Annotated in this window: 58 protein-coding genes and 5 tRNA genes (1 of these 63 cut by a window edge); 22 read left to right on the top strand and 41 right to left on the bottom strand. The window is 72.0% G+C overall.

Annotation, left to right across the window (positions count from 1 at the left end; translation table 11 throughout):
- The first annotated feature begins 61 nt into the window (after positions 1–61).
- The 3 genes from CG736_RS28685 to CG736_RS28675 all read left to right on the top strand — a co-directional run bounded on the left by CG736_RS28685 (position 62) and on the right by CG736_RS28675 (position 1,921).
- Positions 62–850: an aminoglycoside 3'-phosphotransferase gene (locus CG736_RS28685; protein ID WP_100589050.1), complete on the top strand. Its 789-nt coding sequence runs from the start codon at positions 62–64 to the stop codon at positions 848–850.
- Between the two features lie 66 nt (positions 851–916).
- Positions 917–1,408, top strand: coding sequence for an LURP-one-related/scramblase family protein (locus CG736_RS28680; RefSeq protein ID WP_100589049.1), 492 nt, complete (start codon positions 917–919; stop codon positions 1,406–1,408).
- Positions 1,409–1,498: 90 nt separating this feature from the next.
- Positions 1,499–1,921, top strand: a complete 423-nt coding sequence (locus tag CG736_RS28675) for a DUF350 domain-containing protein (protein ID WP_043915469.1) — start codon at positions 1,499–1,501, stop codon at positions 1,919–1,921.
- A gap of 7 nt (positions 1,922–1,928) precedes the next feature.
- Here CG736_RS28675 and CG736_RS28670 read toward each other — a convergent pair whose 3' ends face one another.
- Together CG736_RS28670 and CG736_RS28665 are read right to left on the bottom strand one after the other, a co-directional pair.
- Entirely contained in the window at positions 1,929–2,522 is a 594-nt protein-coding gene (locus CG736_RS28670) for a GNAT family N-acetyltransferase (protein WP_100589048.1), read from the bottom strand.
- 124 nt (positions 2,523–2,646) lie between these two features.
- Complete coding sequence (locus tag CG736_RS28665; protein WP_100589047.1) at positions 2,647–3,930, bottom strand: adenylosuccinate synthase; 1,284 nt, start codon at positions 3,928–3,930, stop codon at positions 2,647–2,649.
- Between the two features lie 126 nt (positions 3,931–4,056).
- On the opposite strand from CG736_RS28665, the gene CG736_RS38720 reads away from it, so the two are divergent.
- The 3 genes from CG736_RS38720 (at position 4,057) to purM (ending at position 7,797) form a co-directional block, all read left to right on the top strand.
- Complete coding sequence (locus CG736_RS38720; RefSeq protein WP_304528226.1) at positions 4,057–4,869, top strand: diacylglycerol kinase; 813 nt, start codon at positions 4,057–4,059, stop codon at positions 4,867–4,869.
- Positions 4,870–5,042: 173 nt separating this feature from the next.
- Positions 5,043–6,629, top strand: coding sequence for an amidophosphoribosyltransferase (purF, locus tag CG736_RS28655; protein ID WP_043915472.1), 1,587 nt, complete (start codon positions 5,043–5,045; stop codon positions 6,627–6,629).
- Positions 6,630–6,720: 91 nt separating this feature from the next.
- Entirely contained in the window at positions 6,721–7,797 is a 1,077-nt protein-coding gene (gene purM, locus CG736_RS28650; RefSeq protein ID WP_043915473.1) for a phosphoribosylformylglycinamidine cyclo-ligase, read from the top strand.
- Positions 7,798–7,939: 142 nt separating this feature from the next.
- On the opposite strand, the gene CG736_RS28645 is transcribed toward purM, so the two are convergent.
- Positions 7,940–8,179, bottom strand: a complete 240-nt coding sequence (locus CG736_RS28645) for a DUF3073 domain-containing protein (RefSeq protein ID WP_100589046.1) — start codon at positions 8,177–8,179, stop codon at positions 7,940–7,942.
- Between the two features lie 371 nt (positions 8,180–8,550).
- Positions 8,551–9,693 carry a Glu/Leu/Phe/Val dehydrogenase dimerization domain-containing protein gene (locus CG736_RS28640; protein WP_100589045.1) on the bottom strand — a complete coding sequence of 381 codons (1,143 nt, stop codon included), beginning with the start codon at positions 9,691–9,693 and terminating at the stop codon, positions 8,551–8,553.
- 170 nt (positions 9,694–9,863) lie between these two features.
- On the opposite strand from CG736_RS28640, the gene CG736_RS28635 reads away from it, so the two are divergent.
- Complete coding sequence (locus CG736_RS28635) at positions 9,864–10,766, top strand: hypothetical protein (RefSeq protein WP_232734243.1); 903 nt, start codon at positions 9,864–9,866, stop codon at positions 10,764–10,766.
- A gap of 497 nt (positions 10,767–11,263) precedes the next feature.
- A complete protein-coding gene (bldC, locus tag CG736_RS28630) occupies positions 11,264–11,470 on the top strand; it encodes a developmental transcriptional regulator BldC (protein WP_030459248.1) in 207 nt (68 codons plus the stop codon).
- Between the two features lie 340 nt (positions 11,471–11,810).
- Here the strand turns inward: bldC and CG736_RS28625 are convergent.
- A tRNA-Asp gene (locus CG736_RS28625) sits at positions 11,811–11,884 on the bottom strand.
- A gap of 94 nt (positions 11,885–11,978) precedes the next feature.
- The gene (gene hrpA, locus CG736_RS28620; RefSeq protein ID WP_100589043.1) at positions 11,979–15,947 is read right to left on the bottom strand and encodes an ATP-dependent RNA helicase HrpA; all 3,969 of its coding nucleotides are present in this window, start codon (positions 15,945–15,947) and stop codon (positions 11,979–11,981) included.
- Positions 15,948–16,147: 200 nt separating this feature from the next.
- On the opposite strand from hrpA, the gene CG736_RS28615 reads away from it, so the two are divergent.
- The 5 genes from CG736_RS28615 to CG736_RS28590 all read left to right on the top strand — a co-directional run bounded on the left by CG736_RS28615 (position 16,148) and on the right by CG736_RS28590 (position 20,075).
- Positions 16,148–16,513 carry a WXG100 family type VII secretion target gene (locus CG736_RS28615; RefSeq protein WP_100589042.1) on the top strand — a complete coding sequence of 122 codons (366 nt, stop codon included), beginning with the start codon at positions 16,148–16,150 and terminating at the stop codon, positions 16,511–16,513.
- A 67-nt stretch (positions 16,514–16,580) separates the two neighbouring features.
- Positions 16,581–17,753, top strand: a complete 1,173-nt coding sequence (locus CG736_RS28610) for a hypothetical protein (protein WP_157815780.1) — start codon at positions 16,581–16,583, stop codon at positions 17,751–17,753.
- A 137-nt stretch (positions 17,754–17,890) separates the two neighbouring features.
- Positions 17,891–19,090: a hypothetical protein gene (locus CG736_RS36615; RefSeq protein ID WP_157815779.1), complete on the top strand. Its 1,200-nt coding sequence runs from the start codon at positions 17,891–17,893 to the stop codon at positions 19,088–19,090.
- Between the two features lie 134 nt (positions 19,091–19,224).
- Complete coding sequence (locus tag CG736_RS28595) at positions 19,225–19,593, top strand: VOC family protein (RefSeq protein ID WP_100589039.1); 369 nt, start codon at positions 19,225–19,227, stop codon at positions 19,591–19,593.
- 44 nt (positions 19,594–19,637) lie between these two features.
- Positions 19,638–20,075, top strand: coding sequence for a PGPGW domain-containing protein (locus tag CG736_RS28590; protein ID WP_100589038.1), 438 nt, complete (start codon positions 19,638–19,640; stop codon positions 20,073–20,075).
- Between the two features lie 13 nt (positions 20,076–20,088).
- On the opposite strand, the gene CG736_RS28585 is transcribed toward CG736_RS28590, so the two are convergent.
- Genes CG736_RS28585 through CG736_RS28575 form a run of 4 tightly spaced genes read right to left on the bottom strand, consistent with a single transcriptional unit; the run spans position 20,089 to position 23,009 of the window.
- Positions 20,089–20,778 carry an oxygenase MpaB family protein gene (locus CG736_RS28585; RefSeq protein ID WP_157815778.1) on the bottom strand — a complete coding sequence of 230 codons (690 nt, stop codon included), beginning with the start codon at positions 20,776–20,778 and terminating at the stop codon, positions 20,089–20,091.
- The gene (locus CG736_RS36610) at positions 20,775–22,007 is read right to left on the bottom strand and encodes an MAB_1171c family putative transporter (RefSeq protein ID WP_157815777.1); all 1,233 of its coding nucleotides are present in this window, start codon (positions 22,005–22,007) and stop codon (positions 20,775–20,777) included. The genes CG736_RS28585 and CG736_RS36610 overlap by 4 nt, the downstream gene beginning before the upstream one ends.
- Entirely contained in the window at positions 22,000–22,518 is a 519-nt protein-coding gene (locus CG736_RS28580) for a hypothetical protein (protein ID WP_157815776.1), read from the bottom strand. The genes CG736_RS36610 and CG736_RS28580 overlap by 8 nt, the downstream gene beginning before the upstream one ends.
- Before the next feature lie 53 nt (positions 22,519–22,571).
- Complete coding sequence (locus tag CG736_RS28575) at positions 22,572–23,009, bottom strand: helix-turn-helix domain-containing protein (protein WP_157815775.1); 438 nt, start codon at positions 23,007–23,009, stop codon at positions 22,572–22,574.
- A 409-nt stretch (positions 23,010–23,418) separates the two neighbouring features.
- Here CG736_RS28575 and CG736_RS28570 point away from each other — a divergent pair, with 409 nt between their 5' ends.
- The gene (locus CG736_RS28570) at positions 23,419–24,447 is read left to right on the top strand and encodes a glycosyltransferase family 2 protein (RefSeq protein WP_100589035.1); all 1,029 of its coding nucleotides are present in this window, start codon (positions 23,419–23,421) and stop codon (positions 24,445–24,447) included.
- Between the two features lies 1 nt (position 24,448).
- On the opposite strand, the gene CG736_RS28565 is transcribed toward CG736_RS28570, so the two are convergent.
- Positions 24,449–24,703 (bottom strand): hypothetical protein, encoded by a 255-nt coding sequence (locus CG736_RS28565; protein WP_043915482.1) that lies wholly within the window; start codon positions 24,701–24,703, stop codon positions 24,449–24,451.
- A gap of 111 nt (positions 24,704–24,814) precedes the next feature.
- Here CG736_RS28565 and CG736_RS28560 point away from each other — a divergent pair, with 111 nt between their 5' ends.
- Positions 24,815–25,402, top strand: coding sequence for a TetR/AcrR family transcriptional regulator (locus CG736_RS28560; protein ID WP_100589034.1), 588 nt, complete (start codon positions 24,815–24,817; stop codon positions 25,400–25,402).
- 282 nt (positions 25,403–25,684) lie between these two features.
- Here the strand turns inward: CG736_RS28560 and CG736_RS28555 are convergent.
- The 4 genes from CG736_RS28555 to CG736_RS28540 all read right to left on the bottom strand — a co-directional run bounded on the left by CG736_RS28555 (position 25,685) and on the right by CG736_RS28540 (position 26,424).
- A tRNA-Phe gene (locus CG736_RS28555) sits at positions 25,685–25,758 on the bottom strand.
- A gap of 27 nt (positions 25,759–25,785) precedes the next feature.
- Positions 25,786–25,859: transfer RNA gene (locus CG736_RS28550), tRNA-Asp, on the bottom strand.
- A gap of 42 nt (positions 25,860–25,901) precedes the next feature.
- A tRNA-Glu gene (locus CG736_RS28545) sits at positions 25,902–25,974 on the bottom strand.
- 108 nt (positions 25,975–26,082) lie between these two features.
- Complete coding sequence (locus CG736_RS28540) at positions 26,083–26,424, bottom strand: metallopeptidase family protein (RefSeq protein ID WP_100589033.1); 342 nt, start codon at positions 26,422–26,424, stop codon at positions 26,083–26,085.
- Positions 26,425–27,365: 941 nt separating this feature from the next.
- Between CG736_RS28540 and CG736_RS28535 the strand changes: the two genes are divergently transcribed.
- Together CG736_RS28535 and CG736_RS28530 are read left to right on the top strand one after the other, a co-directional pair.
- A complete protein-coding gene (locus CG736_RS28535) occupies positions 27,366–29,420 on the top strand; it encodes a DEAD/DEAH box helicase (RefSeq protein WP_232734242.1) in 2,055 nt (684 codons plus the stop codon).
- 106 nt (positions 29,421–29,526) lie between these two features.
- The gene (locus CG736_RS28530; protein WP_100589096.1) at positions 29,527–30,342 is read left to right on the top strand and encodes a TIGR02452 family protein; all 816 of its coding nucleotides are present in this window, start codon (positions 29,527–29,529) and stop codon (positions 30,340–30,342) included.
- An 18-nt stretch (positions 30,343–30,360) separates the two neighbouring features.
- Here the strand turns inward: CG736_RS28530 and CG736_RS28525 are convergent, their stop codons facing one another.
- The 3 genes from CG736_RS28525 to CG736_RS28515 form a co-directional block, all read right to left on the bottom strand.
- On the bottom strand, positions 30,361–30,660 hold the full coding sequence (locus tag CG736_RS28525; protein WP_100589032.1) for a hypothetical protein: 300 nt from the start codon (positions 30,658–30,660) through the stop codon (positions 30,361–30,363).
- A 247-nt stretch (positions 30,661–30,907) separates the two neighbouring features.
- Positions 30,908–31,609, bottom strand: a complete 702-nt coding sequence (locus CG736_RS28520; protein WP_100589031.1) for a tyrosine-protein phosphatase — start codon at positions 31,607–31,609, stop codon at positions 30,908–30,910.
- A 128-nt stretch (positions 31,610–31,737) separates the two neighbouring features.
- Entirely contained in the window at positions 31,738–32,490 is a 753-nt protein-coding gene (locus tag CG736_RS28515) for an SDR family oxidoreductase (RefSeq protein WP_100589030.1), read from the bottom strand.
- 100 nt (positions 32,491–32,590) lie between these two features.
- On the opposite strand from CG736_RS28515, the gene CG736_RS28510 reads away from it, so the two are divergent.
- On the top strand, positions 32,591–33,205 hold the full coding sequence (locus CG736_RS28510; protein WP_100589029.1) for a transglutaminase domain-containing protein: 615 nt from the start codon (positions 32,591–32,593) through the stop codon (positions 33,203–33,205).
- Here CG736_RS28510 and CG736_RS28505 read toward each other — a convergent pair.
- Complete coding sequence (locus CG736_RS28505; protein WP_100589028.1) at positions 33,172–34,389, bottom strand: DNA glycosylase AlkZ-like family protein; 1,218 nt, start codon at positions 34,387–34,389, stop codon at positions 33,172–33,174. The genes CG736_RS28510 and CG736_RS28505 overlap by 34 nt on opposite strands.
- A gap of 147 nt (positions 34,390–34,536) precedes the next feature.
- On the opposite strand from CG736_RS28505, the gene CG736_RS28500 reads away from it, so the two are divergent.
- The 3 genes from CG736_RS28500 to CG736_RS39040 all read left to right on the top strand — a co-directional run bounded on the left by CG736_RS28500 (position 34,537) and on the right by CG736_RS39040 (position 35,885).
- Positions 34,537–35,208, top strand: a complete 672-nt coding sequence (locus CG736_RS28500) for a DNA polymerase beta superfamily protein (RefSeq protein ID WP_100589027.1) — start codon at positions 34,537–34,539, stop codon at positions 35,206–35,208.
- 97 nt (positions 35,209–35,305) lie between these two features.
- Positions 35,306–35,378, top strand: a tRNA-Lys gene (locus tag CG736_RS28495).
- A 270-nt stretch (positions 35,379–35,648) separates the two neighbouring features.
- Entirely contained in the window at positions 35,649–35,885 is a 237-nt protein-coding gene (locus tag CG736_RS39040) for a helix-turn-helix transcriptional regulator (RefSeq protein ID WP_198520638.1), read from the top strand.
- Between the two features lie 451 nt (positions 35,886–36,336).
- Here the strand turns inward: CG736_RS39040 and CG736_RS28480 are convergent, their stop codons facing one another.
- Together CG736_RS28480 and CG736_RS28475 are read right to left on the bottom strand one after the other, a co-directional pair.
- Positions 36,337–37,521 carry a helix-turn-helix domain-containing protein gene (locus tag CG736_RS28480; protein WP_100589025.1) on the bottom strand — a complete coding sequence of 395 codons (1,185 nt, stop codon included), beginning with the start codon at positions 37,519–37,521 and terminating at the stop codon, positions 36,337–36,339.
- A 66-nt stretch (positions 37,522–37,587) separates the two neighbouring features.
- Positions 37,588–38,226: an HAD family hydrolase gene (locus CG736_RS28475; protein WP_100589024.1), complete on the bottom strand. Its 639-nt coding sequence runs from the start codon at positions 38,224–38,226 to the stop codon at positions 37,588–37,590.
- Positions 38,227–38,304: 78 nt separating this feature from the next.
- Between CG736_RS28475 and CG736_RS28470 the strand changes: the two genes are divergently transcribed.
- Positions 38,305–38,880 (top strand): hypothetical protein, encoded by a 576-nt coding sequence (locus CG736_RS28470; RefSeq protein WP_232734241.1) that lies wholly within the window; start codon positions 38,305–38,307, stop codon positions 38,878–38,880.
- Between the two features lie 71 nt (positions 38,881–38,951).
- On the opposite strand, the gene CG736_RS28465 is transcribed toward CG736_RS28470, so the two are convergent.
- From CG736_RS28465 to CG736_RS28370, 20 genes are all read right to left on the bottom strand, one after another.
- A complete protein-coding gene (locus CG736_RS28465; RefSeq protein WP_100589022.1) occupies positions 38,952–39,137 on the bottom strand; it encodes a hypothetical protein in 186 nt (61 codons plus the stop codon).
- Between the two features lie 96 nt (positions 39,138–39,233).
- Positions 39,234–39,500 (bottom strand): hypothetical protein, encoded by a 267-nt coding sequence (locus CG736_RS28460; RefSeq protein ID WP_232734240.1) that lies wholly within the window; start codon positions 39,498–39,500, stop codon positions 39,234–39,236.
- Complete coding sequence (locus CG736_RS28455; protein WP_100589021.1) at positions 39,497–39,748, bottom strand: hypothetical protein; 252 nt, start codon at positions 39,746–39,748, stop codon at positions 39,497–39,499. Before CG736_RS28455 ends, CG736_RS28460 begins: the two co-directional genes overlap by 4 nt.
- 9 nt (positions 39,749–39,757) lie before the next feature.
- Positions 39,758–40,108, bottom strand: coding sequence for a hypothetical protein (locus tag CG736_RS28450; RefSeq protein ID WP_100589020.1), 351 nt, complete (start codon positions 40,106–40,108; stop codon positions 39,758–39,760).
- A 1-nt stretch (position 40,109) separates the two neighbouring features.
- The gene (locus CG736_RS28445; protein ID WP_232734239.1) at positions 40,110–40,751 is read right to left on the bottom strand and encodes a glycoside hydrolase domain-containing protein; all 642 of its coding nucleotides are present in this window, start codon (positions 40,749–40,751) and stop codon (positions 40,110–40,112) included.
- 61 nt (positions 40,752–40,812) lie between these two features.
- Positions 40,813–41,100 carry a hypothetical protein gene (locus CG736_RS28440; RefSeq protein WP_100589019.1) on the bottom strand — a complete coding sequence of 96 codons (288 nt, stop codon included), beginning with the start codon at positions 41,098–41,100 and terminating at the stop codon, positions 40,813–40,815.
- Entirely contained in the window at positions 41,093–41,629 is a 537-nt protein-coding gene (locus tag CG736_RS28435; protein WP_100589018.1) for a hypothetical protein, read from the bottom strand. Before CG736_RS28435 ends, CG736_RS28440 begins: the two co-directional genes overlap by 8 nt.
- A gap of 8 nt (positions 41,630–41,637) precedes the next feature.
- Positions 41,638–44,457, bottom strand: a complete 2,820-nt coding sequence (locus CG736_RS28430) for a hypothetical protein (RefSeq protein ID WP_100589017.1) — start codon at positions 44,455–44,457, stop codon at positions 41,638–41,640.
- A 9-nt stretch (positions 44,458–44,466) separates the two neighbouring features.
- Positions 44,467–47,058, bottom strand: coding sequence for a phage tail tape measure protein (locus CG736_RS28425; protein WP_157815774.1), 2,592 nt, complete (start codon positions 47,056–47,058; stop codon positions 44,467–44,469).
- Between the two features lie 56 nt (positions 47,059–47,114).
- Positions 47,115–47,594 carry an SIMPL domain-containing protein gene (locus CG736_RS28420; RefSeq protein ID WP_100589015.1) on the bottom strand — a complete coding sequence of 160 codons (480 nt, stop codon included), beginning with the start codon at positions 47,592–47,594 and terminating at the stop codon, positions 47,115–47,117.
- Positions 47,587–47,772, bottom strand: coding sequence for a hypothetical protein (locus tag CG736_RS28415; protein ID WP_100589014.1), 186 nt, complete (start codon positions 47,770–47,772; stop codon positions 47,587–47,589). Before CG736_RS28415 ends, CG736_RS28420 begins: the two co-directional genes overlap by 8 nt.
- 17 nt (positions 47,773–47,789) lie before the next feature.
- Complete coding sequence (locus CG736_RS28410) at positions 47,790–48,272, bottom strand: hypothetical protein (RefSeq protein ID WP_100589013.1); 483 nt, start codon at positions 48,270–48,272, stop codon at positions 47,790–47,792.
- On the bottom strand, positions 48,269–49,234 hold the full coding sequence (locus tag CG736_RS28405; RefSeq protein WP_100589012.1) for a phage tail tube protein: 966 nt from the start codon (positions 49,232–49,234) through the stop codon (positions 48,269–48,271). Before CG736_RS28405 ends, CG736_RS28410 begins: the two co-directional genes overlap by 4 nt.
- 2 nt (positions 49,235–49,236) lie before the next feature.
- Positions 49,237–49,470 (bottom strand): hypothetical protein, encoded by a 234-nt coding sequence (locus CG736_RS28400; protein ID WP_100589011.1) that lies wholly within the window; start codon positions 49,468–49,470, stop codon positions 49,237–49,239.
- A 9-nt stretch (positions 49,471–49,479) separates the two neighbouring features.
- Positions 49,480–49,971: a hypothetical protein gene (locus CG736_RS36605; protein WP_157815773.1), complete on the bottom strand. Its 492-nt coding sequence runs from the start codon at positions 49,969–49,971 to the stop codon at positions 49,480–49,482.
- The gene (locus CG736_RS28390) at positions 49,971–50,576 is read right to left on the bottom strand and encodes a hypothetical protein (RefSeq protein ID WP_100589010.1); all 606 of its coding nucleotides are present in this window, start codon (positions 50,574–50,576) and stop codon (positions 49,971–49,973) included. The genes CG736_RS36605 and CG736_RS28390 overlap by 1 nt, the downstream gene beginning before the upstream one ends.
- A gap of 3 nt (positions 50,577–50,579) precedes the next feature.
- Positions 50,580–50,930 carry a hypothetical protein gene (locus CG736_RS28385; RefSeq protein ID WP_100589009.1) on the bottom strand — a complete coding sequence of 117 codons (351 nt, stop codon included), beginning with the start codon at positions 50,928–50,930 and terminating at the stop codon, positions 50,580–50,582.
- 65 nt (positions 50,931–50,995) lie between these two features.
- Positions 50,996–52,408: a phage major capsid protein gene (locus tag CG736_RS28380; protein WP_100589008.1), complete on the bottom strand. Its 1,413-nt coding sequence runs from the start codon at positions 52,406–52,408 to the stop codon at positions 50,996–50,998.
- Between the two features lie 133 nt (positions 52,409–52,541).
- On the bottom strand, positions 52,542–53,243 hold the full coding sequence (locus CG736_RS28375) for an HK97 family phage prohead protease (RefSeq protein WP_100589007.1): 702 nt from the start codon (positions 53,241–53,243) through the stop codon (positions 52,542–52,544).
- Between the two features lie 4 nt (positions 53,244–53,247).
- Positions 53,248–53,534 carry the 3' end of a phage portal protein gene (locus CG736_RS28370; protein ID WP_100589006.1) on the bottom strand. Its footprint extends 937 nt past the window's final position, so 287 of the gene's 1,224 nt are visible here — the last part of the coding sequence; the start codon falls outside the window, past its right edge — the gene reads right to left on this strand; its stop codon occupies positions 53,248–53,250.

The following is a 53,534-nucleotide window of genomic DNA, read 5'->3' as shown; positions in this document are numbered from 1 at the left end:
GGTTGGCCCAGTGCGGAAAAACCGCAGGAGGGTTCGCGGGGCGTTGCGCGACACTGGTCCGATGGCCGCATACGTACCCGAGGAAGACGTCGCCGTTCCGCCCGCGATCACCGAGTTGGCCCGCGGCGTCACGCCGGTGCCGGTGTGGCGCAACGAGCTCGGCGGGCTGACGTTCCGTCTGGGCGACGGCCCGGATCGCCGGTTCGTGAAGTGGGCGCCCGCCGGCAGCGGGGCCGATCTCGACGCGGAGGCCGAACGCCTGCGCTGGGCCCGGGCGTTCACCGCCGTGCCCGAGGTGCTCGCGCTCGGCGGCGACGGGACGGGGCGCTGGCTGCTGACGGCGGGCCTGCCCGGCCGTTCCGCCGTCGACCCGGAGCTGAGGAAGACCCCGGCGGTCGCCGTCCGCGCGATCGGCGAAGGCCTGCGCGCCTTCCACGAGGCGCTGCCGGTGGCCGACTGCCCCTACACGTGGTCCCTGCGCGACCGGATCGACCGCGCCGTCGCGCTGCGCCGCGACCCCGCCGACTGGCACCCGGACCTGCGCCACCACGGCACCGTGGAGCGGGCGCTCGCGATCCTCGCCGACCCGCCGCCGGTGGACGTCGAGGTGGTCTGCCACGGCGACTCGTGCGCCCCCAACACCCTGGTCGGCGACGACGGCCGCCCCACCGGCCACGTCGACCTGGACACCCTCGGAGTGGCCGACCGCTGGGCCGACCTCGCGGTGGCGAGCTGGAGCACGGTCTGGAACTACGGCCCCGGCTGGGAACGTCCCCTGCTGGACGCGTACGGCGTCGAGCCGGACGGGGAACGCCTCGCGTACTACCGCCTGTTGTGGGACCTCACCTGAGTTCCGGCTGGCACCATGGCGAGGGCCGCCCGACGGCGGGCCGGCAAGCAGACGAGGAGTCGGATCATGGGTCGGAAGTTCGTGGTCAAGGAGCGCCTGTTCGCGATCGGCGACGACTACTGGGTCGAGGACGAGCACGGCGAGAAGTGCTTCCTGGTGGACGGCAAGGTACTGCGGCTGCGCGACACCTTCGAGCTGCAGGACACCGCCGGCCGCACGGTCGCCACCATCCGGGAGAAGGTGCTGACCGTCCGCGACGCGATGAAGATCGAGAACGCCGACGGGGACGTGGTCGCCACCGTCCGCAAGAAGCTGTTCACCCCGTTCCACGACAAGTACCACGTGGAGCTGGAGAACGGCGGCGAGTGGGAGATCCACGGCGACCTGATCGACAAGGAGTACACCGTCAAGAACGACGGGCACCGGATCGGCGAGGTCTCCCGCAAGTGGTTCAGCGTCCGTGACGAGTACGGCGTGGAGATCGAGGACGGCGCCGACGTCCCGCTGATGATCGCCGTCGCGGTCTGCCTGGACCGCCTGGTCGAGCACAACGACTGAACGACGCCCGGCTGCGCCGCCCGCCCCGTGCGCTATGTTGTGCCGGTCCTCGGCACGGGGCGGCAGGCGGACGCGAGGGGGCGGACCGGAGTGAGCGACATCCTTCACCAGCTGGGCTACGCGGCGGCGTACGGCGGCGTCGGCCTGGTCCTGCTGCTGCTCGGTGTCGTGCTGGTGGACGTGCTGACGCCCGGTGAGCTGCGCCGGCAGATCTGGATCGAGCGCAACCGCAACGCCGCCGTGGTGCTGAGCTCCGCGCTGCTGTCGGTCGGCGCGATCGTGTTCACCGCCGTGATCTCCACCTACCAGGAGTTCGGCAAGGGCCTGGCCGCGGCCGCCGTGTTCGGGCTGTTCGGCCTGCTGCTGATGGCGGTCTCGTTCTGGGTGCTCGACCTGGTCACGCCCGGCAGGCTGGGCGAGCTGCTGGTCGACCCCGAGCCGCACCCGGCGGTGTGGGTGACCGCCGCCACCAACCTGGCGGTCGCGGCGATCGTCTCCGCCGCCATCTACTGACGGCTCCTCAGCCCGCGGCCAGCCGCCCGGCCAGCCGGGCCTTCGCGGCCGGCCACTCGTCGGCCAGCATCGAGAAGTACACGGTGTCCCGCCAGCTGCCGTCCACGCGCTGCTTGTCGCGCCGGAAGGTGCCCTCGTAGGAGGCGCCGAGCCGCCGGATCGCGTTCTGCGATCGCTCGTTGTTGATGTCGGTGCGCCAGCTGACCCGGCCCATGCCCAGGTCCTCGAAGGCGTGCGTCAGCAGCAGCAGCTTCGCTTCGGTGTTCACCGCCGTCCGCCACACGGAGCGCGCGTACCAGGTGCCGCCGATCTCCACCTGCTCCTCGGCGGCGTCCGCCTCGAAGTAGCAGCTCACTCCGATCGCCCGTCCGTCGGCGAGCGAGATCACCGCGTACGGCTCGCAGTGCACGTCGGCCAGCCGGGCGTCGATCACCTGCGCCATGTCCTCCGGCGTGCGGGGCATCGGCACCGGGACCCAGCGCCACAGTTCCTCGTCCCCGCCGCCGGCGGCGAACAGGTCGGGCATGTGGGCGCGGGTCAGCGGCTCCAGCCGGATGTGGCGGCCGGTCAGGACAACGGGGGCGGGCAGCTTCGCGGTCATGCGGCACACCGTAGGGGGACATTTGCACTAGGCGCAAGCGATATCTGCACTAGTGCAAAACCAAGTGGCCGTGCGAAAGGCCCGGCACCCCCGCGACGGGGGTGCCGGGCCTTTCGAGTCCGACCTACAGGAAGGAGTTGATCTCGATGGTCTCGGTCCGGCCGGGGCCGACGCCGATCGCCGAGATCGGCGCGCCCGACATCTCCTCCAGCGCCTTCACGTACGCCTGCGCGTTCTTCGGCAGGTCGCTGAAGGTCTTCGCCTTCGAGATGTCCTCGCTCCAGCCCGGCAGGTTCTCGTAGATCGGCTTCGCGTGGTGGAAGTCCGACTGGTTGTACGGGAGTTCCTCGACCCGCTGCCCGTCGATCTCGTACGCGACGCAGACCGGGATCTGCTCCCAGCCGGTCAGCACGTCCAGCTTGGTCAGGAAGAAGTCGGTCAGGCCGTTGACCCGGGTCGCGTAGCGGGCGATCACCGCGTCGAACCAGCCGCAGCGCCGGTCGCGGCCGGTGGTCACACCGCGCTCGCCGCCGATCCGCCGCAGCGCCTCGCCGTCCGCGTCCAGCAGCTCGGTCGGGAACGGGCCCGAGCCGACGCGGGTGGTGTAGGCCTTCAGGATGCCGATCACCCGGTCGATCTTGGTGGGACCGATGCCGGAGCCGGTGCAGGCGCCGCCCGAGGTCGGGTTCGACGAGGTGACGAACGGGTACGTGCCGTGGTCGACGTCCAGCAGGGTGCCCTGGCCGCCCTCCAGCAGCACGACCTTGCCGGCCTTCAGCGCCTCGTCCAGGACGAGGGTGGTGTCCGCCAGGTACGGCTTGATCTTGTCGGCGTAGCCCAGGTACTCCTCGAGCACCAGGTCGGCCGGGATCGCGCGGCGGTTGTAGAGCTTGACCAGGAGCTGGTTCTTGTCGTGCAGCGCCGCCTCGATCTTCTGGCGCAGGATCGACTCGTCGAACAGGTCCTGGACCCGGATGCCCACGCGGTTGATCTTGTCGGCGTAGGCCGGGCCGATGCCGCGGCCGGTGGTGCCGATCCGGCGCTTGCCGAGGAAGCGCTCGGTGACCTTGTCCAGCGTCCGGTGGTACGGGGTGATCAGGTGGGCGTTGCCCGAGATCAGCAGCTTGGAGGTGTCGATGCCGCGGTCGTTCAGGCCCCGCAGCTCGGAGAGCAGCACGCCCGGGTCGATCACCACGCCGTTGCCGATCACCGGCACGACGTTCGGGCTGAGGATGCCGGAAGGCAGCAGGTGGAGGGCGTACTTCTGGTCGCCGATGACCACCGTGTGACCGGCGTTGTTGCCGCCCTGGTAGCGGACGACGTAGTCGACGGAGCCGCCGAGCAGGTCGGTGGCCTTTCCCTTGCCCTCGTCTCCCCACTGGGCACCAACGAGCACGAGTGCCGGCACAGGCGTACACCCCTTCCGGTTGGGGCATCCTGCGAAGACCGCAGTCTGCCCCGAGATGGACCAAGCCCCTGGCGCAATGGCGCAAGGGGCTCTTGCACCGAGAGATTACCTGAGGAAGGACCGGTCGTGTCGTCGCTGTCCACGCCCGTATCCCGCCCCCCGGACGCCGAGGGGGCCGGGCCGCTCCTGGTGGTGCTGGACCCGTCGGCCAGGCAGGCGGACGGCGAATCGGTGCGGATCGCCAAGGATGTGCTGTGCGGTGGGGCCGACGTGAAGGTCACCCTGCCGGAGAGTCCGTCCGAGCTGGACCGGGTGCTCGCGCACCGGGGTCGCCGGCGTGCCGTGGTGATCGGTTCGGACCAGGCGCTGCAGCGGGTTCTGCAGGCCCTGCACCGGCAACGGGAGCTGGACGCCGACCCGGTCGGCCTGGTCCCGGTCGGGGGTCCGGTGGCCACCGCGACGGCCCGGCTGCTGGGGGTGCCGGCCGAGCCGGTGGCGGCCGCCCGGACGGTGCTGGCGGGCAGTGCCCGGCGGCTCGGGCTGCTGCTCGACGACGGCGGCGGAGTGGTGCTCTCCGAGGTCCGTTTCACCGGCCCGCGGCAGGGCCGAACGGGTGGCTGGCGTTCGCTATGGGCGAAATTGGCTGCGGCCGAGCAGGCGAGCCCCTCCGGATCCGAGGAACTGCGCATCGAGGCCGACGGCCGACTGCTGGCCGACGTCCACCAGCGGGTGCGCCACCTGCGGGTCGCCATGGTCGACGACGCCATGGAACTCGCCCTCGATCTGGACGGCAGCCCGCGCCGCCTGCGGGCCGGTCGGCTCACCGTGGCCGGGCGCGGCTTCGGCTACGAGGCCGACGGCTGCCCCGTCGGCCCGGTCCGCCACCGCACCTGGACGGTCCGCCCGGACTCCTGGCGGCTGCTGGTGCCCGCCGGGTGAGCAGGCTCACAACACCGGGCCGCCCGAGGTGTCCGTCCACCGTGCGAAGGCCTGATGACAAGGGCGTGAAGCCGGTCGCCGAAGGGCCGAAAAGCTGGTAAGGGGTGAGGTCTACGCGCGTACCGCGAGGCTGCCATCAGGGCGTTCCCGCCATCTGCCCTAGACTCGGAGACGTGCCACGTGGTGACGGACGACTCAACCACGATCTTCTTCCCGGTGAGAAAGGCCCCCAGGACGCTTGCGGCGTCTTCGGTGTCTGGGCTCCCGGCGAGGAGGTCGCAAAGCTCACGTACTTCGGCCTCTATGCCCTGCAGCACCGCGGACAGGAATCCGCGGGCATCGCAGTGAGCAACGGCTCCCAGATTCTCGTCTTCAAGGACATGGGACTCGTCTCCCAGGTCTTCGACGAGACCTCCCTGGGGTCGTTGCACGGGCATATCGCCGTCGGACATGCCCGCTACTCGACCACCGGGTCCTCGGTCTGGGAGAACGCCCAGCCGACCTTCCGGGCGACCGCCAACGGTTCGCTGGCCCTCGGCCACAACGGAAACCTGGTCAACACCGCCGAACTCGCGGCGAAGGTCGCCGAACTGCCCGGCGAGGAGCACGTCTCCCGCTCCGGGCGCACTGCGGCGACCAACGACACCGACCTGCTGACCGCTCTGCTGGCGGGCCACCCCGACCTGACCATCGAAGAGGCGGCACAGAAGGTGCTGCCCGAGGTCAAGGGCGCCTTCTCGCTGGTCTTCATGGACGAGCACACGCTCTACGCCGCCCGTGACCCGCAGGGCATCCGCCCGCTGGTGCTGGGCCGGATCGAGCGCGGCTGGGTGGTCGCCTCCGAGACCTCCGCCCTCGACATCGTCGGCGCCAGCTTCATCCGCGAGGTGGAGCCCGGCGAGCTGATCGCCATCGACGAGAACGGCATGCGCTCCTCGCGCTTCGCCGAGGCCAAGCCCAAGGGCTGCGTCTTCGAGTACGTGTACCTGGCCCGCCCGGACACCTCGATCGCCGGCCGCAACGTGCACCTCTCCCGAGTGGAGATGGGCCGCAAGCTGGCCGCCGAGGCCCCGGCCGACGCCGACCTGGTGATAGCGACTCCCGAGTCCGGCACGCCCGCCGCGATCGGGTACGCCGAGGCCAGCGGCATCCCGTTCGGCTCCGGCCTGGTGAAGAACGCCTACGTGGGCCGTACCTTCATTCAGCCCAACCAGACCATCCGCCAGCTGGGCATCCGGCTGAAGCTCAACCCGCTCAAGGAAGTCATCCGGGGCAAGCGCCTGGTGGTCGTGGACGACTCGATCGTCCGCGGCAACACCCAGCGCGCCCTGGTGCGGATGCTCCGCGAGGCCGGTGCCGCCGAGGTCCACATCCGGATCTCCTCGCCGCCGGTGAAGTGGCCGTGCTTCTTCGGCATCGACTTCGCCACCCGCGCCGAGCTGATCGCCAACGGCCTGTCGGTCGACGAGATCGGCCGCTCGCTGGGCGCCGACTCGCTGGCCTACATCTCCATCGACGGGATGATCGAGGCCACCAAGCAGCCCAAGGACAAGCTCTGCCGGGCCTGCTTCGACGGCGAGTACCCGATGGAGCTGCCCGACCCGGCGCTGCTCGGCAAGCTGCTGCTGGAGGCGGAGATCGCCGGCGGTCAGGCGGCCAAGCAGCAGCCGGTCCGCGGCGGCAAGCAGACCAGCGATCTGGACGGCGTGCAGTCGCTGCTGGGCGGCGCGGGCGCGGCGGACGCGCTGCGACGCCCCTGACGTGCGCGCACCGCCCCCGGCACGGGCCGGGGGCGCCCATCCCGGCCCGGCCGGGGGAGGCAGCACCACCACTTCGAAAGGGCCACACCAGGTGACCAGCAACGAGACCGGGGCGACCTACGCCGCCGCGGGTGTCGACATCGAGGCCGGCGACCGTGCCGTCGAGCTGATGAAGCAGTGGGTGAAGAAGACCAACCGTCCCGAGGTGCTGGGCGGCCTGGGCGGCTTTGCCGGACTGTTCGACGCCTCCGCCTTCAAGCGCTACGAGCGCCCGCTGCTGGCCTCCGCCACCGACGGCGTGGGCACCAAGGTGGCCATCGCCCAGGCCATGGACAAGCACGACACCATCGGCCACGACCTGGTCGGCATGGTCGTCGACGACCTGGTGGTCTGCGGTGCCGAGCCGCTGTTCATGACCGACTACATCTGCGTCGGCAAGGTCGTCCCGGAGCGGGTCGCCGCCATCGTCAAGGGCATCGCCGAGGGCTGCACGCTGGCCGGCTGCGCGCTCATCGGCGGCGAGACCGCCGAGCACCCGGGCCTGCTCGGCCCCGACGAGTACGACGTGGCCGGCGCCGGCACCGGCGTGGTCGAGGCCGACGCGCTGCTCGGCGCGGACCGGGTCCGGGCCGGCGACGTGGTGATCGCGATGGCCGCGTCCGGTCTGCACTCCAACGGCTACTCGCTGGTCCGGCACGTGCTGCTGAACCAGGCCGGCTGGAAGCTCGACCGCCAGGTCGAGGAGTTCGGCCGCACCCTCGGCGAGGAGCTGCTGGAGCCGACCCGGATCTACTCCCTGGACTGCCTGGCGCTCACCCGCGCCACCGAGATCCACGCCTTCTCGCACGTCACCGGCGGCGGCCTGGCCGCCAACCTGGCCCGGGTGATCCCGGACCACTTGCACGCCCGCCTGGACCGCGGCACCTGGACCCCGCTGCCGGTGTTCCAGACCGTCGCCAAGGTCGGCGCGATGCAGACCCTGGAGATCGAGAAGACCCTCAACATGGGCGTCGGCATGGTCGCCGTCGTCCCGCCGGAGTCGGTCGACGTGGTGCTGTCGGTGCTGGAGGACCGCGGCGTCGAGGCGTGGCTGCTCGGCGACGTGGTCGAGCGCGACGCGGAGCACGACGGCGGCGCGGCGCTGTACAACGCCTACGAGGCGTTCTGACCCGGGCACGCTGAAGGGCCCCGCCACGGCGGGGCCTTTCTCATGCGCCACGGCTCATGCGCAACGACGGTCGCGGAACAGGTACGCCGAAAACCGGCCCGGCGCCCACAGGGAGCGCCCGGGCCGGCCCGGTCGAAGAACGTTACGCGCGGCGACGAGCCGGAGGGGTGTCCTCGTCGTCGTCGTCATCGTCGTCGTACATGTCCGCGTACGCCGCGTAGGGGTCGTCCTCGTCGTCGTCCTCGATCGGCTCCGGCTCGATCGCGGTGGACGGAGATACACCCAGCTCGTGAGACAGACGGTTAGCGTCGAACCCGCCGCTGTTGTACTTCAGCTCGCGGGCGACCTTCGTCTGCTTGGCCTTGGCCCGGCCGCGCCCCATGGGTCGACCCCCTCAACGGTGGGGCTCACGGCCCCGAGTCTGACACGTGTTGATGATCAGGTCCGGCCTGCCCGAAGTGGGAAACCGTCCCTTGGAGCATTAACGGTACCTGTTTCCGCCGCCGGACGGTACGTCGCCGGTGTGACGTGGCGCGCACCCAAGCCCCCTCGAACCAGGTCCGCCCAGGTCAGAGGGGAATTTCGGGGCTTTTGCAGGCTGTCCGGCGCGATGCCGGTCCCGTCGTTCCTGCAGAGATTATCCCCCGAAGGAGGCGCGGTATCGCCCGTTCGGGGGACAGACTGAGAATCCGGTTCCACATCGTGATGCGCGGGGCCGGGCCGTGCCGACCCCGCGCGTCCGAACCGCGGCGGTCAGCTCCGGCGGGCGGCCGGCAGCAGGACCGAGCGCAGCGCGCTGATCTCCCGCATCCGCTTCTCGGCGAGGCGGTCGGCGGCGGCCGCCGGCGGGATGCCGTCGGCGGCGGCCCGGGTGAAGATCTCCAGCGTGGTGTCGAAGATCCTGGTGGCCTTGTTCTTCGCCCGGTCGAAGTTGAAGCCCTCGATCTCGTCGGCGACCTGGATCACGCCGCCGGAGTTCACCAGGTAGTCGGGCGCGTACAGGATGCCGCGGTCGGCGAGGTCCTTCTCCACGCCCGCGTGGGCGAGCTGGTTGTTGGCCGCGCCGCAGACGATCGAGGTGCCGGCCGCGCCGAGCGCCCCCACGGTCTCGTCGGTGAGCGCGCCGCCGAGCGCGCACGGGGCGTACACGTCCAGGCCGGAGGCGAGCAGGGCGGCGGTGTCGGCCACCACCTCGACCTCCGGGTGGGCGGCCCGGACCCGGTTCACGGCGGCCTCGGAGACGTCGGTGACGACCACGGTGGCGCCGTCCGCGACCAGGTGGTCGACCAGGTAGTGGCCGACCTTGCCGACGCCCGCCACGCCGACCCGCTTGCCGCGCAGGGTGGGCTGGCCCCAACGGGCCTGGGCGGAGGCGCGCATGCCCTGGAAGACGCCGAAGGAGGTGAGGACGGAGGAGTCGCCGGCGCCGCCGTGCTCGGGCGAGCGGCCGGTGACGAACTCGGTCTCCCGGGCGATCACGTCCATGTCCTGGACGTAGGTGCCCACGTCGCAGGCGGTGATGTAGCGGCCGCGCAGGCTCTGCACGAAGCGCCCGTAGGCGCGCAGCATCGCCTCGTTCTTGTCCTTGTTCGGGTCGCCGATGATCACGGCCTTGCCGCCGCCGAGGTCGAGCCCGGCGAGGGCGTTCTTGTAGCTCATTCCGCGGGAGAGGTTCAGCGCGTCGGTCAGCGCCTCCTCCTCGCTCGCGTACGGGAAGAACCGGGTGCCGCCGAGGGCCGGGCCGAGGGCGGTGGAGTGGATGGCGATGATCGCCTTGAGGCCGGTGGAACGGTCGTGGCAGAGCACGACCTGCTCGTGCCCGTCGCCCTCCTGGCCGGTGCCGAAGACTCGGCCCAGCACGCCTGGTGCGGGGTGCGTGGTGTGTACGTCGGTCACGGTGGTGACTCCAGCAATGATGGCCCGCGACGGTGGTGCGGGCGTCTGGTCGAAGCCTAGCCTCGGGGCTGCCTTCGAATCTGCCCCCGGGCGGGCCCCGAGCTATAACGATCGAAGCCTTCTCCACGACACCCTGACGCGTCCCTGAGGCGCATGCGAACATGCGGAGCGTGACCGCCCCGCGTACCTCCGTGCTCCCGCCGTACACCGCGCAGCTGCGGGTCTACGAGCCGCTGGCCGCCTACCCGGAACCGGACCGGGGCCGCTGGCAGGCCTACGCCGCCGCACACGGCCCCGACGCCGACGGGCCGGGCCGTCCGGTGACCGGCGCCGCCCTCGCCGAACAGCGCGCCGCCCTGGCCGCCCTGGCCGCCCTGACGCCCCGTCCGCTGCCTGACCAGGAGGACGGGCACGCCTACGTGCGGGTCACGGACGGCGTCACCTACATCTGCCCGTGGACGACCCGGCTGCGCGGCTGGCTGGCCCTGCAGGAGCTGCGCCGGACGCTGCCCGCCCACCTGGTGGACACCGTGCTGCCGCCGGCCCTGCGCACGGCCGCGGAGACCGCCCGGACGCAGTGGCAGCAGGACCACCCCGACGCCCGGCCGTGGATCCGCTCCAGCCGCTGGGAGGTGCCGCTGCAGTGGTTCCTGGCGTTCGGCGAGGAGGACCGCCACCACCTGCCGGCCGGCGAGTACGGCTCCGCCGGGGACGGCGAACGGCCGGAGCCCGCCGCGCTGTTCTACCTGACGCCGATGGTGCAGGCCCGCCGCCGGGTGGCCCGGGCCTACCGGGCGCTGCGCGAGCGGGCGGCGGGCGCGGCCCTCGCCGACGGCGCGGAGGAGGTCGGGCGCTGGCTGGAGGAGTTCCACCCGCGCTCGCTGGTGGAACTCGACTACGGCGGCCTGGTGCAGCTGCTCGGCCCGCGCGCGGTGGCCGAGGAGCGCTCGGTGGGCGAACTCGCGGACGGTCTGGCGGCCTTGCGGTCCGGCGACCCGACCGGGGCGCTGCGCCGCTACGAGGCCCTGTCGGCGCGCTGGCGGCGGGTGCTGGCGCTGCGGCACTCCTCCTGAGCGTGATCGGCCCTGGGGCGGGGGATGCTCACGGGGGCTGAGAGGGTGTCAGAAAATGCCCCCTGGTCGAATGCAGGTGCGACAGGAGAGGATGGTCCATACCATTGGGAGGGTTTTTGGGACCATGGTCCCAGATCGGGTCAATAGCCGAGAAACGTGACACTGCTCACCGTTGACGCCAACTCAGACCTATGTGTCAAAATGGGACAACCAACCCAAGCTCACTCAGGCGTGCCGCACCGTGACCGGACGTCACCGCTGTGTGACTGTCCGCTATGGGGTGGTCCATGGCCATCCGTCGCCCTTGAACCCGTGAGGGGTCAATTTTGGCGGTTTGGCCGATAGGGCTGGACGGATGGTGTAGTTGTAGACACCAGGACAAGCCGTTCGTCCTATAACCGACTCGGCCCGTCCGTGCCATTTCGGGCATCGCGGGTCAAGGTGCAGAATTTGAAGGATAGAACCGCCCTGGTTCGGTTCTCCCGAGGAGGCCGCTCATGACCGCTCGTACCCCTGACGCCGAGCCCCTGCTGACGCCGGCAGAGGTCGCCACCATGTTCCGCGTGGACCCGAAGACGGTGACCCGCTGGGCCAAGGCCGGCAAGCTCACGTCGATTCGGACTCTCGGCGGCCACCGCCGCTACCGCGAGGCGGAGGTGCGTGCCCTGCTGGCCGGTATTCCGGCCCAGCGCACCGAGGTCTGATCCCCCAGTTCTTCCCCGGGCCCATCGTCCGACTCCGCCGGGTCGGGAATGCGCTCGTAGGTCCGAAGGGCCGCCTCTCCGACTCCGCCGGGTCGGGGGTGCGGCCCTTCGGCATGTCCGGGGCCGGAATGCGGGATTCCCGTGGGGTGAATGGGGGAGGGGGGAATTACCGGGAATGACAGTACAATTTTACATATTAAATCAGGGGGCTTTGCGGAGATGCTCCGGAAGTCGTCTTCTGAAGGGGCGTCAGTGACGGTGCTCACAGCGGTGTCGCCTTGCCTGCGCCGGGGAAATGCGATAGGGCCCGGAACTCGAAGTTCCGGGCCCTGCGCTCCTGCGATCCCGACGGGACTTGAACCCGCGACCTCCACCTTGACAGGGTGGCGAGCTAACCAACTGCTCCACGGGACCAGTGATCTGATCCTTGCCCGCTTGCTCTCGCTTGCGAACAAGACAGATCGTACTGCATCACGACCCCCCAGGTCGAACCGGCTCCCGGCCGGCCTCAGAGGGTCGTCGCCGCAGCCTCCATCGCCTTCAGGATGCGCTTCTCCGACACCGGCGTCGGCGTGCCGAGGCCCTGGGCGAAGAAGCTCACCCGCAGCTCCTCGATCATCCAGCGGACCGCCTTGATCTCCGCCGACGGCTCCCGGCCGGCCGGCACCTTCGCCAGCAGCTCGCCGTACGCCTGCTGCACCGCCTGCACCTTCACCAGGTTCTGCAGATCGCGCTGCGGATGGTCGGGCAGCGCCTCCAGGCGGCGGTCCACCGCGATCAGATAGCGCTTCAGGTCGCCCAGGCGCTGCCAGCCGGTGTCGGCGACGAAGCCCGGGTGCACCAGCGACGCCAGGTGCAGCCGGACGTCGTTCACCGCGGACAGCAGCACCGGGCTGGAGACCGTCTTCAGCCGGTTCGAGGCCCGGTGGAAGGCGATCAGCGCCGCCGCCGTCTTCAGCGTGGTGTCCGCCGACAGCTCGTACAGGTCCGCCCGGACCTTGTCGTAGAGCGCCGTGAACGCCTCCAGGTCCCACACGACGCCGCCCGACCGGGCCATCAGCCGGTCGGTGGCGGCCGCCACGATGTCCTCGAACAGCGCCGGGATCGAGCCGTGCGGGTTGTACGACAGCGCCAGCTTCGCCTGGTTGCCCAGCCGGCCCTGGATCGACTTGGCGGGCGAGTTGATCTGCAGCATCAGCAGTCGGCGGGTGCCCGCCCACATCGCGCGCTGCTGGGCCTCGGGGGTGTCGAACAGCTTGATGCCGACGCTCGCGCCCTCGTCCACCAGCGCCGGGTAGGCGCGCAGCGAATGGCCGCGGGTGCGCTGCTCGAAGGTGCGCTGCAGGACCGGCAGGTCGGCGGGCCAGGCGGTCAGGCCGGTGCGTTCGATGCCGCGGCCGGACGCGGCGCTGGACAGCGTCGCGGACAGCTTCGGCCGCAGGCCCTGGCGGAGCTCCTCCAGGTCCTTGGACTCGGCGAGCCTGCGCTTGCCGTCCACCACCCGGAAGGTCACCTTCAGGTGGTCGGGGATCCGCTCCTCGTCCCAGGCCTCCGGCGGGATCGGCAGGCCCGACATCCGGTGCAGCACCCGTTCCAGGGTCGGCAGCAGCGGCTCCTGGCGGTCCGTCAGCTCGCGCATCGCGGCCCGGGCGTAGTCCGGGGCGGGCACGAAGTTGCGGCGGATCGCCTTCGGCAGCGAGCGGATCCACGCCGTGACGAGCTCCTCGCGCAGGCCGGGGATCTGCCAGTCGAAGCCGTCCGCGACCACCTGGTTGAGCACCGCGAGCGGGATGTGCACCGTCACGCCGTCCGCGTCGCTGCCGGGCTCGAACTGGTAGGTCAGCGGGAAGCGCAGCTTGCCCTGGTGCCAGACGTCCGGGTAGTCGGCCTCGGTGACGCCGTCCGCGGAGTCGTTGATCAGCATCGACTTCTCGAAGTTGAGCAGGTCGGGCTGGTCGCGGCGGGTCTTCTTCCACCAGGCGTCGAAGTGCCGGGCGGAGACGACGTCCTCGGGCAGGCGGGCGTCGTAGAAGTCGAACAGGGTCTGGTCGTCCACCAGGATGTCCCGGCGGCGGGCGCGGTTCTCCAGCTCCTCGACCTCGTCGAGCAGCTTGCGGTTGTCCGCGAAGAACCGGTGGTGGGTCTCCCAGTCGCCCTCCACCAGGGCGGAGCGGATGAACAGTTCGCGGCACAGCTCGGGCTCGACGCGGCCGTAGTTGACCTTGCGCTGGGCGACGATCGGCATGCCGTACAGGGTGACCTTCTCGTAGGCCAGCACCGCGCCGGCCTTCTTCTCCCAGTGCGGCTCGCTGTAGCTGCGCTTGATCAGGTGCGGGGCGAGCGGCTCCACCCACTCCGGCTCGATCTTCGCGTTGATCCGGGCCCACAGCCGGGAGGTCTCCACCAGCTCGGCGGACATCACCCAGCGCGGCGGCTTCTTGAACAGCCCCGACCCCGGGAAGACCGCGAACCGGGCGCCCCGGGCGCCCGCGTACTCGCGCTTCTCCACGTCGAACAGGCCGAGGTGGGAGAGCAGGCCGGAGAGCAGCGCCTGGTGGATCCGGTCGCCGTCCGGCTCGGCGTCGTCGTGCGGCTCGTCAATGGTCACGCCGAGCTGCTTGGCGATGGTGCGCAGCTGGACGTAGACGTCCTGCCACTCCCGTATCCGCAGGTAGTTGAGGAACTCGGACTTGCACATCCGGCGGAACGCGGAGGAGGACAGCTCCTTCTGCTGCTCCCTGACGTAGCGCCACATCGCCAGGTAGGCCAGGAAGTCGGAGGTCTCCGAGTGGAAGCGGCGGTGCCGCTCGTCGGCGGCCTGGCGCTTCTCGGCGGGGCGCTCGCGCGGGTCCTGGATGGACAGCGCGGAGGCGATCACCATCACGTCGCGGACGCAGCCCAGGCGGTCGGCCTCCAGCACCATGCGGGCCATCCGCGGGTCGACCGGGAGCTGGGCGAGCTTGCGGCCCAGCGGGGTCAGGCGCTTGCGGTGGTCCTTCTCGGCCGGGTCGAGGGCGCCCAGCTCGTGCAGCAGGTTGATGCCGTCCTTGATGTTGCGGGAGTCCGGCGGGTCGAGGAACGGGAAGGCGGCGATGTCGCCGAGGTCCGCCGCGGTCATCTGGAGGATGACGGAGGCGAGGTTGGTGCGCAGGATCTCCGCGTCGGTGAACTCGGGGCGGGAGAGGAAGTCCTCCTCCGAGTACAGGCGGATGCAGATGCCGTCCGAGGTGCGGCCGCAGCGGCCCTTGCGCTGGTTGGCGCTGGCCTGGCTGACCGCCTCGATCGGCAGGCGCTGGACCTTGGTGCGGTGGCTGTAGCGGGAGATCCGGGCGGTGCCCGGGTCGATCACGTACTTGATGCCGGGGACGGTCAGCGAGGTCTCGGCGACGTTGGTGGCGAGCACCACGCGGCGCTGCGAGGAGCGCTGGAAGACCCGGTGCTGCTCGGCGGAGGAGAGCCGGGCGTACAGCGGCAGGATCTCGGTGGACTTCAGCTTCAGCTTGGTCAGCGCGTCCGCGGTGTCGCGGATCTCGCGCTCGCCGGAGAGGAACACCAGGATGTCGCCCGGGCCCTCGGCCTGGAGCTCCTCGACGGCGTCGCAGATGCCCTGGATCTGGTCGCGGTCGCGGTCCGGCTCTTCCTCGGCTTCGTCGGACAGGTCCTCGGCGAGCGGTCGGTAGCGGACCTCGACCGGATAGGTGCGGCCGGAGACCTCGATGATCGGGGCGTCGTCGAAGTGCTCGGCGAAGCGCTCCGGGTCGATGGTGGCCGAGGTGATGATCACCTTGAGGTCGGGGCGGCGGGGGAGCAGCTGTTTGAGGTAGCCGAGCAGGAAGTCGATGTTCAGGCTGCGCTCGTGCGCCTCGTCGATGATCAGGGTGTCGTACTGGTGCAGGTCCCGGTCGGTCTGGATCTCGGCCAGCAGGATGCCGTCCGTCATCAGCTTCACCAGGGTGTTCTGGCCGGCCTGGTCGGTGAACCGGACCTTCCAGCCGACGGCCTCGCCGAGCGGGGTGTTCAGCTCCTCGGCGACGCGCTCGGCGACCGTGCGGGCGGCGATCCGGCGGGGCTGGGTGTGGCCGATCAGGCCCTGCACGCCGCGGCCCAGCTCCAGGCAGATCTTCGGGATCTGGGTGGTCTTTCCGGAGCCGGTCTCGCCCGCCACGATCACCACCTGGTGGTCGCGGACGGCGGCCAGGATCTCGTCCTTCTTCTGCGCGACCGGCAGTTCCTGCGGGTAGCGGATCTCGGGAACCGCCGACCGACGGTCGGTCACCCGCAGTTCGGAGCGGTCGAAGTCGGCGGCCAGCTCGGCCAGGATCTTCTGCCGGGCCTCGGCCGAACGGACCTTGCGGGTGCCCTCCAGGCGGCGGCCGAGGCGCTGCACGTCGCGCAGCATCAGACCGGGCAGCCGGGCGGCCAGCTCCGCGAGCGTGGGGGCGGGCTGCGGGGCTACGGGAGAACTCACTACGGGCATCCCTCTAGGTTGCAAAAAGTCGGGGCCGGGGCGCACCTCGGTTTTTCGAGCGCTTCCAGTGTCACAGGCGCGGGCGGCGGACCGCGAACACCCGCCCGGCGGCCGATCGCGGGCTTTGGCAGGGGCCCACCCGTTTCGCTCGTTGGCGGTACTGACTAGCCTGGGGGGAACGCTTTTCACGGGGAACAGGGGGAGTTCTGATGGGCCTTTTCGGTGACATCGGGGACGCGATCAGCGACGTCGGGCACTTCGTCGGCGACGTGGCGAAGGTCGGCAAGGACCTCGTCATGGCGCCCGCCGAGATAGCGCACTGGGCGCTGGGGAAGATGTTCGGCGACGCCGACGCCGAGCTCAACAAGATCGCGCAGGAGCTGGCCGAGATGGCCAAGCAGGTCGAGCAGCTCGGCGGGGACGTCAACTCGCTGCTGTCGGGCATGTCCTGGCACGGCAAGGCGGCGGAGGCGTTCACCACGCACGCCCAGGGCCGGGTGCGGGAGCTGAACGGGGTCGCGGACGAGCTCAACCAGCTCGGCGACTCGGTGAAGCGCCTCGCCAGCGTGCTGTGAACCGGGGCCGGGCGGTGGAGGTCGTCCCGGGCCGGGCCGCGGGCGGAGAACGAGGGAGCGTCCTTCGATGACGGGGAGCATGTTCGGCTTCCGGCCGGAGGAGCTGCTGAAGATCCAGCGCGACTTCGAGCGGCTCAACGAACGCATGGCGGCCATGACCAAGCAGGTCGGGCACATCAGGGAGACGGTCGCCAAGGCGGCGGCCACCGATGTGTTCTCCGGCGGGATCCTGGGGATCGTGGGCGCCGGCGTGGTGCTGGCGGAGGTGAAGCGGGACGTCGACGACATCAGCAACAAGGCCGATGCGTTGATGAGGACCAAGGAGAAGCTCACCCAGGAGCTGGCCCAGGACGCGGCGAAGATCAAGCAGCTCATCGCCAAGTACGCGGCGATCGAGAAGCAGATCGCCGGGGAGATGAACAAGCCCAAGGGCGAGGGCAAGCCGCAGCCGAAGTCGCCGAGCACCGGTATCGACAGTGTGGGCAACGGCGGCGGCTCGGGCAGCGGCGGCGGCGGTGGCGGAGGCCACGAGCAGCCGAAGTCGCCGAGCACCGGCACCGACAGCACCGGCCACGGTGGCGGTGGTGGCGGCGGGGGCGGGGGCGGCGGCCACTCGTCGCAGCCGAAGTCGCCCGGCACCCACAACGACGGCGGTGGCGGCGGGACCGGCACGCCGTCCGGCGGGCCGGGTGGGAAGCACGACGGGCCGAAGCTCAAGGACCGCTCGACCGGTGACTGGAGCACCAAGATCATCAACGGCAGCGGCTGGGACTCCTGGTCCGGCCGCAAGCACCGGAAGAACGGCGAAGGCCTCGGCGTGAAGGCCAGGCCCAACCTGGAGGGGCTGTCGCCGGAGCGCCGGGCCATGGTGGAGCGCGCGCTGGAGCGTGCCGAGCACAAGCTCGGCTACAGCCAGGGCGCCGTCACCAACGGCTACCGGGTGGACTGTTCGGGCCTGGTGTCCTGCGCCTGGGGCCTGTCCGGCCCGGGCCTGAACACCATCGGCCTGATGCAGAGCAGCGTGTCGCACCACATCGGCAAGAACGACCTGCAGCCCGGCGACGCGATGATCTCCAACGACCACACGGTGCTGTTCGGAGGCTGGGTGGACGCCGCGCACACCCGCTACATCGGCATCGAGGACAGCGGCGACGCGGGCATGGTCTCCCGGGAGATCCCCTACCCGTACTTCCACGGCGGTTCCGCGTACCAGCCGTACCGCCGCAACGGCGTCGACTGACGCACGCTCACGGGGCCGGGCCCGGCCGGGGGTTGACCGCCCCCGGCCGGGCCCGGCCCCTTTCCCGTGACCGGCTTGAAATAATCTTGGAACGACCGGCCAGGGGGGCCGTGGCACGACGAGGGGGGACGAGTGCGATGACGGGGACTCAGTTCGGATTCCGGCCGGAAGAACTGCTGAAGATCATGCGGGACTTCGAGCAGTTGAACCAGCGCATGGCGGCCATGACCAAGCAGGTCGGGCACATCAAGGCGACGGTGGCCAAGGCGGCGGCCACCGACGTGTTCTCCGGCGCCATCCTGGGCGTCGTCGGGGCCGGCGCGGTGCTCGCCGAGGTGAAGCGGGACGTCGACGACATCAGCCACAAGGCCGACGCGCTGCTGAAGACCAAGGAGAAGCTCACCCAGGAGCTCGGCCAGGACGCCGCGAAGATCAAGAAGATGATCGAGCGGTACCACGCCGTCGAGCAGGGCGTCGCCGACATCGTCGGCAAGCCGGGCGGCGAGGGCAAGCCGCAGCCCAAGTCGCCGAGCACCGGCATCGCCGGCGTCGGCAACGGCGGCGGAGGCAGCACCGGCGGTGGTGGCGGAGGCCACGAGCAGCCGAAGTCGCCGAGCACTGGCGGCGACAGCACCGGCGGCCACGGCGGCGGTGGCGGCGGTACGGGCGGTGGCGGCCACGCGCCGCAGCCCAAGTCGCCGAACAGCGGCGGCGGCGACACCAGCGGCAGCGACGGCTCCGGGATCTCCACCCGCCCGGGCGGCCTGCACGACGGCCCGAAGATCAAGGACCGGTCCAGCGGCGACTGGAAGACCACGATGATCAACGGCAAGGGCTGGGACGACTGGTCGCCCACCCACAAGTGGCACCCGCGCAACGGCCAGGGCGGCGGCGTGGTGGACCAGCCGCACCTGGACGGGGTCTCCGACGAGCGCAAGGCGATGGTCGAGCGGGCGATGGAGCGGGTCGAGCGCAAGCTCGGCTACAGCCAGGGCGCCGTCACCAACGGCTACCGGGTCGACTGCTCCGGCTTCGTCTCGGCGGCCTGGGGCCTGTCCACCGCGGGCGGCGGCACCTCGACCGGTCCGCTGATCAGCGAGAGCGCGGGCATCGCGCACCACATCGACAAGAGCGACCTGATGCCCGGCGACGCGCTGGTGATCCACCACGAGAGCGGGGACAAGAACCAGCACGTGGTGCTGTTCGGCGGCTGGGCGGACGCCGCGCACACCAAGGCGATCATCCTGGAGGACTCCGGCAGCAACGGCTGCATCTCGCACGAGGTGGCGATGTCGAAGCTGTCCGGCTACACCGCGATCCGCAAGAACGGGATGTGAGCCCCCCCGGCGCTCCCCGGGCCCGCTGCGCCGGGGAGCGCCGCAGGTCGGCGGCTCTTGACTTGAAGCGCGGTTGAGGTTTTACGGTCGAGGTGCGTGAGACCACCCCGCTCCGGAACGAGAGGCCGTGCCCCATGCCCGTCGAGCTCAACCACACCATCGTCGCCGCCCGGGACCGCCGGGCCACCGCCGACTTCCTGACCGGCCTGCTCGGCCTGCCCGAGGCCGAAGTCCACGAGCCGTTCCTCGCCGTCCAGTTGGGCAACCGCGTCACGCTCGACGTGATGACCGCGAACGGCCCGATCACCCCGCAGCACTACGCCTTCCTGGTCTCCGAGGACGAGTTCGACGCGATCTTCGGCCGGATCGAGGCCCGGGGGCTGACCTACTGGGCCGACCCGCTCTCCCGGGAGCCGGGCCGGATCAACCACTGGAACGGCGGCCGCGGCGTGTACGTGAAGGACCCCGACGGACACAGCATCGAGGCGCTGACCAGGCCCTGAGCACCGCCCGGCCGGTTCCTCGGCCATCCGGTTACGGTTGAGTGATGAACGCACAGCAGCGGCCGGCATACGAAGCGGACCCGAGCAACGTCCACCCGGTGGCCAGGGTGGCGCTCGGGGCCGCCGGAGTCGTCCTGGTCACCGTCGGCCTGGTGCTGCTGGTGCTGCCCGGGCCCGGCATGCTGCTCCTGCTGGCCGGGCTGGTGCTGCTGGCCCGGGCCGTCCCGGCGTTCTCCCGCTACGTCGAGCCGGTCCGGCTCAAGGCCATGGAGGGCGTCGAGGCGAGCGTCGCCTCCCGCTGGCGGATCGCCGGCTCCGTCCTGGCCGGCCTCGGACTGATCGGCGCGGGCGTCGTCGCGATCCTGGTTCCCAGCCTGCCGCTCGCGGGCTGGCCGACCGGCCTGAGCCTGATCCTGTCCGGCCTGATCCTGCTCGGCCTGCTGATCTGGAGCCACCGCCGGGTGCACGGCGCCAGGGGCTGAGGGCAGGGCCCGGTCAGCGGGACAGCCTGAAGACGGCGGCGGCCGCCGCCCGGAGGGGCCAGGCGGGGCGGGGGACGTCGAAGGCGGCCCGCAGGGGGGCGTCCAGGAGGGCGGTGGCGAAGGCCGGGGCGTGGCGCGCCAGGGGGCCGGGGAGGCGGGCGGCGAACAGGCCGGAGACGGCCTGCCAGAGCGCCTGGCCGGCCGGGCTCGGGGCGAAGCGGGCGGTCTCGAACTCGCGCATCCAGGCGGCGATCCCGGCCAGGTCGGGGCCGGGCAGGGCGGGCAGCCCCAGGGCGGCCGCCAGTTCGGCCTGGAAGGCGTACGCGGCCTCCCGCTCGGCGGGCGTCACGCCGCCGTTGCGGGCGGTGAACCCGACCGGGCAGACCGTGAAGCAGGCCAGCACGTAGCGCATCAACTCGGCGTCCACGCCCGGCAGTCGGTGCATCGCGGCCAGCTCGGCGACGATCGCCCGGCCGGGTTCGCTGTCCACCCCGTGGCCGATCAGCGCGAACATCATCGCGCCGGTGGCCTTCGCCCGGGCCTTCGGCGCGGAGGTCAACCGGCCGGTGCCGGCCAGCACTTCGGCGATCTCCGGGACGGCGAAGGTGCGGACGAAGCCGAGCGTCAGCCCGACCCGGGCGCGCTGCGGGGCCCGGTGCAGCACCAGGGCGGCGAACGCGTCCCGGGGCGGTGCGGCCGTCACGACTGCTCGGCCAACGCCCGCTCCAGCAGCGGGGACTGGAGGAACGAGGAGACCAGCACCAGGTGGGCGCGCTCCTCGGCCGGGTCGGCGTCCAGGCCGGGCAGCACCGGCTGTTCCTCGCGCGGGCGCGGCACCTCCCGGGCGGCCAGCGCGCCGACCGCGGAGCGCAGCGCGGCGGCGACCACCAGCGCGTCCCGCTCGTCGGGGTCGAGCGCCGACCGATCGGCGAACCGCTCGGCGCCGCGGACCGCCGCCGGGTCGATCCACGGGCGGAGCGTCAGCTGGCCGTCGCGGATCTCCAGGCCGCGCCGGGTGGTGCGCCACTCCAGGTCGCGCAGCGCGACGCGTTCGCGCCAGGCGGGCGACGGCGGGCCCTCCAGGGCGAGCCGGCGGTCGGCCCGGTAGACCAGGTCCCACAGCGGGCGCAGTGCACGGAAGTCGCGGCGGCGGCTGGTCCAGGCGGCGCCGGCCGGGCCGGCGAAGCCGAGGGTGATGCCGATCGCGCCGAGGGTGGCGAAGAGCGGGCCGAGCGCGGTGCTCAGCCACTCGGCTCCGTCGATGCCGGCGTACGCGAGGGCGATCGCGGCGATCTTGCACACCACGTAGCCGCAGGCGGTGAGCGCGCCGGCGGCGATGAACCGGATGCCGCGGCGCAGCCAGCCCGCGGGCAGCCGGGCGGCGTGGCCGAGACAGACCCGGCCGATGTCGATCAGCGAATAGGCGTACAGGCCCTGGTAGAGCGCCAGGAACAGGGCGGTGGCGGTGTGCGGGGCGAACGTGGTGTCGAAGGTGAGCGGCGTCTCGGGCCGGTACGGGCCGCCGATCAGGAACAGCGCCACCAGCACCGGCACCATCGCGGCGAACACGGCGGTGCGGCGGCGCACCCGCTGCCGCAGCCGGTCGTCGAGCGGCGCCCACACCTGGTCGCCCGCCCGTTCCTCCGGCGGCGCCCAGACCAGCGCGAGGACCACGGTGGCGGCGGAGAAGCCGACGATGCCCAGGTAGACCAGGAGGGTGGCCAGGTTGCCGACGCCGGTGAGGCGCCCGATCGCCCGGTACAGCAGCGGGGAGGCCAGCAGGAAGGAGGTGGACGGCGAGGCGACCGCCAGGGCCACCACCAGCAGGCCGAAGGACGGCTCGCGCCGCCAGGCCCGCAGCTTCAGCCCGGCCACCGTCCAGGCGATCCCGCCAATGCCCAAGTAGACCAGATTGTAGGGCAGTTCAGACATGCTGTCCCTTGCGGTGCTCCAGCGCGGGGGCGAGCTGCGAGGTGGTGCCGGCGCCCGGGGCGAGCACCAGCAGGCGCATCAGCTCGGCGCCCAGCACCTCCGCCTCCTCCTCGGCGGCGTCGTCGTAGTGCGAGCGGCCGAGCACCAGGCGGAGCATCTCCGGGTCGATGGTGGTCAGTTCGACCAGGTCCGGGTCCTCGTCCGGCAGCGGCGGCACGCTCAGGTGCCCGCACAGCAGGTGCGCCAGCTCGTGGCAGACGATGTGCGAGCGGTGCAGCCCGGAGGTCTCCTGCTCGACGTGGATCACGTCCTCGGCGGGCAGCCGCTCCACGAAGCCGGACGGCTCGCCGACCCGCATCCGGCGCGGGGCGATCCGGATCGGCCGGTCCAGGTGCGCGGAGACCGCGCCGCACAGCTCCTCGACGGTGCTCAGCGGCGGCAGGCGCAGGTCGCGCGCGACCGCCCGCATCCGGCGGCGGGTCCGCCCGAGCCCGCTCCCCACACCTCGCACTTCGACCCCCTTCGGGAGCCGCCAGTGTCCCAGCGGCACCTGCTGACGCTCCGTCACGTCACCGGCCCGGCCTCGTCCGACTGGCCGGTGGGCAGGCCGACGGCCCGCCGCAACTGCTCCACAATAGTGAGTGCGGCGTCCTGCATCTCCGGCGGCAGGCCGGCCGCCCGCATGGCGATCCGCTCCACCCGGGCATCGCGCAGCGCCTCGATCCTGCGCAGGTCGCGTTCGACCGCGCCGGCGGTCTCCGAGTCGGAGAAGTAGTCCAGCGGGACGCCGAAGAACTTGGCGATCCGGACGGCGTTCTCCAGGCTCGGCTTCTGGGTGCCCTTGCGCAGGTTGCCGATGTACGTGCCGCTCAGCCCGGTGCCTTCGGCGATCTCGGAGTCCCGCCAGGGCCGGCCGAGGTCCTTGGGGTAGATCACCGCTATCAGGCGCCGGAAGCGACTGGCGAAGTCCGGTGCTTCGGCGCGGGAGGAGTCCGTGGGCATGTGCCGGATCATAGAGGGTTCGTACCCCCGGGCGTATCCCCTCGACTGCCCTGTTCTGCACGATCGTTGGGGGTTCGGTGCCCAAATCGTGCGGACACGCGGTTCCGGGCGTTCGATCGTCACTCAGGAATCCACGATAGTTGACACAGCGTGGTCCCGGTCGGCAGGATCGGCACCCTGATGCTCGGGCGCCGTTGCCCCACGGGGGTGGGCAGCGGTGCCCGTTCGGCGGGCTGCCGTGCGCCTCCGTGCGCACGGCCCACGAACCGGACGTTCCCGTTCCGCCTCCTGTGCGTCACTTCCCGTTTCCAGCACGGCTGTTCCGCGCCGATACGGTCTCCGCGACCTCGCCCGGCGCCCGTCCGCCAGCACCACTCGGGCGCGCCCCGCCCGAAAGGCCGCGCAGCCGATGGCCCCACGACTCTCCGTCGTCGTCCCGGTGTACAACGTCGAGCGGTACCTCGCCGAATGCCTGGACTCGATCGCCGCCCAGAGCTTCACCGACTTCGAATGCGTCCTGGTGGACGACGGCTCCACCGACTCCAGCGCCGCCGTCGCCGAGCAGTACACCGCCCGCGACCCGCGCTTCCGACTGGTTCGCCAACCCAACCGGGGCCTCGGCGCGGCCCGCAACACCGGCGTGCGCCATCTCGCCGACGGCACCGAGTACGTGGCGTTCGTCGACAGCGACGACACGCTGCCCGCGCACGCCTACCGACTGATGATCAGCACCCTGGACGAGACCGGCTCCGACTTCGCCGCCGGCAACGCACTGCGGCTGCGCAGCACCGGGCTCGAACCCTCGCACGTGCACCGCCGCCCGTTCGCCGAGACCCGGCTGCGCACCCACATCGGCGAACTGCCCGCGCTGGTCACCGACCGCACCGCCTGGAACAAGGTCTACCGGCGCTCCTTCTACGCCTCGGCCGGCCTGGAGTACCCCGAGGGCATGCTGTACGAGGACGCCCCCGTGAGCATCCCGCACCACTTCCTGGCGAAGAGCGTCGACGTGCTGTCCGAACCGGTCTACCACTGGCGGATCCGCGAGGACGGCGACCGCTCCATCACCCAGCGCCGCACCGACCCGCGCGGCCTGGCCGACCGGGTCCGCTCCATCGAACTCGTCCGCGGCTGGCTGCTGGACCGCCCCGAACCCGTGTTCCGGGAACACCTGCGGGCCTACGACCGCAACACCCTGGTCGAGGAGGTCCCGATGTTCTTCTGGACCGTCCCCGACGGCGACCGCGACTACCGGCACGCCTACCACCGGCACGTCACCCGGCTGCTCAGCGCCATCGGACCCGACCTGTTGGCCGAGCTCCCGCCGTTCCTGCGCCTCAAGTACCGCCTCACCGTGGCGGGCCGGCTGCACACCCTGGCCACCGTCCAACGCGCCCACCTGCGGGTCCGCAACACCCGCAAGGCGCTGCGCCGCTGAATCAGCCCCGGCGCCGCCGCAGCAGCGCCACCCGGGCCTTCAGCAGCCCCGGGACGAGCAGGTAGACCACGGTCGGAACCACCAGGACGGTGATGGCCAGCACCCGCAGCGGCACCGGCAGGCCGCCCAGCGAGGGGCCGAGCAGCAGCTGGACGACGGTGATCGCCGGGTAGACGGCGAGCCAGGTGATCAGGGCCCGGATGTGCACCGACGGGGCGGGGTGGGCGGTGGCGGCAGTGGCGGTGGTGTCGGCCATGGCGGTCTCCTCGGTGTGCGGGGGCGAACTGAGACGGTACCCAACCAACTGGTTGGTCGTCAACCATCCGGTTGGTTGGCATGGCGCCCCCTCCCGCCCTACGCTGAGCCCATGACTCAGGACCCGACGTCCACCAAGCAACGGCTGCTCGTCGCCGCCAAGGAAGAGTTCGCCGCACACGGCATCGCGGGCGGCCGCGTGGACCGGATCGCGGAGCTCGCCGGCGTCAACAAGGAGCGCATCTACGGCTGCTTCGGCAGCAAGCAGAAGCTCTTCGACCAGGTCGTCGCCGCGGCGCTGGACGAACTCACCGAAGCCGTCCCCCTGCAGGCCGGCGACGACCCGGCCGAGTACGTGGGACGGGTCTACGACTTCCACCGGGCCAACCCCGTCCTGGTCCGGCTCTTCCTCTGGGAGGGCCTGCACTACCGCGACGCCGCCCTCCCGAACGAGGCCCAGCGCGTCACCCACTACGAGCAGAAGGTCGCCGCACTCGCCGAGACCTTCGGCGCCGAGGCGTCCCCCCAGGTCGCGGCCTGCCTGCTGAGCCTGATCGGCCTCGCCGCCTGGCCCACCGCGGTCCCCCAGATGACCCGCGTCGTCCTCGGCAGCACCCAGCCCGACCTCCGCGCCCACGTCGTCGCGTTCGCCCGCCAGGCCCTGGCCGGCTCGCTCCCGATCCCCGCGGCCGACGCCTGAGGCACGAGAGAGTCCCGTCACCCGCAGAGCCTTCGGGGTGGGTGAGCGCTGCCGCGATGTCGGCGAGGGCGGCGAAATGGTCGGCCCTGCGCTCGTAGCGGCGGCTGAGCCGGCGGAAGCCGCCGAGCCGGGCGACGGCGCGCTCGATTCGGGGACCGGCCCGGGCGCCCGCTCCGCTGCCATGAGCTGCGCCACACCTGCGTGCCGCTGCTGCCGGACCGGGGCGTCCCGCCGCACACGAAGAAGCCCCCGAGCGCGATGCGCTCGGGGGCTTTCCTGCAGTGGCCAGGGCCGGGGTCGAACCGGCGACCTTCCGCTTTTCAGGCGGACGCTCGTACCAACTGAGCTACCTGGCCGTACTACACCGTCTCTTGCGAGACGAGCGATCCCGACGGGACTTGAACCCGCGACCTCCACCTTGACAGGGTGGCGAGCTAACCAACTGCTCCACGGGACCTCATGCGGATTGCTCCGCACAGGACCTTACTACGGTACTGCGTACCCCCAACGGGATTCGAACCCGTGCTACCGCCTTGAAAGGGCGGCGTCCTGGGCCACTAGACGATGAGGGCTTGCGGCCCTTCCGGCCGGTTATCCGGCGTTCGGGGACGTCGAGAAGCATATGGGATGCCGGGCGGGAACGCCAAAACCGTTTCCGGAGGTGGGCGCGGCGGGGGCTTTCAGGACCAGCCGAGCTCGTGGAGTTCGTCGTCGTCGAAGCCGAAGTGGTGGGCGACTTCGTGGATGACGGTGATGCGGACCTCCTCGACGGCCTGCTCGCGGGAGTCGCAGTGCCGGAGGGTCGGGCCCCGGTAGATCAGGATCCGGTCGGGCAGGACTCCGGCGTACCACTCGCCGCGTTCGGTGAGCGGGATGCCCTCGTACAGGCCGAGCAGGTCGGGCGTGGCGGGGTCGGGTTCGTCCTCGACGAAGACCGCCACGTTGTCCATCATCGCGGCCAGCTGCGGCGGGATGCGGTCCAACGCGTCGGACACCAGCGCCTCGAACTCGTCCCTGGTCATTTCCACCCGCCCATTGTCGGAGGTCCGCTGACGGGACGCCAGATGGTTCGCGCCGGTGCGTGCGCCGCTGGGGGCGCGCGGCTGATGGTCGGCGGTTGCCCGTGTCCCGGCGGGGCGGACGCGCGTTGGGCACCGAGAACGATTGGCGGCCCGGGCGGGTCGTGCGGGAGGTGGCTCGGTGATGGCGGTTGGGGCGGCGCGGCGAAGGGTGGCGACGGGGGCGGCGACGGCGGCGATCGCCGTGCTCGGACTGAGCGGGTGCATGTCGGTGGGTGCGCAGCCGCCGGCCGGGCCCAGCGGGGTGAAGCCGACCGGTGCGGGAACGGCGACCACGCTCAAGGCCGGGGTCGGCGCCGGCGGGCACCAGGGCGGAGGGCGCGGGGAGCACGGCGGCGCGCCGGGTGGTGACGGCGCGTCACCCGGCGCGGCTCCGTCCCCCGGTGGGCACGCCCCCGGGCCGACGCCGCCGGTCGTCGGGGTGCAGGGCGCCCCGGTGCCGGTGCCCGGGACGAACGCCGGCACTCCGGCGCCGACCGGCACGCCCGCTGCGCCGGGCACTCCCGTGCCGACCCCGACCGGTGGCGGCGCGTCCTCGCCGACCCCGCAGCCCAGCAGCCCGGAGCCCTCCCGCTCGGCGAAGCCCTCGCCGACGCCGAGTGCGACGTCGGCGGAGCCCAGCGAGGGGCCGTCCGCGCACTGAGCCCGGAGCGCGGCCCGGAAGCGGCGCCGGGCCTTGATTCGGGGGCGCTGGCCAGGGGATTTGCCTCTGATCCGTAGGTTCCCCTATGGTGGTAGATCGTTCGTTTGATCCTATTTGGCTGGCGCTCCTCACACCTTTGAGCGCCCTTGGCGCGTTCCGGCGATCCGTGGCTGACCGCATAGAGGCGGTATTTCCAACAGACCCCCGGACTTTGGCGCGTGCCACTTCCGGAAGGTTTTGCATGTCTCTCGTTGACGACGCCCGCTTCGCCATGCCCGCGAACGGCTCCGACGCCGCCGACACCGATTCTCTCGACACCGACACGCTGGACGCGGAGCTCGCCGAGCTCACCGACGGCGCCACCGACTCCGACGCGGCCGACGCCGCCGACGCCGAGCCGACCATCACCTTCGGTGACCTCGGTCTGCACGACGACGTCGTCCGGGCGCTCGCCAAGCGCGGCGTCACCACCCCGTTCCCGATCCAGGCCGCGACCATCCCGGACGCGCTGGCCGGCAAGGACGTCCTCGGCCGCGGCCGCACCGGCTCCGGCAAGACCCTGAGCTTCGGCCTGCCGCTGCTGACCCGCCTCGCGGGCGGCGAGCGCACCAAGGCCAAGCAGCCGCGCGGCCTGATCCTGGTCCCGACCCGCGAGCTGGCCATGCAGGTCGCCGACGCCCTGGAGCCGTTCGGCTCGGTGCTCGGCCTGCGCCTGAAGGTGGTCTGCGGCGGCACCTCGATGTCGAACCAGATCTACGCGCTGGAGCGCGGCGTGGACGTGCTGGTCGCCACCCCCGGCCGCCTGCGCGACCTGATCAACCGCGGCTCCGCGAAGATGGACGAGGTCGAGATCGCCGTCCTCGACGAGGCCGACCAGATGGCCGACATGGGCTTCCTGCCCGAGGTCACCGAGATCCTCGACCTGGTGCCGGCCGGCGGCCAGCGACTGCTGTTCTCCGCCACCCTGGAGAACGAGATCGACACCCTGGTCAAGCGCTACCTGAAGAACCCGGTCACCCACGAGGTCGACCCGTCGGCCGGCGCGGTGACCACCATGACCCACCACATCCTGGTCGTGAAGCCCAAGGACAAGGCGCCGATCACCAACGCGATCGCCGCCCGCAAGGGCCGCACCATCATCTTCGTCCGCACCCAGATGGGCGCGGACCGGGTCGCCCAGCAGCTGCTGGAGGCCGGGGTGAAGGCCGACGCGCTGCACGGCGGCATGACCCAGGGCGCCCGTACCCGCGTCCTCGGCGACTTCAAGGACGGCTACCTCAACGTGGTCGTCGCCACCGACGTCGCCGCCCGTGGCATCCACGTCGACGGCATCGACCTGGTGCTGAACGTCGACCCGGCGGGCGACCACAAGGACTACCTGCACCGCTCCGGCCGCACCGCCCGGGCCGGCCGCTCCGGCACCGTCGTCACCCTGGTGCTGCCGCACCAGCGCCGCGGCGTGTTCCGCCTGATGGAGGACGCGGGCGTGGACGCCTCGCGCCACATCCTCGACCACGCCTTCGACGCCGAGGTCGCCAAGATCACCGGCGCCCGCTCGCTGGTCGAGGTGCAGGCCGAGAGCGCGTCCGGCATCGCCGGCGCCGCCGAGCGCGAGGTCGCCGAGCTCACCCGTGAGCTGGAGCGCGCCCAGCGCCGCGCCACCGAGCTGCGCGAGGAGGCCGACCGCCTGGCGTCCCGCGCCGCCCGCGAGCGCGCCGAGCTGGGCATCGAGGACGAGGTCGAGACGGACGAGGCGACCGCCGAGGCCGGCGCCGAGACCGCCGAGCAGCCGGCCGCCGAGGCCCAGCCGGTGGCCGAGGAGCGCACCCCCTCCTACCGCGAGGCCCGCACCGAGCGTCCCGCCTACAACCGGGACCGCGACGACCGCGGCGGCCGTGAGCGCGGTGGCTTCAACCGTGACGACCGTGGTGGCCGTTCCTTCGGTGACCGTGACCGTGGCGGCTTCAACCGCGACGACCGCGGCGGCCGTGAGCGCGGTGGCTTCAACCGCGATGACCGTGGCGGCCGTTCCTTCGGTGACCGTGAGCGTGGCGGCTTCAACCGCGACGACCGCGGCGGCCGTTCCTTCGGCGACCGTGAGCGTGGCGGCTTCAACCGCGACGACCGTGGCGGCCGTTCGTTCGGCGACCGTCCGCAGGGTGGCTTCAACCGCGATGACCGCGGTGGCCGTTCGTTCGGTGACCGTGACCGTGGCGGCCGTCCGCAGGGTGGCTTCAACCGCGACGACCGTGGCGGCTTCAACCGCGACGACCGCAAGCCGCGTTGGAAGAACTGACACTGACGCACTGACGGGCCCGCTCCACTCCGGTGGGGCGGGCCCGTCCGCGTTCCGGCGGTAAATGCGGTGGTGGCGGCGGATGTCGGCGGCTAGCGTGCGCGACATGAGCAGCAGGCAGCGGGCACTCGCCACGCAGAACGAGGAGATCGCCGACCGGGGCGAGTACCGGAGCCCCGACGGGACGGCGGTGCGGATCGCCGAGGAGCTGGCCGCGGCCCGCGCGGGGACGGTGTCCTACCCGCCGGAGGCCGAATTCGACGCCGGCCCGGGGCCGTTGCGCGGGCCCGCCGAGGTGACGGGCGAGGGCAGCATGAAGGCCGCCCAGCGCCTGGTCGCGGACGGCGGGCGGAGCGTCGCGGTGCTGAACTTCGCGTCAGCGCGCAACCCCGGGGGCGGGTACCTGCGCGGGGCGAAGGCCCAGGAGGAGGACGTCTGCCGCACCGCGCTGCTGTACCGCTGCCTGCTGGAGGCCCCCGACTACTACGAGGCGCACCGTGCCTCCACCGACCTGCACTACAGCCACCGGGTGATCTGGTCGCCGGACGTCCCGGTGATCCGGGACGAACGCGGGGGCCTGCTGTCCCGCCCGCACCGGGTCGGCTTCCTCACCTCGCCAGCGCCCAACGCGGGCCAGCTGGCGCTGCGTTCGCCCGGCAAGGCGCTCGACCTCGGGCCGGTGCTGGCCGAACGGGCCCGCCGGGTGCTGGCCGTCGCCGCCCGGCACGGCGTGCGTGAACTGGTGCTCGGCGCCTGGGGGTGCGGAGTCTTCCGCAACGACCCGGCGGAGGTCGCGGACGCGTTCGGCGAGGCCCTGGACGAGTGGGGCGCGGCCTTCGACCGGGTGGTGTTCGGGGTCTGGGACCGCACCGTCCCCTCCGCGAACCGGGCGGCCTTCGAGGCGCGGTTCGGCGCCGCCTGAGACCGTCCTGCCCTGCGGTTACTCGCCGGTGGCCAGGGCCGAGGCGGCGGCGACCACACCGGTGACGGTGAGGACGGCCGGCCAGGCGCCGATCTTCTTCGCCAGCGGGTGCGAGCCGCCGAACGCCGCCAGGTAGAGGGTGGTCAGACCGGCCGCGACGGGCGTCCCCGCGCGGCGCTGCCAGCGCACGGCGGCCGTCGTCCCGGCGACGGCCAGCACGGCGCCGCCCAGTTCGCGCCGACCGCTGAACCGGGCGGTGGCGTAACCGCCGATCAGACCGGCGGCGGCGACAGCGGCGGTGGCGGGGAAACGGGCCATGGGACGGACTCCTTCGGACAGCCGGTGGACGTGCCTGACGCGCGAGGCGGCTGGTGGCCGTCGGGCGCACCGCCCACGGTAACCCGGCTGACGTACCGGGCCGCCGGGGGCCGGAACGGCCGCGGGGCCGCGACGCCGATACCGCCGTCCGCCACCCCCTCTCGCCCGCGCCCGGCCGCCGTCCTGCTCGGGACCGGACTCGCCGCCGCCGTCGCGGAGCGCCTCGCGATCGGGGCCCGAGCTCAGGTCACTCCGGGCGCAGGGCGCGGAGGGTGGCGAGGTCGGAGGCCGTGGCACCGTGGTCGAGGAGGTAGTTGTCGAGGGTGCCGTGGAGCTCCTCGATGCGGGCGAGGGCGGAGGCGAGGTGGGTGGCCTCGATCGGGCGGGAGAGGCGTTCCGCGCCGGCGGTGTCGAGGTAGGGCACGGGGCCGTTGTCGAGGCCGAGGCCGACGTTGGAGCGCAGGAAGTCCGCGGTGACGGCGGCTGCGGGGAGGCCGGCCAGGGTCTGCAGGACGGCGATGGTCAGGCCGGTGCGGTCCTTGCCGACGGCGCAGTGGACGAGGATCGGGGCGCCGGTGGCCAGCGCGTGCACGGCGGCGGCGACGGCGACGCCGCCGGTCTCGGCCATGAACGGGTAGAGCGCGGCCTGGTCCTCGGGCCAGACGCGGTCGGTGGTGGCCGGGTCGGGCAGCATCGGCACGTGCAGGTACTGGACGCCCTCGCCGATCGGACGGTCCGGCCAGATGTCGAGCTCGGGGCTGCTGCGCAGATCGAGGACCGTTCGGATGCCGAGTTCCGCGAGGCGGGCGGCGCCTTCGTCGGTGAGCCGGTTGAGGCTCGCCGAACGGTAGAGCAGCCCGGGGCGGTACACCCCCGCTCCGGCGTCGCGGAGGTTGAGCACGTCGGGGATGTCGAGGAACGGCGCGGCGGCGATTTCGGTCTCGGTCATGCCGCCCACCGTAGGGGCGGTGGGCGGCGACGCGCCGGGGCGTTGACCGAACCGGTATCGCGGCAACGCGTGATGTTCATACGGGGGCGACGGGGCGGCCGCCGCAGGGTCCGGCGACTGACGGTGGGTCAGCGTCCGCCGGCCACGTCCAGGAAGGAACCGGTGACGTACGAGGCGGCGGGGGAGAGCAGGTACAGGATCGCCTCGGCGACCTCCTCGGGCTGCCCGCCGCGCCCCATCGGCAGGTTGGGGCCGACCCGGTCGACCCGGCCGGGCTCGCCGCCGAGCGCGTGGATGCCGGTGTGGATGAGCCCCGGGCGGACGGCGTTCACCCGGATGCCCTCGGCCGCCACCTCCAGCGACAGGCCCCGGGTCATCGAGTCCAGTGCGCCCTTGGACGCCGCGTAGTCCACGTACTCGCCCGGCGAGCCGAGCCGGGACGCCGCCGAGCCGACGTTGACGATCGCCCCGCCCCGGCCGCCGTACCGGGTGGACATCCGGCGCACCGCCGCGGCCGCGCACAGGAACGGGCCGGTGATGTTGGCCGTCCAGATCCGGTTCAGCCGGTCCTCGTCGAGTTCGTCCAGCCGGCACTGCTTCTCCAGCGTGCCCGCGTTGTTCACCAGCGCGGTCAGCGGCCCGAGTTCACGCTCCGCGGTGTCGAACAGCCGCTCCACCTCGGGGGTGCTGCTGACGTCCGCCCGCACCGCGACGGCGGTGCCGCCCGCAGCCTGGATCCGCTCCACCACGCCGTCGGCCGAGGCCGCGTCGGCCCGGTAGTTCACGCACACCCGGTAGCCGCGTCGGCCCGCCAGCAGGGCGGTGGCCGCCCCGATGCCGCGCCCGCCGCCGGTGACCACCAGTACCTCGTCCTGCGCCATGCCGCCTGTCCCTTCGTTCCCGGAACCGATGCGACCGACGGTAGTCCATGGGGTGAAATGCCTTTGCCCGACGGCGAGTCGGCGGCGCAGCATCACTGGCATGGACCCTTCCGTCTCCCCGTACGGCCCGCTCCGGGCCGATCATCCCGACCTCGACGCGTACCTGGCCGCCGACGAGGTGCTCGACCACCGGCACCCCGCCGTGGTGGAGCGCGCCGCCGCGCTGCGGCGGGCCGATCCGGTGGCGACCGCAGAGGCGGTGTTCGACTTCGTCCGCGACCGGATCGACCACTCGGCGGACGTCGGCCGCTGGTCGGCGGCCTACCGGGCGTCGGACGTGCTGGCCGCCGGTGACGCGATCTGCCACGGCAAGGCCCACCTGCTGGCCGCGCTGCTGCGCGCCAACGGCATCCCGGCCGGCCTCTGCTACCAGCGGCTGGAGGTGCTGCACGGCCTCAACGGCGTGTTTCTGTCAGGGAGTTCGTGGTGGGTGCGGCTGGACGGCCGGGGCAACCGGAACGGCGCGGACGGGCGGTTCGCCACCACCCCCGCCGCCGAGCAGCCCGCCTGGACCGGTGACCCGGCGCTCGACCGGCACCACTACGCCACGGTGTACGCCGCGACGCCCCCGGTGCTGCTGGACGGCCTGCGCCGGGCCCGGCCGGGCGCCACCGGCTTCGACTACCTGCCGCTCGAACTCCCGGGCGAGGCATAGCGGTTGGCGGTGCGCAGGGCGGCGAGCTTCGGGGCGCGGCTCTTCGGCGAGTCCAGGCCGAAACTCCGGGCGTCCCCCAGTTCCTCGCGGACGAAGGTCTCGACGGCGTCGATCCCGGCGCGCAGCGCGGCGTCCATCGGTACGAACAACTGGTGCACCAGCTCCCGCTGTTCGGGGTCGTACTCCCAGAAGCCGACGATCCGGCCGCGGTCCACCACCAGGTGGGTCGACGGGTCGGACTCGCTGCCGAAGCTCCGCCCCGTCCGGGACGCCGGGGCGAGGCGGCCGGCATCCCGCGCGTCGACCAGCCGGGCCAGGTCGCGGTGCAGCAGGTGCAGGCCGTCGACGCCCGCCACCAGGGCGTACGCGGGCTGCTCCGGCACGGTGAACGCGGCCCACTCGTCGAGGAGTTCGGCCGGCATCAGCAGCTCGCCGCCGGGCAGGCGAGTCAGCTCCAGCGGGGCCAGGGCGGCCTTCGCGGTGGCCGCGTTGAAGCCGGAGAACCAGCGGAAGTGACGCACCGAGGCGGGCGCCGCCCAGGCGAAGTACCGCCGGGCCAGATCGGCGGCCTCGCCGTGCACTGCTTGGTCCCAGCGCAGGTAGCCGTACCGCTGCTGGTCCAGTCGCCCGTCGACCGGCACCCGGCGGATCAGCCCGCGTGCCTGCAGCAGCCCCAGCGCCAGCGGCAGCGTGGTCGACACCCCGCGTCTGCGCCCCGCCTCGCCCAGCGGGCGGGCCGCCGGGCCGGCCGCCGCGCGGATCTGCTGCGGGCCCAACGGTTCGGTGTCGGACAGCAGTTCGGACACTGTCAGGCAGAGCTGCTCGACCTCGTCCCGGGTCACCCCGAGGTGCCGCACCGCCGTCGCGATCTCCGCCTCCGCGACGCCCGCGCCCGCCGCCAGGCCCAGCGCGAAGTCCTCTGCCGGCAGCACGTACGTGCAGCCGCGGGCCGCGGGCAGCTCCTGCACCTCCACCGCGGCGAGCGCCGCGTCCACCGCCGCCCGGCCCAGTCCCGCCCTGGCGAACAGCCCCAGGTACGGCGCCGTGCCGCCCACCGAACGGGCCCACCCGGTCGCCGCCAGCACCTCGGCCGGGGACGCCCCCCGGTGCACGCCGCCGTCCAGCCACTGCCGGTGCGCCCACCAGGCCCGGAGCTTCGCCGCCGGGATCTCGCCGTTCGACATGGGCCCAGTATCGGCGCGTGGCACGGCCGCACCGAGCACCGTCGGCGGCGGCCGTGTCGGGCCCCGCCGTCCGGGCAGGAAATCGCTCGCGTGTACGGGCCGATCGGGGCGAGACTGCGGGGAACCGCTCCCGACGAGGTGACCCCCATGCACGTCCTGCTCTCCGGCATCGTCGGCTCCACCGCGTACGGCCTGGCGCACGCCGGCTCCGACCTGGACCGGCTCGGTCTGTTCGCCGCGCCCACCGTCGCCTTCCACGGCCTGCACCGGCCCGCCGAGTCGCACGTCACCACCGCCCCGGACCGCACCCTGCACGAGGCCGCCAAGTGGTGCCGACTGGCCCTCTCCGGCAACCCCACCGCCACCGAACTCGTGTGGCTGTCCGAGGAGTTGTACGAGGTGAGGACGCCGCTCGGCGAGGAGCTGATCGGCTTGCGGGAGGCCTTCCTGAGCGGCCCGGCGGTGCGCAGCGCGTACCTCGGCTACGCCCGGCAGCAGTTCCGCAAGCTCTCCTCCCGCGACCGCACCGACCCGGCGGGCGCCGTCCGGGCGGCCAAGCACGCCCGGCACCTGGTCCGCCTGGTCCGCCAGGGCGTCACCCTGCACGAGACCGGCCGCCTGGAGATCCGCCTCCCCGACCCGGACCGGATCCGCGCCCTCGGCGAACAGTTCGCCGAACGGCCCGAGGACGCCACCGCCCTGCTCGCCGACGCCGAGACCCGCCTCGCCCGCCCCGGCGTCCTGCCCCCCGCCCCCGACGAACGCCCCGTCGAAAGCTGGCTCCGCCGAGTCCGCGCCGCCCACCTCCCCGCCACCTGACCCGTCGACCCGCCCGGTCATCCACTGGCCATCTCCCACCGGGCACCAGGTAGGATCACCCCGGCAGGCGCTGTCCCACCAGGCCCACGCCTGCCACGGGCCGCTAGCTCAATTGGCAGAGCTGCGGACTTTTAATCCGTAGGTTCAGGGTTCGAACCCCTGGCGGCCCACCGGAACGTGAAAGCCCCTCACCAGCCAGAATCGGTCGGTGAGGGGCTTTCACGTTGGGTGAAGGTGAGGGTGGCTGGGTCTTCTGCTGGCTCCCTGCTGGCCCGAGGGGTCTGAGAGCCCAGATGATGGTGCTGCGTCGCGCTGGTGGAGCGGGGTGTCTCGGACGGCGTCGGGGTGCCAGCCCGTCAGCCATCTTCTCGAACTGGAGTTCGACCTAGCGGTGGGTTTGGTATACAGACTTTCGACCATCGGCGCGTGAGCGTCAAGGGGTGCCACAGCCTCATCCTGACGCCCACCAGCTGCGCGAACGTCGCGAAGTCGCCGAGCGGATCCGCCACTTCCGGCACCAGCGCGGGCTCAGCCAGGAGCGGCTGGCCGAGGCGATCGGCCGGGATCGACAGACAGTTGGCCTGTGGGAGCGGGCCGTCACGCCGCCCACGGTGGACGACCTGTCAGCCCTTGCCCAAGCACTTCAGGTCCAAACCTGGAGGCTGTTCTACGGTTAGCCGGTTGAGGGGCCAGCCGCATTGGGACTGGCCGCCTGAGCCTCGTTGCACCCGCGGTGGTTGCGGATGGCGTCGGAGTGGCTGTTGATGACACCGGCATACTCGCCACGACCGTAGGTGCCGCACCTGACGCAGTAGCCGAGCGTCTCCTGCCTGGGCTGGTCGCTCATCCCGTCCGCGGCCGCTGTGTTGCACTGGACCAGGTCCTCATCCACGGCCGGCCTCCGGATGCCGGGTGCACACCACGGTTTCGAAATCGTGCACCGCGCCAGGTTCGCTGGGAACGGTGATGGTGCCGGCGGGGTGGAGCGGGGGCTCGGTCGAGCCGCAGATGAGACATGCCTCTCCGTGGAGGCGCGCAGGGCTAATGCCCTGCTCAGAGGGTGTCGCTGTCACGCCCTCTACGATCCCTGGCCGGATGGGCCCGAAGTGACACAACCTGTGTCACTCGTCAGACCGCCTTCGCCCACCGAGCCATCGCCAGTAGTTCCTCGTCGCGGCCGCGGGTGAGCCGGACCAGGGCGGCCAGCTCGGTCCGGACCTGGCCGTGCTCGCGCACATGCTGCGGGGCGATTCGCCGAGCCACCAGCAGCGAGTCGCGGGCATGCTGCGGGCGGCCCAGCGCTATCTGCGCGCGGCCCAGGTCGATGTAGTAGTGGCTCCTGCGCTCTGCGGGCAGGTCCCGAGGCGGCGCCCATCGTCCGGCCTCCGCCACCGCTCGGTCCAGGTCGACCGGGTCACCCAGCTCAACCGCCACCGCGAGCTGATGGATGCGCACCGAGGCCGGGCCGACCGCGGTCCCGTCGTACAGCCGCTCTGGCACGCCGCGCACCAGGCGCTCGGCCTCGGCCAGGTGCAGGCGCGCGCTGCTGGTGTCGACCGCCCGGCCGGCCACGACGGCGGCCCGCATGTGCAGGGCCGCTGCTGCAGCGGCCAGCGGCACCGTGGTGGGCGGCGGCATCCGGTCGGCGGCCTGCTGCAGGGCGCGCAGGCCCGTACCGAGCTGGCCGGTGGCGAAGTAGACCTCGGTGCGAACGTAGGCCGCGGCGGCGGCGAGGGCCGGGTCCTCGGCGATGGCGGCGGCCCAGCGCATCAGCTCGATCAGGCGGGCGGACAGGTCGCGGTAGCCGTACTTGTAGGCCGCGGCGTCGGCGGAGCGGATGGCCAGGGCGAGCAGGTGGGCGGCCTGCTGCCGGTCGGCTTCGGCAGCTTGGTCGACGGCGCGGAACAGTTCCTCCAGCAGCGGGGTCACGCGCTTGGCGAGGTGGCTGTACTGGGAGTTGACTCGGGCCTCGGTCATTTCCTCCACTGCTGCGGCGAGTTCGTGCAGCGGCCGGACCGGCCCGTCCTCCGGCAGGTCGTACGAGGCGATCGCGGCCTGCAGCGCGGGGATCGCCTGGTGCACGCGGGAGTCGGTTCGGCCCGGGCCGTCGGCCAGCTGCTCAGGGGTGGTGTGCAGGGCCCGGGCAAGAGCATCCAGCACGGTGTCGCTCGGCGAGCGGGTGCCGCCTTCGACCTGGCGGATCATGCTGATGGAGACGCCGGACGCCTCGTAGACCTCTCGGCGGGTCAGGCCTGCGGCAGAGCGGGCGGCGGCTACGCGGTACCCGAGGTGGGCGGCGGTGGCGGCGGGCATGCTGGGCACGGTACCCGCGCTGTCACGATCTCGGGTGCGAAACCGCCCCAGTCCCGCTGGGACGGTTCACGGGAGTTGACGAACGATCAGGTCGGCAAGGTCGGTCAGCGAGTGGGCAGTCCAGTCGGCGTCCGGCGCGGTGGTGGTCAGGCCAATCGGGCCTCGGCGCAGGTGCGCCGCGCGCAGTCCGGCCGCCCGTGCGGGTGAGACGTCGTTGGCCGGGTGGTCGCCGACGTAGACGATCTGCTGCCGCTCGCCCGGTGCCCACTCCGCGACCAGGTCGAAAAAGGCCGCGCTGGGCTTGGAGATGCCCCACTCGCCGCTGGTGGCGATCGCGTCGGCAGGCAGGTCGAGCCCTCGCAGCAGGCTGGTGACGGCCGCGTTCTGGTTGCCCGCGATGCCCACCCACACCCCGGCGTCGCGCAGTTGCTGCAGCGCCGGTCGAACGTCCGGGTAGAGGTCGCTCTCCTCCAAGCGGTCGCCCCGCCCAGCAGCCTGGCGGGCCCGCCACTCTGCGCCGACATCGCAGCCCGGCCGCAGGATGCGGATCGCCTCGGCGTTGTCGAGCCCCTGCGCCAGGACGTGGCCGACCAGTGCGGACATGGTGTGCGTCGGGACGTCCAGCCACCGAGCCCAATCTGCCCAGTACCGGGTGTCACTGGTCAGGGTCTCGCCGATGTCGAACACCACTGCCTCGATCGTCATGCGGGCAGCGTAGCGGGACCCCTGTGGAGCGGGCAGGGCAGTGTTACGGGACGGGCACATCAAGTACACGCCTCTTACTTGGCCGGTACGGTCCCCCCGTACATCACCACCCCAGGGGAGACCATGCGCCGCACCGCTCTTGCCGCCGCCACCGTCGGCATCGCCCTCATCGTGACCGGCTGCAGCAGCAGCTCGACGACATCGACGCCGCCCGCCGCCACGGGAGCGGCGCCGACCGGTGCTGCCTCCAACGCGGCACCGGTGAAGCAGCAGCTCGACGCGACAGCCGCCCTGGCGGCGCTCACCGCCCACGCGCCCAGCATCACGTTGGTGAAGGCGTACACCGCCGACACCGACCCGAACCACCTGCTCGGCCGGCCCGGCCAGTACACGTCGAAGGTCGCGTTCAAGGACTCGCGCATCAAGGACGTCGACGGCCAGGACGAGGACGCGGTGATCCGCGGCGGCGGCATCGAGGTGTTCGCGTCGGCCGCCGACGCGTCGGCCCGCGCGGCCTACCTGGAGAAGGTCACGAAGTCCATGCCCGCCCTCGTCGAGTACGACTACGTGGTGCGCGAGACGGCGGTGCTGCGGGTGTCGCAGCGGCTGTCGCCGGATCAGGCGAAGGCGCTCGCCGACGCCCTGAAGGGCTAGCACCGGACACGACCAGCCGCCCCGCCCGGCCGAAGCCGAGCGGGGCGGCTGCGGCCAGTCGGTGCGGCGTGTCAGGTCGTCGGCAGCATGGTGCGCTCCAGAGCAGCCATAAGATCACCGGCAGCGGCCAGCAGTCGCTCCGCCTGCTCAGGGTCGTCGACCGCCAGCTGGCCGGCAGTGAAGCCGAGCGCGGCGATGGTGCGCTGGATGGCGCCCCGGAGGTCGGCGATGTACGCATCACGAGGGTCGGTTTCCATGACGCCACATCATGGCGAACGCCCGGTGCCGCCACGCCGGAAACGGCGAATCCGCCCCGCCAGCCGGGCCGAAGCCGAGCGGGCGGGGCGGTGGTGTCAGTGCTGCACGAGCGGGATGGCGGCGACGACCAGGGCGGCGAGGCTGGTCAGCGCAGCCACCGTCGGCAACGGCCAGCGGCCGGCCTCCAGACGTCTCAGCCGCTGCTCGTGGTCGTCCAGGCGCGCACCGACGTCCCGATCAGCCGTCACCAGCGCGTCCAGCTTCGCTTCGAGTCGGACCAGACCGTCAGCCACCCGACGGACCTCCTCGTACATCTGGCCCGGGGTGATCACCACGCCCGGGTCGAGCGGCGGGCTGGTCACTCGCGCACCGCCGGGATCGGCGGCAGCTCCGCCCGGATGGGCGCCGACCGCAGCCAGCTCGGCAGCCAGCTGTCCACCAGCGGCAGCGCGAGCAGCCGGGTGATCGCGCCCGACACGGCCAGCACCGCGCCCAGGCCCGGCAGCGTGTCCGGCAGGCCGGCGGTGTGCACCAGCAACGGCATCCCGGCAGCCGCACCGGCCACCACGGCGAACACGGTGCGGGCCAGTCGGCGGGTCGAGTCCTTCATGGTCAACTCCTAGGCCTTGAGGGTGGTTTCGAGCATCCAGCCGACCGGGCACCGGCCGGTGTCGTCCGGGCTCGCCTTGACCCGGCCCACGGACACCTTCTGGTCGCCGTCCAGGATGGCGATGTTGACTCGCCCGCCGGCCCGCGGAACATGAAGCTCCTCGGTGATCCGGAAGTCCTGGATCGGGTCGTTCCAGACCGCGATCCGCAGCACTGCGTCGGCGAACTCGGCCGCGAAGGACAGGTAGACCTGGCCCCAGCCGACGGCTCCGCCGTTCTGCGGCGGCAGCGGGATCAAGGTCGCGTTCGCGAGGTCGTCGGCCAGGAATCCGGCCTTGACGTCGCCACTCAGCAGCGCCATGTCAGCGCACCTCCTCGTCGAGGCGGCGCCGGTCGGTCGACCGTGCCGCGGGGTTGTTGGTCAGGGTGTAGGGGCGGCCGGGCATCCACTGGCCGATGTCGTCGGCCCAGCCGGTGTTGTTGTCGACCTCGACGCCGTCGATCCGGGACGTTCCGGCCTGACGGATGTGTGCGCGCGGTTCCCAGCGGCCGCCGGACCAGGCCTCGGCCTGCCAGTACCAGGAGACGAGGCCGGAGTCGGCGGCCGCGGCGACGATGCGGATGCCGCCGTACACGCCGATCTGCTCGGCCGGCAGCACGTCGCGCACGCCCTGGAAGTAGGCTGCGACCCGCGGCCAGGTGGTGTCGGTGTCGACGGCGAAGTAGATCGGGCGACCACCCGGCATGCCGCAGGCGGCGGCCTGGCGGACGGCCTCGCGCGCGTCGGCGGCGCCGGCGGCCCGGCCGTCGAGGGCCCGGCCTGCGGTGGTCTCCCACACGACGCCGCACCAGATGCCTGCAGCGGCGAGCGCGGTGGCCTCGGCCAGGGTGAGGTTCTTTGACGGGTCCTTGCTGAGGTAGCGCATCACGAACGCCACTCCGGCGTCGCGGAGCGCGGCCGGGGGTGGCTTGGACCAGGGGTAGTCCACGCCGTACTGGGTCACAGCGACTCCCAGGGGTGAGGGCCCCAGCGCCTGTCGGCGGCGGGGTGGTGGTGAAGGCGGGTCAGGTGGTGGGGACGACCCAGCCGGTGGGCAGGGTGGTGGTCTCGGTGCCCATCGGCTCCGGCGGCGGGAGCGGCTCCGGGTCGCAGCCGCAGGCCGGCAGCAGCGCCGGGTCCGGGGCGGGGCAGTCGGCCTGGTGGACGTGCGCGGCGGCGTTCAGGGTGATCGCGTGCTGGGGGCAGCTGTAGACGGCGTCGGTGTGCGTCGGATCGGCGGCGCTGCGGCGCCGCCACTGCACGGCGGCCGCGGCCGGGCACGCGCCGCAGGTGGTTCCCTGGAGGTCAGGCATGGGAGTACCTCACGAATAGTGCGCAGCGAGTTTCCCCGCCGACGCTGGTGTTAAGCGCGCCGCCGGAGTTCTGCCAGCTGGCGACCTCGACGTAGTCGTTCGCGGTGAGGTACACGTCGCGGGTCGGGGTGACGATCACGGACTCGGCGGTGCCGTTGTTCGGGCCGTAGGTCTCGGCTCCGGGGATCGCGGCCCCGTTGACCTGGATGCGGGCGGTGCGGAATCCGGTGGAGTTGGGGACGTAGGCGGCGGTGCCGCACACGGTGTACCAGCCTGTGACCTGCGCGGTGTAGCGGCTGGAGTTGGTGGTGTTGCTGTGGCCGCCGTACAGGTCGGTCTGGGTGGTGTCGAGGGCCAGCGCGGTCCAGGTGCTGTTCGGGACGGACTGCACGGTGCTCTGGGTGCCGACGAACAGAGGCGGGTTCGTGAGGAAGGTGCCGTTGTTGCCGATCACGTTCATCGACGCGGCGGTGTCGAACTGGCCCGGGGCGAAGTTGGTCGCCCAGACCGGGACGGGGAGGTTGGCCACGCGGGCTCCTAGTAGGCGTAGGCGTGCTGGTCGAGGCGGCTGACGGCGTCCCAGGCCGTGGGGTCGGTGGCGCCGGCGGGCAGTGCTTCGCACACCACGTCGCCTGCGGTGTGCGCCTTGGTGGTGGCGGCGGTGAAGAAGACGGTCACCGCGGTCCAGCCGGCGGTGCTGCTGCCGACGCGGAGGATGGTGACGGTCTCCTGGTTGGCGGTGCCCAGGCCGAGGATCAGCTGCCCGCCGGCGGGGAGTTGGGCGGCGGCCGGGTCGGTGTTGTTCTGGCCCGGCGGGTTCTTGATGATGATGCTGGTCGCTCCGGCGGCGACTGTGGTGGCCACCGCGGTGTGGAACGCGGCGAGGACGCCGTAGGGGGTGGTGTCGACCGGGGAGAGCTGCAGCGTCCAGGTCGCGCTGTCGGCGGCGATCGCGGGCTGGATGTTCTCGACGAAGCAGGGCTGGGAGATGAGGTTCCCGGCGGCGGTGCGGCGGTTGACGGTGACGCGCATGCCGAGCTCCAGCGACAGGCACACGGGCCACAGCGCCGGGTTGGCACCCGGGTTGAGGACCAGGGAGGTGATTCGCAGCGCGGGCTGCCGGTACCTGCTGAGGAGGTAGTTCGCGGCGTCCTGGACCTCGAGCGCGGAGGCGGTGTTGATGGAGCGGGACATGGTCCGCGGGTAGTACTGCGTGATGGACGGCTGGTCGACGGCGGTGAACACCTGCCCGGTGCTCGCCCTGGTGGCGGTGACGATGTTGGCGAGCCGGGTGGGGTCGTAGTCGAACGCGACGCCGGGCTCGTACGGGTACTCGCCGGGGCCGTCGCCGAACACGTAGGCGCTGACGAGCTTGTTGTAGCGGTCGGAGCGGGCGCGGAACGTCAGGGTTCCGGCCCGGTCGACGTAGTGCGTGCCGGCCTCGGTGGCCGTGGCGTCCTGGAGCGCGGACAGGGCGTCGGTGCCGCCGGTGGCGGGGCCCATGGCCCTGGTGAGGCCGGCCTGGATGCTGGTGCTGCCCGTGTACCCGGCCCAGTTGAGGATGCGGGTGTAGCGGGTGTCGGTGGAGTCCCCGGCGAAGGCGGACTTCCACGCGGTGTAGATCGTGGTCATGTCGGTGTCGGCCAGGGCTGTCGGCCACTCGGTGACGTACGCGAGGTCGCCCTGCCAGGTGTCGATGGTGCCGTTGCCGGCGGTCGGGTCGACGTAGGCGCCGAGGTTGTCGCTGATCAGCCCGGTGGGTTCGTTCGCCGCAGCGAACGGCCAGTAGATGTTGGTCCCGTCGAAGTTGATGATCAGGTAGCCGCTCGCGCGGCTGTAGCTGGCGATGGCCAGGTGCCAGTTCCCGTCGGCGACGTTCGCCGTGGACGGGCTGTACACCGAGATCGAGCCGCCGGGCCCCGAGATGGCGATCCCGAAGCGGGCGGCGGTGTCGATCTGCCAGTACATGCGGGAGCCGCCCGGGTTGTTGTTGACCCGTCGGCTCTCGAAGCTCGACCACATGATGGCGCCGTCGGACGGGGTGCTGCCCGCGGTGTAGCGGAAGGCGATCATGCGGGTCCAGGCGGAGGGGTCCGCGGGACCGGTGATGCCGGCGCTGCTGAGCGAGATGTAGGAGGCGGCGCTGAGGAGACTGGTGCCGGGGTTGGCGTTGAGGATGCTGGTGACGGTGCCGGTGGATCCGGTGAAGGCGCCGCCCGGGCTGGCGGAGGTGATCTGGGTGCCGGAGGTGATGGTGCCGGGCCCGTACTTGCTGACGTTGACCGGGGCGGGCCGGTTCGTGCCGGCGGTGTCCGCGAACGTGGTCGCGCCCTGGCTGTCGCCGAGGGTGTAGAGGAACCTGGGAGAGCGGGAGAGGATCTCCTGGGAGAGCGGATCGCGCAGCTGGACCTGGGAGAGGAGCGCGAAGGTGTCGACGCACGTGGGCGTGCAGACGGCCCGTGTCGGGTCGGTCCAGGTCTGCGGCCACCGCTCGGCGAATCCGGCGTAGATCGGGTACCAGGTGCCGGGCTGGACCCAGGCCGACGCCGCCGAGGCCTTCTCCAGCTGCCACTCGTCGACTTGGACGGTGATGGCCGCGGCGGGGGCTGCCGCGGGCATCACGCCGCAGGCCAGCCCGAGTACACCGGCCGGGAGGGTGGCGGTGACCGTGACCTGTGTCCACGCGGCGGTCGGCGAGCCGGTCAGGGTGACGGTCGCGCCGAAGGTCTTGGTGCTGCTGCCGCCCGGGATCAGGTACGCGCCGATGTACGGGCGGACCTGCACGGTGCCGGATGTGACGGCCCGGATCCTGGCCTGCATGGTGTAGGTCGTGCCGCCCTCGGCCGCGGGCTCCGCCGTGAAGAGGATGGTGGCGGTGACCGGCGCGCCCGCCGGAACCGCGAACTGCAGCACCCGGGCGCCGCGGAAAGCGGTGGCGCTGGCGGCGATGGAGCCGCCCGTGGGATCGAGCTCGCTCCAGATCTGCGTGGCGCTGCCGCTGATCGGTCCGAGCGGCTGTCCGCCGGCGTCGCCCCCGGTGGCCTGGATCTGGTTCAGTAGGTTGATCGTCGCCGGCCACTGGGCGCGCTTGCGGACCGGCTGGTACGGCACGACGCGCCCGTACCAGGGGCCGGCCGTGTTGGTGGGGTCGAACGCGCCGTCGGTGTTGTCGAGGGTGAGCCGGTACTCGCCGGCGCGGACCTGGTCCAGCTCGTACTGGCGCCCGCGCTGGGCGGCCGTGGTGCCGATGACGCGGCGGGTGATCTCGGCCCACCGCACGCCGGGCAGGTTGCCCCCGGCCGCACCCCAGTTCGGGCCCCAGGACTCTTCGATCAGCGGCCAGTTCGGGTTCGGCAACGTGGCCTCCTAGCGCTTGTACGACGGGTAGGTGCTGTTGTTGCGGGCGCCGTCCTGCAGGGTGCCTGCCCGCACGATGTCGACGAGCTGGCGCTCCGCCAGGACGGAGCCCTGGACGGTGATGTGGGTGTTCTGCTGGACGATCTGGCCGCCGCCCGCGCCGGCGAGCGCGAGGCCTCCGCTGCCGAGGCCGGGCATGGCCGGCATCTGGGCGGCGGCCAGGGCCTGTTGGGCGACCGAGGTGACCGCCGCGGCGGCCTGGGAGGCCTGGGCGCGCACGCCCTGTGCGATGCCCGCGGGGATCCAGCCGCCGACCTGGTCGGCGAACGCCCGCGAGGGGCTCTTGATGCCGAGGTAGCTCTTGGCGGCGTCGAGGGCGTTGTTCGCGAGGTTCTTGAGCTCGTCGTAGAGCCAGCTGGCCCCGGACTCGACGCCGTGGACGATGCCCATGACGATGTCGTAGCCGACGGACCCGAACCGGTGGCCGAAGCCGGCGGCGATGTCCCAGGCCGACGACAGGGCATCGCCGATCGTGCCGGTCACCCGGTCGAAGACGGAGCTGATCTCCGTCCAGATCTCGTGGACCGGGGTGAGGATCTCCTGCTTGAACCCGAGCCAGGCGAGGCGCCCGATCGTGGTGATCTGGTCCCACTTCGCGGAGAGCCAGATCATCAGGGCGGTCCACACGATGACGATGTCGGTCCAGATCAGCATGATCGGGTCGATGACCGCGGCGTGCACGGCCTGCCAGAACCCGACGGCGACCGCGACGATCCCGCTCCAGATCCACGCGAAGAACGCGACGACGTTGTGCCACACCGAGACGGCCGTGTCGAAGACCGCCTGGTGGAATCGGTTCCACAGCGCGACGATCGTCGCGATGACGGGCAGGAAGATCACCAGCAGCAGCGGCCACCACTTCGCGAAGAAGCCGGCGACGGCGTTCCAGATCTGCGACGTCACCGCGTAGAGCCAGTTCCACGCGGCCACCAGCGGGTCGACCACGGTGTGCCACGCGGACGACAGCCACGCGCCGGTGGCGTTCCACGCTCCGACGACCCAGCCGACGATGGCGTCCCAGATCTGCGACGTCTGGTCGGAGAGCCAGTGCCAGGCGGCGACGACGACCCGCGCGGTGACCAGGGCGGCGCCGCGGATCCAGTCCCACACCGCGCGCCAGTGGACGATCAGCAGCACGATCGCGGCGATCAGCACCATCACCCCGATGATGATCCACACCACCGGGTTGGCCAGCGCCGCGGCGGTGAAGTTCCACATCGCCACGGTCAGCGCGACCAGCGCGACGACCAGGACCCCGGCGATGACCCCGGCGGCGATCTTCGCCGCCAGGGCGTGCTCGGTGATCCACCTCGCGCTGTTGGCGACCACGACGGCGATCTTCTCGACGTACGGCATCAGGTACTGGCCGATCTGGATCGCCAGCGCCCCCGCGCTCGCCTTCGCCGAGTCCAGCTTCTGGTTGAAGTTGGCCTGGACGTCGGCCCAGCCCTCGATCTCCTGGCCGCCCTCTTTGACGTGCTCGTTGATCGTCTCCGTGTTGCGGCGGAACAACTCCATGTGAGGACCGGTGAGTTGGAGCGCGGCCATCATGCTCTTGGTGCCGCCTACCATCGTCGCGAGCGCGCCGATGTAGGTCTGCTGCTCGGGCGCGAGGTTCGCCAGCACCTTCTCGTAGTCGGAGGTGTTGGCGGACGCCTTGCGCAGGTGCTCGATCAGGACGGTGCCGGCCGGGCCCATCTTCGACTGGATGGCGTCGGTCAGCATCTCCAGCGTGGAGGCGAGGCCGTTCTTGCCGAGGTTCTGCCCGACCTCCACCGCCGACAGGCCGAGCGACTTCATCTCCATCGCGGCCTTGCCGGACGGGTTGGAGAGCGCGCCGATGGTCTGCCGCAGGTACGTGGCGGCGACGTCGGCGGTGGTGCCCTGCGCGGTCATCGTCGCCATCGCGCCGAGGACCTCGTTCAGGCCGACCTTCGCGGCCGCGGCGGTCGGCAGGATCTTCGACATGGAGCCGGCCAGCGCCTCCATGTTGGTCTTGCCGTTCGCCTCGGTGGCCACCAGGGCGTTGGTGACTTCGGCGGCCTTGTCGGCGCCCATCGAGTAGGCGTTGAGGCCGGTGGTCACCGCGTCGGCGACGGTCGCCAACTCGGCCGCGCCGACCTTCGCGCCCATCGCCGAGTCCCGCAGCACCTCCAGGCCGGCGGAGCCGTGGAAGCCCGCCGACTCGATCTGGTAGAGGCCCGCGGTCAGGTGCTCGGTGCTCTGGCCGACCTCGCCCGCCATCGACAGGACGCCGTCGCCGACCGCCTTCATGTTCTCCGCGGCCTCGCCCGCCGACGTGCGGATGCGAGTCATCTGGAACTGGAAGTCTCCGGCGGCCTCCACCGCGTGCTTCCCGGCCTCGAACGCGGCCAGACCGAGACCCGCGATCGCGGCCTTGCCGATCATGCCGGTCTTGGCGAACGCGCCCGCGCCGGCAGCGTCCGCGGACGCAAGCTCGGTGCGGACCTCGGCCATGGCGGTCTTGACGCCCTTGGACGACCCGAGGAACTCGATGAAAACGGGAGGCAGTCCGGCCAAGTCGGCCACCTCCCATCGGTGCTCGCTGTTGAGTTGTGGTCAGGCCGTTCGGCCTGTCAGCTGGTGGCCTTCTTCCACGCGGCCACCCAGATGCCCTCGATCTTGGGCATCGCCTTGTTCACGCCGGGCTTGAAGTAGGGGTACCGGGCCTCGAGTTGGCCCTTGTACAGGTTCTGCGGGCCGCCCTTGGACCCGGCGAGGACGACCCCGTTCCAGCCGCCGCCGGGCACCGGCCGGGGCCGCTTGTCGGACCTGATGGCCTTCGACAGCGAGCCGGTGAGCCGGCCGGGGCCGCCGGACTTGGTGACGTGGTGGGGCGTCAGGCCCAGGTTCACGGCGCCGCCGGTCCGGGAGGACTTGCCGCGGTGGTCCCACCGCGGCCGGCCGCGCAGGCCGGACTTGATGGCCGACTTGGTGACGCCCTGCACGGCCTTCAGGGCCTTGAGGGTGGCGAGGTCGATCCGCTTGTCCAGCGCCACCACCGCGGCCTGGGCCTCGCGCACCCCGCGCACCGACACCCCGATCCCGTCAGCCACGGGCCGCCTCCTTCTCCCGGTCCGAGCGCAGCTTCGAGACCGTGTCGTCGACGGCGAGCAGCCAGTCGAGGGTGAGCGCGCTCTCGTCGTCGAGCGCGGACGGCGGGCAGTGCAGCAGCGTGCACAGCCGCCAGGTCCGGTACTCCTCGTACGGGACCTGGTCGGCCGTGTACCGCATCCCCTCCAGCGCGCCCCTCAGCCGCCGGAGGGCGCGGTAGGGGATGCCGGGTCGGGGTTCGGCTCGGCGAGGTTGGGGTTCAGCGCGCTCTGGTACGGCGCGACGATGCGCTTCAGCTCGTCGAGGGCGGGCCCGGGCAGGTCCAGGACGCCCTCGGTGCTCACCGGCACCGGCTGGTCGCGCTCGTCGAGGAAGCTCCAGCCGCGCACCACCGCGACCAGCAGCAGGTCCTGGACGTCCTCGAGGACGGTCATCATCTCCGGGGAGACGGACGCGCCGATGCGCCGCTTGTCCTCGTCGCTGATGGTCTGCGCGGTGATGCCGTCGGCGATGGCGCCCTGGATGGTCGAGGTGAAGGAGGCGTCGGCGAGCAGCTGCATCGTCTTGGCGCGGATCGGGCGGCGGGCCCGCTCGCGGATGTCCTGCACGGGCCGCAGGTCGGCCCACTGGCCGTTCGGCAGGGGGACGCGGTTGGCGGAGTGGATGTCGATGTCGGTCACTTGTACGTCCCGGAGGTCACGGCGTTCTGGAGGGTGATCTTGCAGGGGCTGTAGCCGCCCGAAGCACCGGCGTCGGTGGCGTTCGCCAGGGCCTCGTAGGTGACGGAGAGCTCGATGTAGTCCTTGCCGCGGGAGATCTCCGCGTCGGAGTACGCGCACTTGGACGCGTGGAGCTTGACCTGCACCGCGGAGGCCCCGGCGCCCTGGGAGAAGTTGAAGTCGAGGGCGGGCTTCGCGTTCGTCAGGTAGTTGGTGAGCTGGGCGTCGTCCTCCATGATCAAGGTCATTTTCCCGGCCACGGAGACCGGGCCGGACCACAGCGCGTACGGGGCCTGCGAGCCGTCGGCCGTGTTCAGCGCGGTGACGGGCCGCTTGACGGTGAACTCGCCGTCCAGCAGCAGCAGCGAGGACACGCCGGCGATCTGCACGGCTCCGTTCCACCCGGCGATCGGCGTCACCGAGGTGAACGACGGGACGGGCGCGCTGGCGGCCGCGGAGGCCAGCGCGAGGCCCTTCGCCGAGTACTGCAGCAGCCCGTCGCCGGAGAACTTGAGGCCCAGCTCGCTGAACTTCAGGCCGGCGTACTGGCGCGCGGTGATCGCGTAGTAGTCGGTGAAGGTGTAGCTGGGCGGCTGGGCGGTGCCGGTGTTGAGGACCGCGGCGGCGTGGGTGAACGGGGCGCTGGCGCCGGTGGTGGTGAGGTCGCCCAGGACGCCGGTGACGGCCCAGCCGATGGTGTCGGGGATGACGTCGCCGCCGAACTCCAGTTCGGCCCAGAGCGGGCCGGAGATCTTGTCGTAGACCTCGACCATCGAGCCCCGGTAGCCCTTGTCGTCCAGGAGCGTGAGCTTGTCCTTGGGCTTGATGTCGGTCACCGGGATGAACGCGGTCGCCGCCACCGCGGTGCCGAAGACGGTCTCCTTCGCGATACCGGCGAAGGACCGTTCCGTGGGCTGAGGCATCGTCACTCACCTGCCTTCGGGGTGTCGGTCGGCGCCGCCGGGGCGGGGGCCGGGGCGGTCTTGGCCGCGCGGGGTGTCGGCGGCGCGGTGGGCTCGGGCGCCGGGGCGGGGTCGGGCGGCGTCCAGCGGCCGTCGCCCGGGTTGGCGGCCAGTTCGTACTGGGCGCCCGGGTCGGGGGTGAGGGCGAGCGTCGGGTAGTACCGGTCCGGCTCGCCCTCGTAGGTGTACGTGGGCACGGGGGTCTCCTAGATGCGCTGCATGCAGGTGATGGACAGCTCGGCCTGGCCGACCCGGCCGGTGTGGTCGCTCGCCCAGAGGACGTCGATCGTGTTGGTCGTGGGCCGGGCCACCAGGACGGTCCCGCCGAGGGTGGGGTCGGTGCGGACGACGGCGACGACCTGGTCGACGAGGTCGGCGGCGCGCTCGAACGCGGACTGGGCGTCGTCGCCGCGCGCGACCTCGATGACGATGGCGATCGTGTAGTGCTCCTCCAGCCACCCGGCGCCGCCGGAGCCGACCATCGAGGACACGCTGATGTCCCGGGCCACCCTGCCGACGGACACGATGTCGGCAGGCTGGTAGGTCCCGGGCTCGTCCAGGCACACCAGCAGCGAGGCGTTCGGGTCGCCGTAGTGGCCCTGCCCGTTCACCAGGCCGCTGTCCGGCGTGAGTTGGGCCGCGAGCGCCTTGAACAGCCATAGGCGGGCAGCGGGCACGGAGGAGGCGGGGATGCTCATCAGGCCACCCCCGGCGGCCGCTTGAACGGCTTCCAGAGCTCCAACACCCGCGCGGGCAGCGCGAATCCGGTCGGCACCGTGGCACCGTCGGCGTCGTACGAGCCGGTCGCACCGAACGCCGGCCTGGCGGCCTGCTGGGTGAGCTGCCACAGGTGCCGGATCAGCTCCAGCGCTCCGAGGAACACCGTCGCCGGGACGGCGCCGCCGGTGCCGGAGGTGTAGACGACCCTGACGTTGCGGGTGCCGGCCGGGAACGGGACCGCGACGCCGACCGCGCGCCGGGTGATGGAGCCGCGCTCCGCATCGACGGTGTAGCCGTAGGAGTCGGTGCTGCTGCCCAGCGGCTGCTCGGTGAGGATCCACGAGCTGGCGGCGACGTACTCGACGACCGTCTGCACGGACGCCAGCGGCAGCCAGTCCAGGGCGATCGTGGACCGGCCGCCGTCGTGCCACTCGGTGTGCAACTCCGCGGTGATCGGCCCGCACACGTCGCGCACGTGGTCGTCGGCGGCGGCCATGAACCGCTGCAGCTCCAGGTCCTGGCGGGTGTCGGTCGTCGGGATGTTGAGGTGCAGCTTGACGGAGGCCAGGTCGACGATCGGCATCCGTCAGCTCCCGGTGTTCTCGGGCGGCTTGGCCGCGGCGGGGGCCTGCTTTCCGCCCTTGCCCGCTGCTCGGCTGGCCGGGGCGGCGGCCTGCGGCGCGGGGTCGGCGGTGAGCTCGTCCAGGGCGGCGCGCAGGGTGCGGGCCGCGGCAGCGGCCTCCCCGGCGGGGATGTCCTGGCCGCGCTCGGCCAGCTCGGCCGCGCGGTCCTCCAGGTGTTCGATGTCCGCCTCGATCTCGGCGGCGACGCGCTCGGCCTGTGCGGAGGCCTGCGCGGCGCGCTCGGGGCGGTCGTACTGGGAGTGCCGGGCGTACTCGTTGCGCAGGCCGCGCAGTTCGGCGACACGGTCGTGCATCGGTTCCTCCAGAGTGGTGCCCGGGGCGCCGCCGAGGGGACGGGCGGCGCCCCGGGAGCGCGGGGTCAGAAGCCGGTCGGCGCGGCCAGGCCGGTACCGGAGATGACGGAGATGGTCTCCGGCCGGCGGTCCGGCATGAAGGCCACGTAGTTGTAGACCTGGAAGCGGACCTGGAGGGTGCCGGAGAGGACCTCCTGCAGCACGCGGGTGCGCATGTTGCCCTCCCACAGGAACAGGTCGGAGGTGCGCATCGCGACGATGCGGTCCTCGTTCGTGCCGCCCCCGAGGTTGGCGGGGATGTTGCCGTCCGCCAGCAGCGGGAAGTTCAGCACGCGTCCGACGGGGCCCTCGACGTCACCGCCGGTCTGCAGGGCGAGCGGGTTGAAGGGGGCGTTGGTCTCCGGGAGGATGAACGGCCGGTTCTGGGAGTCGAGCTGGGAGGCCATCCAGAACCACCGCTGCGGGGTGAGGAACACCGCGGTGGGCATCATCTTGCGCTTGGTCGCGGACTGCGACAGCGCCTGCATGGCGGGCAGGTAGAGCTCGGGCAGGGTCGGCGTGGCGTCGGTGTAGGTGATCGCGTTGATGCCGGAGACGTTCAGGACGCCCTTGAGCTGGCCGGCGCTCCCTGAGCCGTTCCAGCATTGGGTGTCCAGGGTCTGGTTGTAGTCGGCGATCAGGTCGGCGAAGGTCACCTCGTCGAAGCTGGCCGGCGACTGGTCGAGCAGCTGCAGCGCGATGTCCTGCTGTCCGGCGATGGTGCGCACCGGCGCGGTGACGAAGGTGTCGGTGAGGTCCTGGGAGGTGACCGCGGCGGCGTCGGCGGTCTGGACGCCGGTCTTGGTGCCGGTGGCGACCTTGGGGACGTTGATGGAGTCGGTGCCGGCCGGGAGGGTCAGCGGGCGTACGGAGTTGGCGAGCACCCGGCCGAAGCGGGGCAGGTCGATGTAGTCGTCGATCAGCCACATCGGCGGCACGAAGTAGCCGCCCTGGCCATCGGTCCTGTTCGGGTTGACACGCTGTTCGAAGGTGGAGCGGCGGTCGATCGAGCGCAGTTCCTTGCGGGCCTGCTCGGCGCGGAGCTTCTCGCGCCGCGGCATCTCGACGTCCATCTCCTGGCCGTGCCGGTGCAGTCGCTGCCGGGCCTCGCCGTTGTTGAACAGCGTCGCGTTGGCGAGGTCGAGGAAGTAGGAGTGGCCGCTGTGGCGCTCGTAGGTGAGTGGCTCGGAGACGACCTCGACGCTGGGCGCGTACCGCTTGGCGCGCTCGGCCGCGGCGTCGTCGCGCTGCAGCTGGTCGTCGAGTTCGGCGATCCGCTCGTCGATCTCTCGGATCTGGGTCTCGGCGGCGTCGAACCGTCCGCGCTCCTCCGGGGTGAGGTCGCGCCGCTCGGCGGTGGGCGTCTTCAGGATCTCGGCGAGCTCGGCCTTGAGCTTGGCACGCCGGTCCTGCAGTGCCGCGATGAACTCACGGGACATGGTGAACGTCCTTCTGGTGGTGGGGTGTTGGTGGCGTGCCTGCGGCTCGGGTGGACGTCCGGGTGGCGGCCAGGTGCCCGAGGGCGGCGTGGCGGCCGGCGCGGCTCCGGCGCGGACGGCAGGCGGGGTGTGGTCAGAGAGCGAGGAAGCGCGCGCGGGCCTGGTCGAGGCCGAGCAGGGCCGGCGCGTCGGGCTCCTCGCGCGCGGCTGTGAACTCGGCGGCGAGGCGCTCGTACACCGCGCGGCGCTCGTCCGGGCTCAGCTGCTGCAGCTGGCCGCCGAGTTCGCGGGCGTTGAGCTGGGCGCCGGCCGTGTTGGGGTTCGCGCCGTAGTTGACGACGCTCACGTCCCCCTTGTTCAGGGACACCTCGAGGATGTCCCGTTGGTCGTAGTCCGGGGACCACTGCTGGCGGGTGACCCAGAATCCGAAGCTCATTTCGTCGACGTCGCCGCGTTCCATCGCGCTTCGCAGAGCGGCGACGTGCGGGGAGGCGGGGTCGAGGTCTGCTTCGGTGTGCAGGCCGGTGGAGTCCTCCGCGAGCCGCAGGGTGCCGGACTTCGTCCGGGCCAGCGTCAGGCCGGTGTGGTTGACGAGGAACGGCACGTCGGCGCCCTCGCTCAGGGTCTTCTTGAAGGCTCCGGAGCGGACGACCTCGGTGTAGGTGCCGAGCCAGTCCTCCATCTCGTAGCCCTGCTCGGTCACGGAGGCGTAGCCGGTGAAGGTCAGGCTCTCGCCGCCGGTGCCGTTCGGCTTGGCACGCAGCTCCACCCCGCGGAAGGGGGTGCTGCGGTGCTGGACGGTGGTGGGCCGCACGGCCCGGGTGGACAGGTCCATGGGCTCACTCCTCGGTGGACGGGGCGGGCGCGGGCGCGCCGGGCGAACTGGCACCGCTGTGCGCGGAGTTGAGGGGCGCGAAGATGTCGTCGCCGCCCGGCACCGGTGGCAGGTTCTCCTTGGCGCGGGACTCGTTGATCGTGAGGATCCCGGAGGTGCGCGCCTGGGTGTACGCCGCGTACCGGCCGGAGGTGTTGGTGCGCTGCAGCGCGGTGGTGTCCATCCGGGCGGATGTGCCGCGGGGCAGCATCGCCGTCCAGGCGTCCTCCACGACGCCGATCAGCGGCTCCA

The organism is Kitasatospora sp. CB02891 (genome assembly GCF_002803145.1).
In the GTDB taxonomy this organism is placed as follows: domain Bacteria; phylum Actinomycetota; class Actinomycetes; order Streptomycetales; family Streptomycetaceae; genus Kitasatospora; species Kitasatospora griseola.
Note: the sequence above shows the minus strand (reverse complement) of the source record. Positions and strands in the feature narration are given on the sequence as shown.

Excerpts from the sequence above, each read along its gene's own strand:
- CG736_RS28685 (WP_100589050.1), top strand. The coding sequence starts at position 62 with ATGGCCGCATACGTACCCGAGGAAGACGTCGCCGTTCCGCCCGCGATC.
- CG736_RS28680 (WP_100589049.1), top strand. The coding sequence starts at position 917 with ATGGGTCGGAAGTTCGTGGTCAAGGAGCGCCTGTTCGCGATCGGCGAC.
- CG736_RS28670 (WP_100589048.1), bottom strand. The coding sequence starts at position 2,522 with ATGACCGCGAAGCTGCCCGCCCCCGTTGTCCTGACCGGCCGCCACATC.
- CG736_RS28645 (WP_100589046.1), bottom strand. The coding sequence starts at position 8,179 with ATGGGGCGCGGCCGGGCCAAGGCCAAGCAGACGAAGGTCGCCCGCGAG.
- bldC (WP_030459248.1), top strand. The coding sequence starts at position 11,264 with ATGACCGCTCGTACCCCTGACGCCGAGCCCCTGCTGACGCCGGCAGAG.
- hrpA (WP_100589043.1), bottom strand. The coding sequence starts at position 15,947 with ATGCCCGTAGTGAGTTCTCCCGTAGCCCCGCAGCCCGCCCCCACGCTC.
- CG736_RS28615 (WP_100589042.1), top strand. The coding sequence starts at position 16,148 with ATGGGCCTTTTCGGTGACATCGGGGACGCGATCAGCGACGTCGGGCAC.
- CG736_RS28610 (WP_157815780.1), top strand. The coding sequence starts at position 16,581 with ATGACGGGGAGCATGTTCGGCTTCCGGCCGGAGGAGCTGCTGAAGATC.
- CG736_RS36615 (WP_157815779.1), top strand. The coding sequence starts at position 17,891 with ATGACGGGGACTCAGTTCGGATTCCGGCCGGAAGAACTGCTGAAGATC.
- CG736_RS28595 (WP_100589039.1), top strand. The coding sequence starts at position 19,225 with ATGCCCGTCGAGCTCAACCACACCATCGTCGCCGCCCGGGACCGCCGG.
- CG736_RS28590 (WP_100589038.1), top strand. The coding sequence starts at position 19,638 with ATGAACGCACAGCAGCGGCCGGCATACGAAGCGGACCCGAGCAACGTC.
- CG736_RS36610 (WP_157815777.1), bottom strand. The coding sequence starts at position 22,007 with ATGTCTGAACTGCCCTACAATCTGGTCTACTTGGGCATTGGCGGGATC.
- CG736_RS28575 (WP_157815775.1), bottom strand. The coding sequence starts at position 23,009 with ATGCCCACGGACTCCTCCCGCGCCGAAGCACCGGACTTCGCCAGTCGC.
- CG736_RS28570 (WP_100589035.1), top strand. The coding sequence starts at position 23,419 with ATGGCCCCACGACTCTCCGTCGTCGTCCCGGTGTACAACGTCGAGCGG.
- CG736_RS28565 (WP_043915482.1), bottom strand. The coding sequence starts at position 24,703 with ATGGCCGACACCACCGCCACTGCCGCCACCGCCCACCCCGCCCCGTCG.
- CG736_RS28560 (WP_100589034.1), top strand. The coding sequence starts at position 24,815 with ATGACTCAGGACCCGACGTCCACCAAGCAACGGCTGCTCGTCGCCGCC.
- CG736_RS28540 (WP_100589033.1), bottom strand. The coding sequence starts at position 26,424 with ATGACCAGGGACGAGTTCGAGGCGCTGGTGTCCGACGCGTTGGACCGC.
- CG736_RS28535 (WP_232734242.1), top strand. The coding sequence starts at position 27,366 with ATGTCTCTCGTTGACGACGCCCGCTTCGCCATGCCCGCGAACGGCTCC.
- CG736_RS28530 (WP_100589096.1), top strand. The coding sequence starts at position 29,527 with ATGAGCAGCAGGCAGCGGGCACTCGCCACGCAGAACGAGGAGATCGCC.
- CG736_RS28525 (WP_100589032.1), bottom strand. The coding sequence starts at position 30,660 with ATGGCCCGTTTCCCCGCCACCGCCGCTGTCGCCGCCGCCGGTCTGATC.
- CG736_RS28520 (WP_100589031.1), bottom strand. The coding sequence starts at position 31,609 with ATGACCGAGACCGAAATCGCCGCCGCGCCGTTCCTCGACATCCCCGAC.
- CG736_RS28515 (WP_100589030.1), bottom strand. The coding sequence starts at position 32,490 with ATGGCGCAGGACGAGGTACTGGTGGTCACCGGCGGCGGGCGCGGCATC.
- CG736_RS28510 (WP_100589029.1), top strand. The coding sequence starts at position 32,591 with ATGGACCCTTCCGTCTCCCCGTACGGCCCGCTCCGGGCCGATCATCCC.
- CG736_RS28505 (WP_100589028.1), bottom strand. The coding sequence starts at position 34,389 with ATGTCGAACGGCGAGATCCCGGCGGCGAAGCTCCGGGCCTGGTGGGCG.
- CG736_RS28500 (WP_100589027.1), top strand. The coding sequence starts at position 34,537 with ATGCACGTCCTGCTCTCCGGCATCGTCGGCTCCACCGCGTACGGCCTG.
- CG736_RS28480 (WP_100589025.1), bottom strand. The coding sequence starts at position 37,521 with ATGCCCGCCGCCACCGCCGCCCACCTCGGGTACCGCGTAGCCGCCGCC.
- CG736_RS28475 (WP_100589024.1), bottom strand. The coding sequence starts at position 38,226 with ATGACGATCGAGGCAGTGGTGTTCGACATCGGCGAGACCCTGACCAGT.
- CG736_RS28465 (WP_100589022.1), bottom strand. The coding sequence starts at position 39,137 with ATGGAAACCGACCCTCGTGATGCGTACATCGCCGACCTCCGGGGCGCC.
- CG736_RS28455 (WP_100589021.1), bottom strand. The coding sequence starts at position 39,748 with ATGAAGGACTCGACCCGCCGACTGGCCCGCACCGTGTTCGCCGTGGTG.
- CG736_RS28450 (WP_100589020.1), bottom strand. The coding sequence starts at position 40,108 with ATGGCGCTGCTGAGTGGCGACGTCAAGGCCGGATTCCTGGCCGACGAC.
- CG736_RS28440 (WP_100589019.1), bottom strand. The coding sequence starts at position 41,100 with ATGCCTGACCTCCAGGGAACCACCTGCGGCGCGTGCCCGGCCGCGGCC.
- CG736_RS28415 (WP_100589014.1), bottom strand. The coding sequence starts at position 47,772 with ATGCGGTACACGGCCGACCAGGTCCCGTACGAGGAGTACCGGACCTGG.
- CG736_RS28405 (WP_100589012.1), bottom strand. The coding sequence starts at position 49,234 with ATGCCTCAGCCCACGGAACGGTCCTTCGCCGGTATCGCGAAGGAGACC.
- CG736_RS36605 (WP_157815773.1), bottom strand. The coding sequence starts at position 49,971 with ATGAGCATCCCCGCCTCCTCCGTGCCCGCTGCCCGCCTATGGCTGTTC.
- CG736_RS28390 (WP_100589010.1), bottom strand. The coding sequence starts at position 50,576 with ATGCCGATCGTCGACCTGGCCTCCGTCAAGCTGCACCTCAACATCCCG.
- CG736_RS28385 (WP_100589009.1), bottom strand. The coding sequence starts at position 50,930 with ATGCACGACCGTGTCGCCGAACTGCGCGGCCTGCGCAACGAGTACGCC.
- CG736_RS28380 (WP_100589008.1), bottom strand. The coding sequence starts at position 52,408 with ATGTCCCGTGAGTTCATCGCGGCACTGCAGGACCGGCGTGCCAAGCTC.
- CG736_RS28375 (WP_100589007.1), bottom strand. The coding sequence starts at position 53,243 with ATGGACCTGTCCACCCGGGCCGTGCGGCCCACCACCGTCCAGCACCGC.